This is a genomic window from Herbidospora cretacea, assembly GCF_001570605.1.
Lineage (GTDB): Bacteria > Actinomycetota > Actinomycetes > Streptosporangiales > Streptosporangiaceae > Herbidospora > Herbidospora cretacea.
Window position 1 is genome coordinate 173015 of sequence record NZ_BBXG01000001.1, and the last position, 57671, is coordinate 230685.

At 74.8% G+C, this 57671-nt stretch carries 5 protein-coding genes (2 of these 5 running past the window's edge); all 5 read left to right on the forward strand.

What is annotated here, in order from left to right:
- Window positions 1–7746: the 3' end of a type I polyketide synthase gene (locus tag AW270_RS40890; RefSeq protein WP_061289076.1), read on the forward strand. 15081 nt of this gene lie to the left of the window's left edge; only the last 7746 of its 22827 coding nucleotides appear in the window; its start codon lies beyond the left edge, outside the window; it ends in the stop codon at window positions 7744–7746.
- A gap of 13 nt (window positions 7747–7759) precedes the next feature.
- On the forward strand, window positions 7760–22222 hold the full coding sequence (locus AW270_RS40900; protein ID WP_061289079.1) for a type I polyketide synthase: 14463 nt from the start codon (window positions 7760–7762) through the stop codon (window positions 22220–22222).
- Between the two features lie 26 nt (window positions 22223–22248).
- On the forward strand, window positions 22249–41190 hold the full coding sequence (locus tag AW270_RS40905) for a type I polyketide synthase (RefSeq protein ID WP_245674512.1): 18942 nt from the start codon (window positions 22249–22251) through the stop codon (window positions 41188–41190).
- A 27-nt stretch (window positions 41191–41217) separates the two neighbouring features.
- The gene (locus tag AW270_RS00680) at window positions 41218–54819 is read left to right on the forward strand and encodes a type I polyketide synthase (protein WP_061289085.1); all 13602 of its coding nucleotides are present in this window, start codon (window positions 41218–41220) and stop codon (window positions 54817–54819) included.
- Window positions 54820–55024: 205 nt separating this feature from the next.
- Window positions 55025–57671, forward strand: partial view of a type I polyketide synthase gene (locus AW270_RS40910; protein WP_082801198.1) — the 5' portion only. 11765 nt of this gene lie beyond the right edge of the window; 2647 of the gene's 14412 nt are visible here — the first part of the coding sequence; its start codon is at window positions 55025–55027; its stop codon lies off the right edge, out of view.

The window sequence follows — 57671 nt, forward strand, 5'->3', positions numbered from 1 at the left end:
CCCTCGCAGCAGCGCGTCATCCGGCAGGCGCTCGCCGACGCGGGCCTCGCCCCGCAGGAGGTGGACGCCGTCGAGGCCCACGGCACCGGCACCACGCTCGGCGACCCGATCGAGGCGCAGGCCCTCATCGCCACCTACGGCCAGGACCGCGACGACCCCCTGTGGCTGGGCTCGCTCAAGTCGAACATCGGGCACACCCAGGCGGCGTCGGGCGTCGGCGGCGTCATCAAGATGGTCATGGCGATGCGCCACGGCGTGCTGCCGAAGACCCTCCACGTCGACGCCCCCACCCCCCACGTCGACTGGGCCGGCGGCGCGGTCGAGCTGCTCACCGAGGCCCGCGACTGGACCTCGCCGGTGAAGCGGGCCGCCGTCTCGTCGTTCGGCATGAGCGGCACCAACGCCCACACCATCCTGGAGTCCTACGACCAGCCGGAACTCCCGTCCGCCGCCGAGGCCGACGTCCCGCTCATCGTGACGGCCCGCTCGCCGGAGGCGCTCCAGGCAGGTCTTGTACGGCTTCGCGCCACCCTTCCCCGCACGACCGACGTCGCCCACTCTCTGCTGACCACCCGAGCCCGTTTCGACCACCGGGCCGTCGACCTGGGCGACCAGACCGTCCAGGGCGCGGTCGTCCCCGGCGGCGACCGGGTCGTGATGGTCTTCCCCGGCCAGGGCTCCCAGTGGGTCGGCATGGCGGCCGAGCTGATGGACACCGCCCCGGTGTTCGCGGCGCGGATGGCCGAGTGCGCGGCGGCTCTGGAACCGCACGTCGACTGGTCGCTCCTGGATGTGGTCCGGGGCGGCTCGCTCGACCGTGTGGACGTGGTCCAGCCGGTGCTGTTCTCGGTCATGGTCTCTCTAGCCGAACTCTGGCGCTCTTACGGCGTCGAACCGGCCGCCGTCGTCGGCCACTCGCAGGGTGAGATCGCCGCCGCCTGTGTCGCGGGCGCGCTCAGCCTGGCCGACGCCGCCGCCGTGGTGGCGCTGCGCAGCAAGGCGATCGTGGCGCTGGCCGGGCGCGGCGGCATGATGTCGGTCGCGCTGCCCGCCTCGGAACTCGTCCTGGACGACCGCCTGTCGATCGCGGCGGTCAACGGCCCGTCGTCGGTGGTCGTCTCGGGCGACGTCGAGGCCATCGAGGAGCTCCGCTCGTCGCTGACGGCGCGCACCCGGGTCATCCCGGTCGACTACGCGTCGCACTCCCATCACGTGGAGGAGATCCACGACGAGTTGCTCGCCCTGCTGGCCGGGCTGTCGCCGCAGGTGAGCGCGGTGCCGTTCTTCTCCACCGTCACCGCCTCCTGGCTCGACACGACCACGATGGACGGCGAGTACTGGTACCGGAACCTGCGGAGCACGGTCCGCCTGGAGGACGCCGTGCGGGCGCTGGCCGACGGAGGGTATGGCTCGTTCGTCGAGGTCAGCCCGCACCCCGGCCTGCTGGTCGGCATCCAGGAGACCCTCGACGCGATGGAGTCGGGCGCGGCGGTGACCGGCACGCTGCGGCGCGGCGAAGGCGGCCTCGGCCGCTTCCGCGCCTCACTGGCCGAGGCCTACGTGAAGGGCGCCGAGGTCGACTGGCGGATCACCGGCAACCGGGTCGACCTGCCCACCTACGCCTTCCAGGGTCGCCGCTTCTGGCCGGCGGTCACGAGGAGGGCCGTCGCCGAGGACGGCGCGTTCTGGCGGGCCGTCGACTCCGGCGACCTCGACCTCGACGTCTCCCGCGAGGCCCTCGACGAGGTCCTCCCGGCCCTGGCCGCCTGGCGGCGCACCCGCGACGAGCTGGCCGTCCTCGACGGCTGGCGCTACACCGTCACCTGGAAGCCCGTGCAGGTCGGCGGCGCTCCGACCGGCCGCTGGCAGGTCCCCGCGACGCTGGAGCTGCCGCTCGACACCACGTCCGAGGGCGAACTCCAGGGCGTGATCCTGCACAACCCGTCGATCGGCGAACTGCTGGACGCGGTCCGGAACCCGGTGGCCAAGATCTGGGTCGTCACCTCCGGGGCGGTCTGGGACCGGGTCGACCACCCGGAGAGGGCCCAGCTCTGGGGCGTCGGCCGGGTGGCCGCCCTGGAGAACCCGCGGATGTGGGGCGGGCTGATCGACGTGCCGGAGGAACTGGACGAGAAGACGGCGGCCCGCCTGGTCGCGGTGCTGGCCGGGGACGAGGACCAGGTCGCGATCCGCGCGGCCGGGGTGTTCGCCCGCCGCCTGGTCCACGCCCCCAAGCCCGCCGGTTCCGGCGGCTGGACGCCGCGCGGCACCGTCCTGGTCACCGGAGGGACCGGCGCGCTCGGCGGGCAGGTCGCCCGCTGGCTGGTGAGCAACGGGGCCGAGCGGCTGATCCTGGTCTCGCGGCGGGGGCCCGACGCGCCCGGCGCGGCCGAGCTCATGGCGGAGCTCCCGGCGACCGTGGTCGCCTGTGACCTCGCCGACCGCAGTGCGGTCGAGGAACTGGTCGCGGCGCACCACATCGACGCCGTCGTCCACACGGCCGGGGTCGCCCGGCCCGCTCCGATCGCCGAGACCACGCCCGAGATCTTCGCGGAGACCTTCGCCGGCAAGGTCGCGGGCGCGCTCCACCTGCACGAGCTCCTCCCTGACCTGGACGCGTTCATCCTCTACTCGTCCAACTCGGGCGTCTGGGGCGGCGGCGGCCAGGGCGCCTACGCCGCCGCGAACGCCTACCTCGACGCGCTGGCCCAGCACCGCCGCGCGGGCGGTGGCAAGGCGACCTCGATCGCCTGGGGCGCGTGGGCCGACGGCGGCATGACCACGGGCGACGTCGGCGACGAGCTGCGCCGCCGGGGTGTGCTGGAGATGCGTCCCGAGCTCGCGCTAGCCGCGTTGCAGCAGGTCATGGCGGCCGACGAGACCTTCATGGCGGTCGCCGACATGGACTGGGAGCGGTTCGCGCCCTCGTTCACCTCCGGCCGCCCGAGCCCGCTGCTGGCCGACCTGCCCGAGGTGCGGGCCGCGCTCGCCGGAGCCGGGCCCGACGAGGCCGCCGAGGTGACCCTCGACCGGGCGGCGCTGCTCGCGCTGGTCCGGCGGCAGGCCGCCGACGTGCTCGGGCACGCCTCGGTCGACGCGATCCCGCCCGGCCGGGCCTTCAAGGAGCTGGGCGTCGACTCGGTCACCGCGGTCGAGCTCCGCAACAAGATCGGCGCGGCGCTCGGGACGAAGCTGCCCGCCACGCTCGTCTTCGACCACCCGACCCCGGCCGCCGTCACCGACCACATCCTCGGCGTCGGCGCCCCGGCCGCGCCGGTCGCCGCCGCCGTCGAGAACGACGAGCCGATCGCCGTCGTCGCGATGAGCTGCCGGTTCCCGGGCGGCGTGCGCACCCCGGAGGAGCTCTGGGAGCTCGTCCTGGCCGGGACCGACGCCCTCGGGCCGTTCCCCCGGAACCGGGGCTGGGACCTCGACGGCCTGGCCGCCCGCAGCGTCGCCGCCGAAGGCGGTTTCGTCTACGACGCCGACCACTTCGACGCCGGGTTCTTCGGCATCTCGCCGCGTGAGGCGATGGCGATGGACCCGCAGCAGCGGCTCGTGCTGGAGACGGCGTGGGAGGCGATCGAGCGGGCCGGGATCGACCCGGCGTCGCTGCGCGGCACCCAGGCCGGCGTGTTCGTCGGCGCGGCCACCTCGCACTACGGCCGGGGCGACACCTCCGAGGGCGCCGAGGGCTACCTCCTCACCGGCAACGCGACGAGCGTGATCTCCGGACGGGTGGCGTACACGCTCGGACTGGAAGGGCCCGCCGTCACGGTGGACACGGCCTGCTCCTCGTCGCTGGTGGCGCTCCACTGGGCGGCGCAGGCGCTGCGGCGCGGCGAGTGCTCGCTGGCGCTGGCCGGTGGCGTGACCGTGATGGCCACGGCCGACGCGTTCGTCGAGTTCAGCCGCCAGGGCGGGCTCGCCGCCGACGGCCGCTGCAAGCCCTTCGCCGACGCCGCCGACGGCACCGGCTGGGGCGAGGGCGCGGGCATGCTGCTCCTGGAGCGCCTGTCCGACGCGCGGGCCAACGGCCACCACGTCCTCGCCGTCATCGCCGGGACGGCGGTCAACCAGGACGGCGCGTCCAACGGGCTTTCCGCCCCCAACGGGCCTTCGCAGCAGCGGGTGATCCGGCAGGCGCTCGCCAACGCCGGTCTGACCTCACGCGACGTCGACGTGGTCGAGGCGCACGGCACCGGCACCCGGCTCGGCGACCCGATCGAGGCCCAGGCGCTGCTGGCGACCTACGGCCAGGACCGGGAGACGCCGCTCTACCTGGGGTCGGTGAAGTCGAACATCGGGCACACCCAGTCGGCCTCCGGCGTCGCCGGGGTGATCAAGATGGTGATGGCGCTGCGCGGCGGGGAACTGCCCGCCAGCCTGCACGCCGACCCGCCGTCCGCCGACGTCGACTGGACCGCCGGCCGGGTCGAACTGCTCCGCGAGCGGCGGTCGTGGCCGGTCACCGGGCGTCCGCGCCGGGCCGGGGTGTCGTCGTTCGGGGTGAGCGGCACCAACGCGCACACGATCCTCGAAGAGGCGCCCGCCGCGTCCGACGAGCCCGAGGGCCGCGCGCTTCCGGTGCAGCCGTGGGTGGTGTCGGGGAAGACCGCCGAGGCGCTCAAGGCGCAGGCCGCCCGGCTGCGCGCCCACCTCGCCGGCGCCGACCCCGCGCCCGGCCTGGCCCTCTCGCTCGCCACCACGCGCAGCGCGCTCGACCACCGGGCGGTCGTCGTCGGCTCGACCCACGACGACCTGATCGGCGGGCTGGCGGCCGTCGCCCAGGGCGACCCGTCGGCGATCCGGGGCGTCGCGCGGCCCGACGGCAAACTCGCGTTCCTGTTCACCGGGCAGGGCTCGCAGCGGGCCGGGATGGGCGCGCGGCTGCACGCCGCGTTCCCCGTCTTCGCCGCCGCCTACGACGAGGTCCGCGGACGCTTCCCCGGGCTGGCCGAGGCGGTCGCGTCCGGCGACGGGCTCGACGCGACCACCCTCACCCAGCCCGCCGTGTTCGCCCTTGAAGTGGCCCTCTACCGGCTCGTCGAGTCGTGGGGCCTGACGCCCGACCACGTCACCGGGCACTCGGTCGGCGAACTCGCCGCCGCCCACGTCGCCGGGGTGCTCTCGCTCGACGACGCCTGCGCGCTGGTGGCGGCGCGGGCGGCGCTGATGGGGGCGCTCCCGGCCGGTGGGGCGATGGTGGCCGTCCAGGCCGAACCCGGCGACATCTCCGGGAACGTCGACATAGCTGCCGTCAACGGGCCTCGCTCGGTGGTCATCTCGGGGCCGGAGGACGCCGTGCTGGCCGAGGCGGCCCGGTTCCCGACGACCAAGCGGCTCAAGGTCTCGCACGCCTTCCACTCCCGGCTGATGGACCCGATGCTCGCCGACTTCCGCCGGGCCATCGACAACCTCACCTTCCACCCGCCCGTCATCGGGTTCACCGGACCGGTCACCGCCGACCAGTGGGTCGCCCACGTCCGGGAGGCAGTCCGGTTCCGGGAGGCGGTCGAGGCGCTGGAGGCCGACGGGGTCACCGCGTTCCTGGAGATCGGGCCCGACGCCGTGCTCACCGCGATGGCCGCAGACTGTCTCAGCGAACGCGCCGACGACACGGTGCTCGTCCCCGCCCTCCGCTCGGGCCAGGACGAGGTCGAGACGCTGATCACGGCCGTGTCCCGGCTGCACGTCCACGGCGTCAGCCCCTCGTGGGAGGCGGTCTTCGACGGGTACGCCGCCCGCCGCGTCGACCTCCCGACCTACGCCTTCCAGCGGCAGCGCCACTGGCTGGAGCCCGCCGCCTCCGGCGAGACCGGGTTCTGGGACCCGGCCGACCTCGCGGGCCTCGCGGGAGAGCTCGACATCGAGGTCGACGGGCTGCGCGGCGCGGTGGCCGCCTGGCGGGCCCGGCGGACCGACCCGGCCGACGCCTGGCGCTACCGGGTCACGTGGAAGCCGGTCTCCGGACCCGACACCGCCTACCTGCCCGGCGAGTGGGCCGTGGTGGCGCGGACCGGGTCGGGGGTGGTGGCGGAGATCGTCCAGGCTCTGGAGGACCACGGCGCGCGGACCCGCACGATCCTCCTGCACGACGGCGAGGTGCCCGCCGTCGGCGGCTGCGACGGCGTGATCTCCCTGCTCGGGCCGGCTGACACCGCCCGACTCACGCAGGTGGCCGACGCGCGGATCTGGGCCGTCACCCAGAGCGCCGTGGCGGCCGAACGCGGCGACGCCGCCCCCGACGTCGAGCAGGCCCAGGTCTGGGGGCTCGGCCGGGTCGCCGCCCTGGAGATGCCGGGCCGGTGGGGCGGGCTGATCGACCTGCCGCCGAACCCGGGCGACCGCGACTTCGAGCAGCTCTGCGCGGTGCTCACCGGCTCGGAGGACCAGGTGGCCATCCGGCCGTCGGGCCTGTTCGCCCGCCGGGTGCTGCGCGCGCCCTCGGTCCCGGCCGAGCGCGAGTGGAGGCCGCGCGGCACCGTCATCGTGACCGGCGGGACCGGCGCCCTCGGCGCCTACACCGCCCGATGGCTGGCCGCCAACGGCGCCGAACGGCTCGTCCTCACCAGCAGGCGGGGCCCGGCCGCACCGGGCGCGGCCGAACTCGCGGCCGAACTTGGCGCGACCGTGGTGGCCTGCGACGTCGCCGACCGTGACGCGGTCGCCCGGCTGCTCGCCGAGTATCCGCCGGACGCGGTCGTGCACACCGCCGGGATCGGCCACCACTCGCTGCTGGCCGACACCACGCCCGGGATCTTCGCCGAGGTGCTCGGCGCGAAGGTGACCGGCGCGCGCGTCCTCGACGAACTGCTCGGCGACACCCCGCTCGACGCGTTCGTGCTGTTCTCCTCGATCTCCGGCGTCTGGGGCAGCGGATACCAGTCCGCCTACGCCGCCGCCAACGCCGCGCTCGACGCGATCGCCGAACGCCGCCGCGCCCGGGGCCTGTCGGCCACCTCCATCGCCTGGGGCCCCTGGGCCGAGGGCGGGATGGCCGCCTCCGAGGGCATCGAGGAGCACCTGCTGCGGCAGGGCCTGCGGGTCATGTCCCCGGCGTCGGCCGTGGCCGCCATCGGGCACGCCCTCAGCCGCGACGAGACCACGATCACCGTCGCCGACGTCGACTGGGACCGGTTCGCGCCCACCTTCACCTCCGGCCGCCCGAGCCCCCTGCTCGGCGACCTGCCCGAGGTGCGCGAGACCCTCGACGCCCTGGCCGCCGACACCGCCGCCGGCGGATCGTCGCTGGTCGAGACGCTCACCCCGCTGACCGCCGCCGAGCGGGAGAAGGCCCTGCTCGACCTGGTCCGCGCCCAGGTGGCCGCCGTGCTCCGCCACTCGGCCACCGACGTCGTCGACGCCGGACGGGCGTTCCGGGACATGGGCTTCGACTCCCTGGCCGCCGTCGACCTCCGCAACAACCTCTACGCCGCCACGGGGGTGCGGCTGCCCGCGACGGTCGTCTTCGACCACCCGACCCCGGCGGCCCTGGCCGCCCGGCTCACCGCGGAGCTCTTCCCGGCCGCCTCGGCGACCGCGCTCGACGAGGTCGGCCGCCTCGAAAGGGCCCTGACGGGACTGAGCCCCGACGGCGCGGAACGCGACGAGGTGACCGCCCGCCTCCAGGCGCTGCTGGCCCGCTGGACCGGCGCGGCGGCCGCCGACGACGGCGACGAGCTTGACGAGGTCTCGGCCGAAGACCTGTTCGACATCATCCAAAAAGAGTTCGGGAAGTCGTGAGGGGCTGACGTCAATGGCAGACCAGCAGAAGCTTCTGGAGCACCTCAAGTGGGTGACCACGGACCTGCGCCGGGCCCGCCGCCAGCTCCAGGAGGCCGAGGACCGCGACCACGAGCCCATCGCGATCGTGGGCATGGCCTGCCGCTATCCGGGCGGGGTCCGCTCGCCGGAGGACCTGTGGGACCTGGTCGCCGAGGGCCGCGACGCGATCGGCGGCTTCCCGTCCGACCGGGGCTGGGACGTCTCGGCGCTCTACCGGTCGTCGGATGACGACGTGGTGTCGTCCACGACGCTGGAAGGCGGCTTCCTCGACGGGGTCGGCGGCTTCGACGCCGAGTTCTTCGGCATCAGTCCCCGTGAGGCCCTGGCGATGGACCCGCAGCAGCGCCTGGTCCTGGAGACCGCGTGGGAGGCCGTGGAGAGCGCGTCCCTCGACCCGGGGGCGCTGCGCGGCGTCCGGGCCGGCGTCTTCGTCGGCACCAACACCCACGACTACGTGTCCCTGCTCGGCGGCGAACGCCTGGAGGGCCACCGCGCCGTCGGCAACGCCGCGAGCGTGGTCTCCGGCCGCGTCGCCTACACCCTGGGCCTGGAGGGCCCGGCGGTGACGGTCGACACGGCGTGTTCGTCGTCGCTGGTCGCGCTGCACCTGGCCGTCCAGTCGCTGCGGCAGGGCGAGTGCACCATGGCCCTGGTCGGCGGCGTCACCGTGATCGCGACCCCCGACATCTTCGTCGAGTTCAGCCGCCAGGGCGGCCTCGCGGCCGACGGCCGCTGCAAGTCCTTCGCCGCCGGGGCCGACGGCACCGGCTGGGGCGAGGGCGTCGGCATGATCGTCGTCGAGCGCCTCTCCGACGCCGTGGCCGCCGGGCACGAGGTCCTCGCGGTCGTCCGCGGCTCGGCCGTCAACCAGGACGGCGCCTCCAACGGCCTCACCGCCCCGAGCGGCACCGCCCAGCAGCGGGTGATCCGGGCCGCGCTCGCCAACGCCCGGCTGACCCACGACCAGGTCGACGCCGTCGAGGCCCACGGGACGGGCACCCGCCTCGGCGACCCGATCGAGGCCACGGCCGTCCTGTCGACGTACGGGGAGACCCGGCCCCGGCCCCTCTATTTGGGCTCGCTGAAGTCCAACATCGGGCACACCCAGGCGGCGGCGGGCGTGGGCGGCATCATCAAGATGGTCCAGGCCATGCGCCACGGCCTCCTGCCCCAGACCCTCCACCTCGACGAGCCGACCCCGGTCGTCGACTGGACGTCGGGCGACGTGGCCCTGCTCGCGGAGCCGAGGGCCTGGCCGGAGACGGGCGAACCGCGCCGCGCGGCGGTCTCCGCGTTCGGGGTGAGCGGGACCAACGCCCACGTGATCTTGGAAGCGGCGCCTGCACCTGCGGTCGTCGCCGGTGGCAACGGGGACGCGGTGGTTGTGTCCGCCGGGGTCGCGGGCACCGGGTCTTCGTCCGCTGGGGTGTCCGGCGGTGCCGCGGTGGGGGCTGCGGCGTCTTCGGCCGCAGGGATGCCTGAGGGAAGCGCGTCGGCACCTGGTGATGCCGGGACCGTGACGGGTGGTGGGCGTGTCGGCGCGGTGCCGTTCGTGCTTTCGGCCAAGTCGGAGAAGGCGCTGCTGGCGCAGGCCGAGAGAGTCGCGCGGTTCCTTGAGCGGCCCGGAGTCTCGGCTCTCGATGTGGCCTATTCGCTGGTGGCCACTCGGGGGATCTATCCGCATCGGGCGGTGACGAGTGACCTGGCCGATGTGCGGGGGCGGGTCGCGCGGGATGTGCGGCTCGGGGTGCTGTTCAGCGGGCAGGGGTCGCAGCGGGCGGGGATGGGGGCCGAGCTTTACCGGGATTTCCCGGTGTTCGCCGCTGCTTTTGACGAGGTCTGCGGGTTCTTTCCGGGGCTGGCTGATGTCGTGGCTTCGGGTGTTGGGCTGGATGAGACGCGGTTCACGCAGGCGGGGTTGTTCGCGTTCGAGGTGGCGCTGTACCGGCTGGTGGAGTCCTTCGGTGTGGTGCCTGATTCGGTGGGTGGGCATTCGGTGGGGGAGATCGTCGCGGCTCATGTCGCGGGGGTGTTGTCGCTGGGTGACGCGTGTGCGTTGGTGGAGGCGCGTGGGTCGTTGATGCAGGCGTTGCCCCGGGGTGGGGCGATGGTGGCTGTGCAGGCCGCATCTGCCGATATTTCGCCTGGCGTGGACATTGCCGCCATCAACGGGCCTCAGTCCGTGGTGATCTCGGGGCCTGAGGATGTGGTGCTGGCGGAGGCGGCACGGTTCGAGAGGACCAAGCGGCTCACGGTCTCGCACGCGTTCCATTCGTCGTTGATGGAGCCGATGCTGGGCGAGTTCCGGGCGCGGATCGACGGTCTCACGTTCCACGCGCCGCGTATCCCGTTGATCTCGATGGTGGGGCCGGATGCGGACTTCACCGATCCCGGCTACTGGGTGGAGCATGTCCGGGCCACGGTCAGGTTCTCGGAGGGTGTGGCGGGGGCGGACGCTGATCTGTTCCTGGAGATCGGGCCTGACGGGGTGCTGTCGGCGCTGGTGGAGGACGGCGTACCGGCCTGTAGGAAGGGGCGGGAGCGGGACTCCTTCGTCGAGGCGTTGGGGCGGGTCTTCGAACACGGCGTGGCCGTCGACTGGGCTCCCCTGTTCGAGGGGGCGAAGAAGGTCGCGCTGCCGGCCTACCCCTTCCAGCACGAGAACTTCTGGCCCGCCCCGCGCGAGACCGCCGCCCGTGAGGACTCCGGGGACGCCGGTTTCTGGGACGCCGTCGAGAGCGCCGACCTGTCCGCGCTCGCGGGCACCCTCCAGGTCGACGACGCCTCGCTGGCCGCCGCGCTGCCCGCCCTGCACGCCATGTCCGCGTGGCGGCGCAGGATCCGTGAGGAGAGCGTGGTCGACGCGTGGCGGTACACGATCACGTGGAAGCCGTTCGCGCCGCCGCCGGCCAGGCTCACCGGCAGGTGGGTCGTCGTGGGGGAGCGCGGGGCCGAGGTCGCCGCCGCCCTGGCGGCCAAGGGGGCGCAGGTCGTCAGCGTCAGCTTCGGCGACCCCATGCCGCCCGAGCCGATCAGCGGCATCGTCTCGATGCTGGCGCTCGACGAGCGGCCCCGGGGCGGTCTGACCGAAGGAGTGATCGCCACGGTCGAGCTGGTGCGGAGTCTTGAGGTGACGGCTCCGGTCTGGTTCGTCACCCAGGGCGCAGTGTCGGCGGGGGCGGATCTGACTTCACCCGTACAGGCGCAGGTGCACGGGCTCGCCCGGGTGGTCGCCCTCGAATATCCGCACCTCTGGGGCGGTCTCATCGACCTGCCCGCCGCACCGGCCGGGAACGATTACGCCCGGCTGGCCGACGTGCTGGCCACCGACGAGGACCAGGTCGCGATCAGGCCGGGAGGGGTGAAGGCCCGCAGGCTCGTGCCCGCTCCCGCTCCGACAGTCGGTTCGGGAGGGTGGCAGCCGCGCGGGACCGTTCTGGTCACCGGGGGCACCGGGGCGCTCGGCGGGCGGGTGGCCCGCTGGCTGGCGTCCCGTGGGGCCGCGCACCTGGTGCTGACCAGCCGCAGGGGAGCTGCCGCGCCGGGGGCCGAGGAACTCGCGGCCGAGCTGACCGCGCTGGGGGCGCGGGTCACGATCGCGGCGTGCGACGTGTCCGACCGGGCCGCCGTCGAGGAGCTGCTGCGCGGGCTGGAGGCCGACGGGACCGGGGTCAACGCGGTGGTGCACGCCGCTGGGGCCAGTCAGTACATCCCGTTCGAGCAGGTCGGGGCCGAGGAGTTCGAGCGGATCGTCGCGGCCAAGGCCGCCGGGGCGGCCCATCTCGACGCGCTCTGCGGGGATCTCGATGCGTTTGTACTTTTCTCTTCGATCGCCGGGGTGTGGGGGAGCGGTGGGCAGGGCGCCTACGCCGCCGCCAACGCCTTCCTGGACGCCCTCGCGGAGAACCGGCGCGCCCGTGGGCTGGCCGCGACCTCCGTCGCCTGGGGTCCGTGGGCCGACGGCGGAATGGTGGAGGACGGCGAGGCCGAGGACCTCCTCAGCGTGCACGGGCTGCCGCTGCTGCCGCCCGACCTGGCCCTGGCGGCGCTCGGCCAGGCCGTCGAGCTCGGCGAGACCACGCTCGTCGTCGCCGACGTCGAGTGGCCGCGGTTCGCGCCGATCTTCGCCGCCGCGCGTCGGCGTCCCCTGCTGGACGATCTTCCGCAGCTCCGCGAGCCGGAGGCCGCCGCCCCCGCCGAGTCGACGCTGGCGACCGAGTTGCGCGCGCTGGCCGAGGCCGACCGGCTGCGCCTGCTGACCGACATCGTGCGCCGCGAGGCGGCGGCCGTGCTGGGCCACGCCTCCGCCGACGCCCTGTCGGCCGACCGGCCGTTCAAGGATCTCGGCTTCGACTCGCTGACCGCCGTCGAGCTGCGCAACCGGCTCTCGTCCGCGACCGGCCTGCGGCTGCCGTCGACCCTGGTCTTCGACCACCCGGCCCCCGCCGTCGTCGCCCGGTGGCTGCTCGGCGAGATCCTCGGCGAGACCTCCGGCGCGGAGGCGCACGTTCCCGTCGCCGCCGCTCCGGACGACGACCCGATCGTCATCGTCGGCATGGCCTGCCGGTATCCGGGTGGCGTGCGCTCACCCGAGGACCTGTGGGACCTGGTCGCCGACGGCCGCGACGCCGTCGGCGCCTTCCCCGCCGACCGGGGCTGGGACGTCGACGCCCTCGCCGACGGCCGCTCCCACACCCTCGAAGGCGGCTTCCTGTACGACGCCGCCGACTTCGACGCGGCCTTCTTCGGCATCTCCCCACGTGAGGCGCTCGCGATGGACCCGCAGCAGCGGCTGCTGCTGGAGGTGTCGTGGGAGGCGCTGGAGCGCGCGGGCATCGACCCGCACTCGCTGAAGGGCACCCGGACGGGCGTCTTCGCCGGCACCAACTCCCAGGACTACGGCAACCTCCTGGTGGACGCCGCCGAGGACGTCGCCGGGTACGTGGCGATCGGCAACACCGCCAGCGTCATGTCGGGACGCGTCTCCTACACGTTCGGCCTCGAAGGCCCGGCCGTCACGGTCGACACGGCCTGTTCGTCGTCGCTGGTCGCGCTGCACCTGGCGGTCCAGTCGCTGAAGCAGGGCGAATGCGGCATGGCACTGGTCAGCGGCGTGGTCGTCATGTCGACACCCGGCCTGTTCGTGGAGTTCTCCCGCCAGCAGGGCATGGCCACCGACGGCCGCTGCAAGGCCTTCGCCGCCGGGGCCGACGGGACCGGCTGGGGCGAGGGCGCGGGCGTCCTGGTCGTCGAGCGTCTCTCCGACGCGAAGGCGCGGGGGCATCGGATCCTCGCGGTGGTCCGTGGTTCGGCGGTCAACCAGGACGGCGCGTCCAACGGTCTGACCGCGCCCAACGGTCCCGCGCAGCAGCGGGTGATCCGCCAGGCCCTGGCGAGTGGCGGCCTGCGGGCGGCCGATGTCGAGGTGGTCGAGGCGCACGGGACGGGCACGCGGCTGGGTGACCCGATCGAGGCGCAGGCCCTCCTCGCGACCTACGGTCAGGATCGCGAGACGCCGCTGCTGCTGGGTTCGATCAAGTCGAACATCGGCCACACGCAGGCGGCGGCCGGCGTGGCCGGAATCATCAAGATGATCGAGTCGATGCGCCACGGCCTGGTCCCCAAGACCCTCCACCTCGACGAACCCTCTCCCCACGTCGACTGGACGTCGGGCGCCATCGACCTCGTCACCACCCACACCGCCTGGCCGGAAACCGCAGGACCCCGCCGCGCCGGCGTCTCGTCGTTCGGCATCAGCGGCACGAACGCCCACACGATCATCGAGGAGTGGCGCGAGGAGCCGGTCGCGGGGTCGTGTGCGGCGGTCGGTGATGGTCCGGTGGTGCCGTGGGTTCTGTCGGCCAAAGACGATGCCGCGTTGCGGGCTCAGGCGGAAGCGCTGGCTGGGGTGGTCGCCGATCTGAGTCCTGCCGATGTGGCTTTCTCTCTGTCGTTGCGGGCGTCGTTGGAGCGGCGTGCTGTGGTGGTGGGGCGGAGCGTGGGGGACTTCCTGGCCGGGCTGGCTGCTCTGGCCACGGCCGGGCCGGTGGCGGGGCGGACGGCGGTGATGTTCTCCGGGCAGGGTGCGCAGCGGGCCGGGATGGGGGTCGGGCTGTCGGCGGCGTTCCCGGTGTTCGGGGAGGTGTTCTCCGATATCTGTGAGCGGCTGGGTGTCGCCACGGCTGTGGCCTCCGGTGAGGGGCTGGATGAGACGGGGAACACGCAGCCGGCGTTGTTCGCGTTCGAGGTGGCGTTGTTCCGGCTGCTGGAGCATTTCGGTGTCCGGCCGGACTTCCTGATCGGTCACTCAGTGGGTGAGATCGCCGCCGCTCACGTGGCGGGGGTGCTCTCGCTGGAGGACGCCTGCGCGCTGGTCAGCGCGCGGGGTTCGTTGATGCAGGCGCTTCCGGCCGGTGGGGCGATGGTCGCCATACAGGCCACGCCAGGCGAAATTTCGGGCGATGTCGATATCGCCGCTATTAACGGGCCTCGGTCGGTGGTGATCTCGGGGCCGGAAGAGGTGGTGCTGGCGGAGGCCGCCCGGTTCGAGAAGACCAAGCGGCTGTCCGTGAGTCATGCGTTCCATTCCTCGTTGATGGACCCGATGCTGGAGGACTTCCGCCGGGTCGTCACGACGCTCACGTTCAACACCCCCCAGATCCCGATCGTCGGCGCTGACGTGACCGACCCCGAATACTGGGTCGCCCATGTCAGGAACACCGTCAGGTTCCACGACGGCATCACCTGGCTGGAGAACGAGGGCGTCACCCGGTTCGTCGAGGTCGGACCCCGTCCGGTCCTCACCGCGATGGCCTCCGGCGACCACCTGTGGATCCCGCTGGCCAAGCCCGACCGCGACGAGGTCGCCGCCTTCTACGAGGGACTCGGCCAGGTTCACGCCTCCGGCACCGCCGTCGACTGGCACCTCGAAGGAACCAGGGTCGACCTCCCCACCTACAGGTTCCAGCACCGCCGCTACTGGCCCGAGACCGTCGCGAAGCCCGGCGACCCCGCCTCCCTGGGCCTCACCGACGCCGGGCATCCGATCCTCGCCGCCGCCGTCGCGCTCCCGGACGGCGGGCAGCTGCTCACCGGGCGGATCTCCGTCCAGGCGCAGCCGTGGCTCGCCGACCACGTCGTCGGCGGGCGCGTGATCTTCCCCGGCACGGGGTTCGCCGAGATGGCGATCCGGGCCGCCGGTGAGGCCGGGCTCTCCCGGGTGGAGGAGCTCACCCTGGAGGCGCCGCTGGTCGTCCCGGCCAGGGGTGCGGTGCGGGTCCAGGTCACGGTCGACGCCGAGGGCGGGGTGGCGATCCATTCCCGTACCGAAGACGACGTCTGGACCCGGCACGCCACCGGCTCTCTCAGCTCCGTGACCACGAGCGGCGCGAGCTTCCGGATCTGGCCCCCGGCGAACGCCACGCCTCTCGACGTCAGCGGCTTCTACGCCGCGCTCGACGGGTTCGACTACGGGCCGGCGTTCCAGGGGCTCCAGGCCGCCTGGCGCGCGGGGGACGACGTCTACGCCGAAGTGGCGCTCGACGCCGGCGGCGGGTTCGGGATCCACCCGGCGCTGCTCGACTCCGCCCTGCACGCCGCCGCCTTCCTCGGCGGGGAGCCGGGCGTCCCGTTCTCCTGGCAGGGGGTCACCCTGCACGCCGACGGCGCGACCACGCTCCGCGTCCGGCTGACCAAGGACGGCGCGGTGGAGGCCGCCGACGGGCGGGGCGACCCGGTCGTCACGGTCGACCGGCTCACCGTCCGGCCCGCGCCGAAGGTCGAGACCGCCGGCGACTCGATGTACCGGCTCGACTGGATCCCGGCCGAGGCGACGCCGCTCGCCGGGGTCGTCGCCGAGCCGCGCACCGCGCACGAGGCGCTCGACGTGGTGCGCGACTGGCTGGCCCGCGACGGCGGCACCCCGCTGGTCGTGGTGACGCGGCGGGCGGTGTGCGCCGTGCCGGACGAGGACGTCGACGATCTCGACGCCGCCGCCGTGTGGGGGCTGGTCAGGTCGGCCCAGACGGAGAACCCGGGGCGGTTCGTGCTGGTGGACACCGATGACGTGCCGGTGCTCGCGGGCGACGAGCCGCAGGTCGCCGTGAGGGGCGGCCAGGTGCTCGTGCCGAGGCTGGTGCGCGCAGGGGGGACGCCGGGACCGGTCAGTGGTGTCCCTGGGGTGGGGCTGACGCCCCCGGGCGGCGAGGCTGGGTGGCGTCTGGAAATCGCCTCGAAGGGCACGCTCGACGGCCTCGTGCTGGCCGCGGCCGCCGAGGGGGATGCTGCGTTGTTATCGGGTCAGGTGCGGGTGGGGGTGCGGGCGGCGGGGCTGAACTTCCGCGACGTCCTCAACGCGTTGGGGATGTATCCGGGAGAGGCCGGGCCGCTCGGCGGCGAGGTCGCCGGGGTCGTGCTGGAGACGGCCCCCGACGTGACCTCGGTCGCGGTGGGCGACCGCGTGTTCGGCATGGCCAACGGCGGCTTCGGGCCGCGCGTGGTCACCGACGCCCGGACCGTCGCCAGGATGCCCGAGGGCTGGTCGTTCGAGACCGCTGCCGGGATCCCCCTGGTCTTCCTGACCGCCCTCTACGCCTTCACCGACCTCGGCGCGGTCCGAAGCGGCGAGAAGGTGCTCGTGCACGCCGCCGCGGGCGGGGTCGGCATGGCCGCCACCCAGATCGCCCGCCACCTCGGCGCGGAGGTCTACGGCACCGCGTCGGAGTCCAAGCAGCACGTGCTGGAGGGGCTGGCCGGGATCGCCAGCTCGCGCACGCTCGACTTCGCGGATCAGTTCCCCAAGGTGGACGTCGTGCTCAACGCCCTCGCGGGTGAGTTCGTCGACGCCTCCCTCGGCCTGCTGAACGAAGGCGGCCGGTTCCTGGAGATGGGCAAGACCGACATCCGCACCGGCATCCCCGGCTACCTGGCCTTCGACCTCGTCGAGGCCGGACCCGACCGGACCGGGGAACTGCTGGCCCAGCTCGTCGGCCTCTTCGAGGCGGGCGTCCTGACGCCGCTGCCGGTCCGGACCTGGGACGTCCGCAAGGCCAAGGACGCGTTCCGGCACGTCTCCCAGGCCCGCCACATCGGCAAGGTCGTCCTCACGATCCCGTACGTCGACAAGGACGCCACCGTCCTGGTGACCGGCGGCACCGGCGGACTGGGCCAGGTGCTCGCCCGGCACCTGCTCGACCAGGGCTTCACCGATCTGCTGCTCGTCAGCCGCTCGGGCCGCTGCGACCTCCCGGGCGTGCGCACCCGGGCCTGCGACGTCTCCGACCGCGCCCAGCTCGAAGCCCTCGTGGCCGAAGAGGACATCCGGGGCGTCGTGCACGCCGCCGGGGTGCTCGACGACGGCGTGGTCGGGTCGCTCACGCCCGAGCGCCTGGACGCCGTGCTCCGGCCGAAGGCCGACGCCGCGCGGCACCTGCACGAGCTGCTCGGCGACGTGCCGATGTTCGTGCTCTACTCCTCGGCCGCCGGGGTGTTCGGCTCGGCCGGGCAGGGCAACTACTCGGCCGCCAACGCCGTCCTCGACGCGCTGGCCGCCCACCGGCACGCCCAGGGCATGGCCGCCACCTCGCTGGCCTGGGGCCTGTGGTCGGGCGGCATGGGCGACGCGCTCGGCGCCGACGGCCGGGGCCGCATCACCCGGGGCGGCATGGCCCCCCTCTCGCACGCCGACGGCCTGGCCCTGTTCGACCTGGCCCTGCGGTCGGGCGCGGCGCTCCAGATCCCGATGCACCTCGACCTGCGCGGGCTGCGCGACGCCCCGGTCCCGCACCTGCTGCGGTCCCTGGTCCGGCCGACGGCGAAGCGGGCCGTCGCGGCGGCGGGCGACGGCTCCTCCCTCGCCGGGAAACTGGCCGCGCTGCCCGAGGCCGAACGGCACGCCTGTCTCGCCGGGATCGTCCGCGCGCAGGCCGCCGCCGTCCTCGGCCACGGCTCCGCGGAGGCGGTGCCGGCCGGGAAGGCGTTCAAGGAGCTCGGCTTCGACTCGCTCACCTCGGTCGAGCTGCGCAACCGCCTCAACGCGGCCACCGGGCTGCGGCTCCCGGCGACGCTGGTCTTCGACTACCCGACCCCCGACGCGCTGGCCGCCTACCTGGCCATCGGCCTGGTCGGCGCGCCCGCCCCGGCCGCCCGGACGACGGCCGCCGTCACCTCCGACGAGCCGATCGCGATCGTCGGCATGAGCTGCCGCTACCCCGGCGGGGTGCGCACCCCGGACGACCTGTGGCGGCTGGTCGCCGAGGGCGGCGACGCCGTCGGCGGGCCGCCGGTCAACCGGGGCTGGGACCCCGGGCTCGCCTTCGACGGCGGCTTCCTGCACGACGCGGACGCCTTCGACGCCGACTTCTTCGGCATCTCGCCGCGTGAGGCGCTCGCGATGGACCCGCAGCAGCGGCTCCTCCTGGAGGCGTCCTGGGAGGTGTTCGAGGGCGCGGGCATCGACCCCCGCTCGCTGAAGGGCACCGACACCGGCGTCTTCGTCGGGGCGGCGACCAGCGGATACGGGACCGGCGCGGCGGGCGACCTGGAAGGGCACCTGCTGACCGGCGGCGCGACCAGCGTCGTCTCCGGCCGCGTCGCCTACACCTTCGGGCTCGAAGGCCCGGCCCTGACCGTCGACACCGCCTGCTCGTCGTCGCTGGTGGCGCTGCACCTGGCCGTGCAGGCGCTGCGGCAGGGCGAGTGCGACCTGGCGCTGGCGGGCGGGGTGACCGTGATGGCCACGCCCGGCATGTTCACCGAGTTCGCCAAGCAGCGCGGCCTGGCCGCCGACGGGCGGTGCAAGCCGTTCGCCAACGCCGCCGACGGCACCGGCTGGGGCGAGGGCGTCGGCGTCCTGCTGGTCGAGCGCCTCTCCGACGCCCTGCGCAACGGGCACGACGTCCTCGCGGTCGTCCGGGGCTCGGCGGTCAACCAGGACGGCGCGTCCAACGGACTGACCGCCCCCAACGGGCCCGCCCAGCAGCGGGTCATCCGGCAGGCGCTCGCCAACGCCCGCGTCGCCCCCGGCGAGGTGGACGTCGTCGAGGCGCACGGCACCGGCACCACCCTGGGCGACCCGATCGAGGCCCAGGCCCTGCTCGCCACCTACGGCCAGGACCGCGAGCACCCGCTGCTGCTCGGCTCGCTCAAGTCGAACATCGGCCACACCCAGGCCGCCGCCGGCGTCGGCGGCGTGATCAAGATGGTCCAGGCCATGCGGTACGGAACGGTGCCCGCCAGCCTCCACATCGACCGACCCAGCGACCACGTCGACTGGAGCGAGGGCGCGGTCGACCTGCTGACCGAGCAGGCCGCCTGGCCCGAGACCGGCCGGCCCAAGCGCGCGGCGGTCTCGTCGTTCGCGATCAGCGGCACCAACGTCCACACGATCCTCGAAGAGGCCCCCGCCGTCGAACCGGCCGAACCGGTCGAGCCGGGCCGCACCGGGGCGGTCGTGCCGTGGGTGCTGTCGGCCCGCACGCCCGAGGCCCTGCGGGACCAGGCCGCCAAGCTGGCCGCACACGTCACCGACGCCGATCCGGCCGACGTCGCCTACACGCTGGCCGTCGCCAGGACCGGCTTCGACCACCGGGCCGCCGTCGTCGGCTCCGACCCCGCCACCCTCGCCGAGGGCCTGCGCGCGGTCGCGGCCGGGGCGGCCCCGCTGGAGGGCGAGGTCAGGACGGGCGGGGTGGCCTTCCTGTTCACCGGCCAGGGCGCGCAGCGCGCCGGGATGGGCCGGGAGCTGTACGAGACCTACCCGGTGTTCGCCGAGGCGTTCGACGCGGTCTGCGACCACCTCGACCCCGACGTCCCCCGGGTGATCCTCTCGGGCGAGGGGCTGGACGAGACGACGTACACGCAACCGGCGCTGTTCGCCTTCGAGGTGGCGCTGTTCCGGCTGGTCGAGTCGTGGGGCGTCGCCCCCGGCTTCCTGGCCGGGCACTCGGTCGGCGAGATCGCCGCCGCGCACTGCGCCGGGGTGCTGTCGCTGCCGGACGCGTGCCGCCTGGTCACCGCGCGGGCCGCGCTCATGGGGGCGCTTCCGGCCGGTGGGGCGATGGTCGCCATACAGGCCGCGCCAGGCGAAATTTCGGGAAATGTCGACATCGCCGCCGTCAACGGGCCTCACGCCGTGGTCATCTCCGGGCCCGAGGACGCCGTGCTCGCCGAGGCCGCCCGCTTCGGGAAGACCAAGCGGCTCGCCGTCTCCCACGCCTTCCACTCCCGCCTGATGGACCCGATGCTCGACGACTTCCGCCTGGTCGCCGAGAGCATCGTCTACCACGAACCGCGCATCCCGATCGCGGGCGCGCGGCCGACCTCGCCCGGCTACTGGGTGGAGCACGTGCGCGCCACGGTCCGGTTCGGCGACGCGATCTCCTGGCTGGAGCGGCAGGGCGTGACCACCTTCGTCGAGATCGGCCCCGCCGCGATCCTCACGGCCATGGGGCCCGACTCCGCCGCCGGGGAGAACCTGACCTGGCTGGCGGCCTGCCGCGACGGGCGTACCGAGACGGAGTCGGCGGCCCTGCTGGTCGCCGGGCTGCACGTCGCCGGGGTCCCGCTCGACTGGGACGCCGTGCTCCCCGGGGCGCGCCGCGTCCCCCTGCCGACCTACGCCTTCCAGCACCGCTCCTACTGGCTCGCGCCCGCCGAGGACGAGTTCTGGGACGTCGTCGACGGCCTCTCGCCCGACGACCCGATCAGCACCCTGCTCGACCGGCTCCCGGCCCGCCGCCGCGACCGGTCGGAGCCGTGGCGGCACCAGGTGGCCTGGGTGCCGTTCGAGCCCGGAACCGGCCCGCTCACCGGGAAGTGGCTGGTCACCGATCCCGAACTCGCCGCGGTCCTCGCGGCGGCCGGGGCCGAGGTGGTCGCCGAAGCCACCGCCGACCTGGCCGGTGTCGTCTCCTCCGGTACGGTCACCGACACGCTCGCCCTCCTCCAGGACCCCGGCGTCGAGGCCCCGATCTGGTGCGTCACCAGGAACGCCGCGACCGACCCCGAGCAGGCGATGGTCTGGGGCCTCGGCCGTGCCGCCGCCCTGGAGCACCCGGCCCGCTGGGGCGGTCTCGTCGACCTCACCGGCGCGCCCGGCCGGCTGGCCGACGTGCTCGCCGGCCCGCAGGGCGAGGACCAGATCTCGATCGGACCCGATGGCATCCGGGTCCGGCGGATCGAGAAGGCCGCGCCGACGCGGGCCGTGCGCGACTGGAGCCCCGAGGGCGCCGTCCTGGTCACCGGCGGCACCGGGGCCATCGGCCGCCGGGTCGCCCGCTGGCTGCACGACCAGGGCGCCCGCGACCTGCTGCTGATCAGCCGTTCCGGGCCTGACGCCCCCGGCGCGGCCGAACTCGCTGACGAGCTGGGCGCGACCGTCGTGGCCTGCGACGCCGCCGACCGGGACGCCCTGGCGGCGCTGCTCGCCGAGCACGACGTCCGGGCCGTCTTCCACACGGCGGGCGTGCTCGACGACGGCGTCATCGACGCGCTCACCCCCGACCGGCTCGCCACCGTCCACCGGGCCAAGTGCGCGTCGGCCCGCAACCTCGACGAGCTCACCTCCGGCCTCACCGCGTTCGTGCTGTTCTCCTCGGTCGCGGGCGCGGTCGGTTCGGCCGGGCAGGCCGGGTACGCCGCCGCCAACGCCTACCTCGACGCCCTGGCCGCCGCCCGGCACGCCCGGGGCGAGGTCGCGACGTCGATCGCGTGGGGGCCGTGGGCGGGCGGCGGCATGGCGTCCGGCCACGACCGGCTCGGCCGGGCGGGCCTGTCCGGCCTCGACCCTGAGACCGCGCTCACGGCGCTGCGCCACGCGATCGACCGCGACGACGCGGCCCCGATCGTGGCCGACGTCGACTGGGACGTGTTCGGTCCCGCCTTCACCGCCAACCGGCCGAGCGCGCTGATCTCCGGTCTGTTCACCACGGTCGCCCGGGACGAGGGCCCCGGCCTGGCCGACCGGCTCGCGCCGCTGCCGCCCGCCGACCGCGAGCGCGTCGTGCTCGACCTGGTCAGGGCGCAGGCGGCGGCGGTGCTCGGGCACGCCGGGGCGTCGGCGATCGGGCCGAACCGGGCGTTCAAGGACCTGGGCTTCAGCTCGCTCAGCGCCGTCGACCTGTGCAACCGGCTGCGCCGGGCGACCGGCCGGGCGCTGCCCAAGACGCTGGTCTTCGACTATCCGACCCCGGCCGCGCTGGCCGCGTACATCCTCGGACTGCTCTTCGCGACGGAGGACCCGGAGGACGCGCGCCTGCGCGCGGCCCTGGGGAGCCTGTCGCTCGCCCGCCTGCGCGAGGCCGGCCTGGCCGACGCGCTGCTGCGGCTCGCCGAAGGACATTCCGAGGACGGCGCGGACGACGAGGACGGCGAGGAGATCGACGAGATGGACACCGAGGCGCTCATCCGCATGGCGCTGGAAACCACCGACTCATGATGAACGCCTGACGTGTGGAGCAGATGATGACTACGTCCGATCGCCAGGTCGTCGAGGCCCTGCGCTCCTCACTGAAGGAGACGGAAAGGCTCCGCCGGCAGAACCGGCGCCTCGTCGAGGCCGCCCGGGAACCGATCGCCATCGTCGCGATGGCCTGCCGGTTCCCCGGCGGGGTCCGCTCGCCCGAGGACCTGTGGCGGCTCGTCGCCGACGGCGCGGACGCCGTCACCGGCTTCCCGCAGGACCGGGGCTGGGACCTGGAGTCGCTGTTCGACCCCGACCCCGACGCGCCCGGCACGTCCTACGCCCGCGAGGGCGCCTTCCTCGACGGCGTGGCCGACTTCGACGCGGAGTTCTTCGGCGTCTCCCCCCGGGAGGCGCTGGCGATGGACCCGCAGCAGCGTCTCCTGCTGGAGACCTCGTGGGAGGCGTTCGAGCGGGCCGGGATCGACCCGGGCGCGCTGAAGGGCAGCCGCGCCGGGGTCTTCGTCGGCACCAACGGCCAGGACTACGTCAACCTCCTGCTCGACGGCGAGGAGAACGTCGAGGGCTACCTCGGCACCGGCAACGCGGCCAGCATCGTCTCCGGCCGCATCGCCTACACCTTCGGCCTGGAGGGCCCGGCGGTCACCGTCGACACGGCCTGCTCGGCGTCGCTGGTGGCGCTGCACATGGCGGTGCAGTCGCTGCGGGCGGGGGAGTGCTCCCTCGCGCTGGCGGCCGGGGTGACGATCATGTCGACGCCCGGGGCGTTCATCGACTTCTCCCGGCAGCGCGGCCTCGCGCCCGACGGCCGGTGCAAGGCGTTCGCGGCCGGGGCCGACGGCACCGGCTGGGGCGAAGGGGTCGGCGTGCTGCTCGTGGAGCGGCTGTCGGACGCGCTGGCGGGCGGCCACCCGGTGCTCGCGGTGGTCCGGGGTTCGGCCATCAACCAGGACGGCGCGTCCAACGGCCTCACCGCGCCCAACGGCCCCTCGCAGCAGCGGGTCATCAGGGCCGCCCTGGAGAACGCGGGCCTCACCCCCGCCGACGTCGACGCCGTCGAGGCGCACGGCACCGGCACCACCCTCGGCGACCCGATCGAGGCCCAGGCCCTGCTCGCCACCTACGGCCAGGACCGGGAGACGCCCCTGCGGCTGGGGTCGGTCAAGTCGAACATCGGCCACACCCAGGCCGCCGCCGGCGTCGCCGGAGTGATCAAGATGGTCATGGCGCTGCGCCACGGCCTGCTGCCCAAGACTCTGCACGTCGACGCGCCGTCCCCGCACGTCGACTGGACCGCCGGGGCCGTCGAGCCGCTGACCGAGGCGGTGCCGTGGCCGGCGGGGGAGCGCCCGCGCCGGGCCGGGATCTCGTCGTTCGGCTTCAGCGGGACCAACGCCCACACCGTCATCGAGGAGGCGCCGCCCGCCGAACCCGCCCAGCCCGGCGTCGCCGGGCCGGTGGTGCCGCTGGTCGTGTCGGCCGGATCGCCCGAGGCCCTCAGCGAGATCACGGCCGGACTGCGCGGCGTCCAGGCCCCGGTGGCCGACGTCGGCTACTCGCTGGTGACGACCCGGGCCGTGCTCGACCACCGCGCCGTGGTGATCGGCGACGCCGAGGTGGCCCGGGGCGTGACCGGGCCCGGCGACGGCCGCGTGGTGATGGTCTTCCCCGGCCAGGGGTCGCAGTGGGTCGGCATGGCGGCCGAACTCCTGGACACCTCCCCGGTGTTCGCGGCGCGGATGGCCGAGTGCGCCCAGGCGCTCGCCCCGCATGTGGAGTGGTCGCTGCTGGACGTGGTGCGGGACGGCGCGCTGGACCATGACGAGGTCGTGCAGCCCGCGCTGTGGGCGGTGATGGTGTCGCTGGCCGAGCTGTGGAAGTCCTACGGCGTGACGCCCGCCGCCGTCATCGGGCATTCGCAGGGGGAGATCGCCGCCGCCTGCGTCGCGGGGGCGCTGTCGCTGGAGGACGCCGCCACCGTGGTGGCCTTACGGGTCCGGGCGCTCCAGCCGATCATCGGGCGCGGCGCGATGATGACCGTCGCGCTGCCCGCCTCGGCGCTGGACCTGGACGAGCGGCTGTGCGTCGCCGTGGTCAACGGCCCGTCGTCGGTGGTGGTGGCGGGGGACATCGAGGCGATCGAGGAGCTGCGGGAGCGGCTGGATGTGCGGACCAAGGTCCTGCCGGTGCGGTACGCCTCCCATTCGCACCATGTGGAGGAGATCCGCGAGGACGTGCTGGCCCGGCTGGCCGGGATCGCGCCGCGCGCCTCCGAGGTGCCGTTCTTCTCGACGGTGACCGCCGAGTGGCTCGACACCTCGCACATGGACGGCGAGTACTGGTACCAGAACCTGCGGCGGACCGTCCGGCTCGACGAGTCGATCCGGGCCCTGGCCGACCAGGGCTACTCCACGTTCGTCGAGGTCAGCCCCCATCCCGGGCTCGTCGCCGGCATCCAGGACACGCTGGAGGACGTCACCGTCGTCGGCACGCTCCGCCGGGACGAGGGCGGGCTCGCCCGGTTCTACGCCTCCCTCGGCGAGGCGTGGGCGGCCGGGGTGCCGGTCGACTGGACGGCGGCCTTCCACGGCGGCGCGCGGGTCGACCTGCCGACCTACCCGTTCCAGCGCCGCCGCTACTGGCCGACCCCGGCCGAGCCCGTCGTGGCGGCCGAGGACACCGCCTTCTGGGACGCCGTCGAGACCGCCGACCTCGACGCGCTGGCCGCCATGGACGTCGACGTCACCGACGGCCTCGGCGACGCGCTCCCCGCGCTGTCGGAGTGGCGTCGCCGCCGCAGGCAGGCGGGCGTCACCGACGCGCTGCGCTACCACGTCACCTGGAAGCCGGTCGCGTTCACCGGCCGCCCCGCCGGGACCTTCCTGGTCGTCGGCGGCACCCCTGACCTGCTCGACGCGCTCGGGCGGCACGTCCGCCTCGTGACCGGCGACCTCGCCGACGCCCCGGCCGACCTCGCCGGGGTCGTCTCCTTCGCCGCGCTGGACGACTCCCGCGAGCCCGGCCACCCCTCGACGCCCACGGCGTTCGCCGCGAACCTGCGGCTCGTGCAGGACCTCGGGGCGGCCGGGATCGACGCCCCGCTGTGGTGCGTCACCCGGGGCGGCGCGCCGGAGCAGGCGCTCGTCTGGGCCTTCGGCCGGGTCGTCGCCCAGGAGCACCTCCAGCGCTGGGGCGGCGTCGTCGAGATCCCCGGGACCTTCGACGACCGGGCCGCCGGACGGCTCGCCTCCGTGCTCGCCCAGTCGGCCGAGCAGGAACTCGTCATCCGGGACACCGGGATCGCGGCCCGCCGCCTGACCCGGGCGCCCGCCGCGCGGCGCGACCTGCCGGTGGCGATGCCCTCCGGCACGGTGCTCATCACCGGCGGCACGGGCGCGCTCGGCGCGAAGGTGGCCCGCTGGTTCCACGAGCGCGGGGCCACCGACCTGCTGCTGGTCAGCCGTTCGGGGCCCGCCGCGCCGGGGGCCGCCGAACTGGCCGACGAGCTCGGCGCGACCGTCGTGGCCTGCGACGTCTCCGACCGCGACCAGCTCGCCGCGCTGCTGGCCGAGCATCCGGTGACCGGCGTCGTGCACACCGCCGCGATCCTCGACGACGCCGTCGTCGACGAGCTCACCCTCGACCAGGTCGACCGGGTGCTGCGGGTCAAGGCCGACTCCGCCGTCAACCTGCACGAACTCGCCGGCGACGTCGAGTTCTTCGTGCTCTTCTCCTCCTTCGCCGGGTCGTTCGGCGTCGCCGGGCAGGGCAACTACGCCCCCGGCAACGCCTTCCTCGACGCCCTCGCCCTGCACCGCCGCTCCCTCGGGCTCAAGGCCACCTCGATCGGCTGGGGCCACTGGGGCGGCGGCGGCATGGCCGACCACGGCGTGGTCGAGGAGCAGATGAAGCGCCGCGGGGCCAAGCCGCTCGACCCCGACGCGGCCCTCACGATCCTCGGCCAGGCCCTCGACGCCGACGAGACGTTCCTCGCAGTCGCCGACATCGACTGGGACGGCCTCACCCACATCTTCCGTTCGGCCCGGCCCATCCCCGCGCTCACCGACCTGCCCGAGATGCGGCGCATCCTCGCCGCCGCCCCCGAGGCTGCCGGGGAGGACGACGCCGTCTCCGTGCTGCGCGGGCTCCCGGCGGCCGAGGCCGGGCGGCGGCTGCTCGACCTGGTCCGCACCCACGTCGCCGGGGTGCTCGGGCACACCGGCCGGGACGCGGTGGCGGCCGACCGGGCGTTCAAGGAGCTCGGCTTCGACTCCCTCACCGCCGTCGAGCTGCGCAACCGGCTCGGCGCGGCCACCGGGCTGCGGCTGGCGTCCACGCTGGTCTTCGACTACCCGACCCCGGCGGCACTGGCCCGGCACCTGACCGACGAGCTGGTCGGCGGCGAGACCGTCCAGGAGAGCGCCCCGATCAGCGCCGCCGGCGGCGACCCCATCGCGATCGTCGGCATGAGCTGCCGGTTCCCCGGCGGCGTGTGGTCGCCCGAGGACCTGTGGCGGCTGCTCGCCGACGGCGGCGACGCCATCGGCCCCTTCCCGGACGACCGGGGCTGGGACCTCGCCGCCCTCGCCGGGACCTCGCACGCCCTCGAAGGCGGTTTCCTCGACGGGGCGGCCGAGTTCGACGCGGCGTTCTTCGGGATCTCGCCGCGTGAGGCGCTGGCGATGGACCCGCAGCAGCGTCTCCTGCTGGAGACGTCGTGGGAGGCGCTGGAGCGGGCCGGGATCGACCCGCTGTCGCTGAAGGGGTCGGCCACCGGCGTCTTCGCCGGGACCAACGGCCAGGACTACGTCAACCTGCTGCTCGACGGGCCCGAGGCCGACGGGGGCTACGTCGGCACCGGCAACACCGCGTCGGTCCTGTCGGGACGCGTCTCCTACAGCCTCGGGCTGGAGGGCCCGGCCGTCACGGTCGACACCGCCTGTTCGTCGTCGCTGGTGGCGCTGCACATGGCCGCGCAGGCGCTGCGCCAGGGCGAGTGCTCCCTGGCGCTGGCCGGCGGCGTGACCGTGATGGCCACGCCCGGCCTGTTCCTGGAGTTCTCCCGCCAGCGCGGGCTGGCCGCCGACGGGCGCTCGAAGGCGTTCGCGGCCCAGGCCGACGGCGCGGGGTTCTCCGACGGCATCGGCATGCTGGTGCTGGAGCGGCTCTCCGACGCCCGCGCCAACGGCCATGAGGTGCTCGCGATCGTCCGGGGTTCGGCCGTCAATCAGGACGGCGCGTCCAACGGCCTCACCGCGCCCAACGGGCCGTCGCAGCAGCGCGTCATCCGCCAGGCGCTCGCCTCCGCCGGACTGGCCGCCGGGCAGGTCGACGTCGTCGAGGCGCACGGCACCGGCACCGCCCTGGGCGACCCGATCGAGGCGCAGGCCCTCATCGCCGCCTACGGGCCCGGCCGCGACCGCCCGCTGTGGCTCGGCTCGGTCAAGTCGAACATCGGCCACACCCAGGCGGCGGCCGGCGTGGCCGGGGTGATCAAGATGGTGCTGGCCATGCGGCACGGCCTCATCCCGCCGACCCTCCACGTCGACGCCCCCACTCCCCACGTCGACTGGTCGGCCGCGCCCGTCGAACTGCTCACCGAGACGACCGCCTGGCCCGAGACGGGCGAGCCGCGCCGCGCGGGCGTCTCGTCGTTCGGCATCTCGGGCACCAACGCCCACACGATCATCGAGCAGGCCCCTCCCTCGGAGCCCGTCGCGGCCCCCGCTTTCGACGGCCCCATGGCGTGGACCGTCTCCGGTTCGACCGAGACCTCCCTGCGCGAGCAGGCCGCCCGGGTGGCCGCCGCGCTGGGCGAAGGTCAGCCGGTCGCCGCCGCCCGCGCGCTGGCCACCACCCGCGCCGCCCTCCCCGAGCGCGCCGTCGTCGTCGGGGCCACCGAGGAGGAGCTCCGCGCCGGGCTGGCCGCCGTCGCGACCGGCAGCGCCGCACCCTCCGTCCTCTCCGGTACGGCCACCGCCGGCCGCACGGCCTTCCTCTTCACCGGTCAGGGCGCCCAGCGGGCGGGGATGGGCCGCGAGCTGCACGCGGCGTTCCCGGCGTTCGCCGAGGCCTTCGACACGGTCTGCGCCCAGCTCGACACCGGTTCGGGCCTGGCCGCTGCCATTGCGTCCGGCGAGCGGCTGGACGAGACCGAGATCACCCAGCCCGCGCTGTTCGCCTTCGAGGTCGCCCTCTACCGGCTGGCGGAGTCGTGGGGCCTGCGGGCCGACTTCCTGGCCGGGCACTCCATCGGTGAGATCGCCGCCGCGCACGTCGCCGGGGTGCTGTCCCTGGAGGACGCGTGCACGCTGGTCAAGGCGCGGGGTGCGCTGATGCAGGCGCTTCCGGCTGGTGGGGCGATGGTCGCCATACAGGCCGCGTCGGGCGAAATTTCGGGAAATGTCGACATCGCTGCCGTCAACGGGCCGCAGGCGGTCGTCATCTCCGGGCCGGAGACCGATGTCGAGGCCGAGGCCGCGCGGTTCACCGAGATGGGGCGCAAGACCAAGCGTCTGGCGGTGTCCCATGCTTTCCACTCCTCGCTGATGGAGCCGATGCTGGCGGACTTCCGTCACGTCGTGGAGGGGCTGACGTTCCACCAGCCCCGAATTCCGATCGTCTCGGGTGAGCTCGCCGACGTCGCTTCGCCTGACTACTGGGTGCGCCATGTCCGTGACGCGGTCCGGTTCGCCGAAGGCATCGCCTGGCTGGAGGCCGAAGGGGTCACCCGGTTCGTCGAGATCGGTCCCGAGGCGGTGCTGACCGCGATGGGGCAGGAGTGCGTCGAGGGCGTCCACGAGTGGATCCCGCTGGTGCGCGACGGGCGGGAGGCCCGCGCGGCCGTCGAAGGGCTCGCCCGGCTGCACGTCTCCGGCGCGCCGGTCGACTGGGCCGCCGTCTATCCGGCGGGGCCCCGGGTCGAGCTGCCCACCTACGCTTTCGAGCGCCGCCGCTACTGGCCCGCTCCGACGGTGCGCGCGGGTGACGTCCACGGACTGGGCCTGGCCGCCGCCGAGCACCCGCTGCTGGGCGCGGCCGTCGCGCTCGCCGGGGGCGGGACCGTGTTCACCGGCCGCCTGTCGGCGCAGACGCAGCCCTGGCTGGCCGACCACGTCATCCACGGCCGGATCCTGCTGCCCGGCACCGCGTTCGTGGAGCTCGCGATCCGGGCGGGCGACCAGGCGGGGTTCGGGGTGCTCGACGAGCTCACCCTCGAAGCGCCGCTGATCCTGCCCGAGCGCGGCGGGGTGGCCGTCCAGGTGACCGTGACCGGTTCCGAGGTGGCGGTCTTCTCCCGGGGCGACGACACGGCCGAGTGGACCCGCCACGCGGTGGGTGTCCTGTCCGCCGGGGTGGCCGGGCCGCGGGCCGAGAGCAGGCCCGACGCCGATCCGGTCGACATCACCTCCCTGTACGAGGACGCCGCCGCCGTCGGGCTCGGCTACGGCCCGGCCTTCCAGGGGCTCACCGCCGCCTGGCGGGCGGGCGACGACGTCTGGGCCGAGGTCGCGCTGCCCGACGACGTCGACGTGAGGGGCTTCGGGCTGCATCCGGCGCTGCTCGACGCGACCCTGCACGCCATCGGCCTGGGCGGGTTCGTCCGCGACCCGTCCCGGGGGCACCTGCCGTTCTCCTGGAACGACGTCGCCCTGCACGCGACCGGGGCCCGCGCCCTGCGGGTGCGGATCTCCCCGGCGGGCGCCGACGCCGTCTCCCTCCACGTCACCGACCTCGACGGCGGACCGGTCGCGAGCGTCGGCGCGCTGATGCTCCGCCCGGTCACGGCCGAGCAGATCGGCGGCACGACGCTCGCGGGCAGCCTGTTCGGCGTCGACTGGGCCGAGGTGGCCGTCACCGAGGACACCGAGGCGTCCACCGCCCGCGTCGGCACCCCGCACGAGGCGCTCGCGCTCATCCACGACTGGCTGCCCCGCACGGGCACCCTCGCCCTGCTGACCGACGGCGCGGAGACCGATCCCGACCAGGCCGCGGCCTGGGGGCTGGTGCGCTCGGCGCTGGCCGAGAACCCGGGCCGGTTCGCCCTGGTCGACAGCCCGGTCGAGGTCCCGGTGCCGAAGGACGAGCCGCAGGTGGTCGTCCGGGACGGAAAGGTCCTCGCGCCCCGGCTGGTCCCGGTGGCCGCGCCGAGGGCGGACGTGGTCCTGCCCGAGGGCGTCATCGTGATCACCGGTGGTTCGGGCGCGCTGGCGGGCCTGGTCGCCCGGCATCTCGTCGACGTCCACGGGGCCGATGACCTGCTGCTGGTCTCCCGCAGCGGGCGGGGGCCCGACGGGCCCGGCGTGCGGACCGCCGCCTGCGACGTCACCGACAGGGACGCTCTCGCGGCGCTGCTCGCCGGGGAGAACGTCGCCGGGGTGATCCACGCGGCGGGGGTGCTCGACGACGGGCTCGTGTCCGCGCTCACCCCCGAACGGCTCGACGCCGTCCTGGCCGCCAAGGTCACCGCCGCCCGGCATCTCGACGAGCTGCTGCCCGGCGTGCCGCTGTTCGTGCTGTTCTCCTCGGTCGCCGGGGTGCTCGGCGCGGCCGGGCAGGGCAACTACGCCGCCGCCAACGCCGCCCTCGACGCGCTGGCCGCCCGCCGCCGCGACCAGGGCCGCCACGCGGTCTCGCTGGCCTGGGGCATGTGGGACCACGGCATGGTCGCCGCCCTGGACGAGGCCGGCCGGGCCCGCATCGCCCGCAACGGCGTCGCCCCGATGGCCGCCGGGCAAGCCCTGGCCCTGTTCGACGCCGCCCTGGTCAGCGACCGGGCGCTGCTGGTCCCGGCCCGGCTCGACGCGAAGCTGCTGCACGCCGCCGGGGGAGTGCCCGGCGCGCTGTTCTCCGGTCTGGTGCGCCCCGCGCGCCGCCAGGTCGTCGAGACGCCGTCGGCCGACGACCTGCTCGGGCTCGTCCGCGCCCAGGTCGCCCTCGTGCTCGGCCACCGCGACGGCGGCGAGATCCCGCCCGACCGGGCCTTCTCCGACCTCGGGTTCGACTCGCTGACCGCCGTCGAGCTGCGCAACCGGCTGGCGGCCGCCGCCGGGATCCGGCTCCCGGCCACCCTCGTCTTCGACTATCCGACGCCCGCCGCCCTGGCCGCCCACCTGGAGGAGAAGCTCTCCGGCACCCGGAAGCGGGTCGAGACGCGGGCGGTCGACGGCACCGACGAGCCGATCGCCATCGTCGGCATGAGCTGCCGCTACCCCGGCGGGGTCCGGTCGCCCGAGGACCTGTGGCGGATGGTCGCCGAGGGCCGCGACGGCATCACCGACTTCCCCGTCAATCGAGGCTGGGACGTGGACGCGCTCTACGACCCCGACCCCGGGGTGGCCGGGAGGACGTACACGAAGAAGGGCGGTTTCCTGCACGACGCCGCCGGGTTCGACGCGGCCTTCTTCGGCGTCTCCCCGCGCGAGGCGCTGGCCATGGACCCGCAGCAGCGGCTGCTGCTGGAGGCCTCGTGGGAGGCGTTCGAGCGGGCCGGGATCGACCCGGCGACCCTCAAGGGCTCCTCCACCGGCGTGTACGCCGGGATCATGTACCACGACTACGCCTCCCGGCTGCCCGCCCTCCCCGAAGGGGTGGAGGGGTATCTCGGCACCGGCAACTCGGGCAGCGTGGCGTCGGGGCGGATCGCGTACACCTTCGGGCTCGAAGGGCCCGCGGTCACCGTCGACACGGCGTGCTCGTCGTCGCTGGTGGCGCTGCACCTGGCCGTCCAGGCGATCAGGCGCGGCGAGTGCACGATGGCGCTGGCGGGCGGCGTGACCGTGATGGCCACCCCGTCCACGTTCGTGGACTTCTCGCGGCAGAAGGGCCTGGCGGCCGACGGACGGTGCAAGTCGTTCGCGGCCGGGGCCGACGGCACCGGCTGGTCCGAGGGCGTCGGCATGCTGCTCGTCGAGCGGCTGTCGGACGCGGTCAGGAACGGCCACGAGGTGCTCGCCGTCGTGCGCGGCTCGGCGGTCAACCAGGACGGCGCGTCCAACGGCCTCACCGCACCCAACGGGCCGTCGCAGCAGCGGGTGCTCCGGCAGGCCCTCGCCGGGGCCGGGCTGCGGCCCGACCAGGTCGACGCCGTCGAGGCCCACGGCACCGGCACCGTGCTCGGCGACCCCATCGAGGCGCAGGCCCTCATCGAGGTCTACGGCGGCGAACGCGCCCATCCGCTGCGGCTCGGCTCGGTCAAGTCGAACCTCGGCCACACCCAGGCCGCCGCCGGAGCCGCCGGGATCATCAAGATGGTCATGGCCATGCGCCACGGCGTCCTGCCCAGGACTTTGCACGTCGACGAGCCCTCACCCCACGTCGACTGGACGGCCGGGGCCGTCGAACTGCTCACCGAGTCGACCCCCTGGCCCGAGACGGGAGAGCCGCGCCGCGCGGCCGTCTCGTCGTTCGGCATCGGCGGCACCAACGCCCACACGATCATCGAGCAGGCCCCCGAGACCACCGCCGTCTCCGCACCCGGCACCCCCCTGCTCCTCTCGGCCAAGACCCCCGAGGCGCTCCGCGCCCAGGCCGCCCGGCTCGGCGGCGTGCTCGACGGGGAGGCCGACCTGGCCGACGTCGCGCACACCCTCACCACCCGCCCGCTGCTCGCCGAACGCGCCGTCGTCACCGCCCTCGACCCGGCCGAGGCCCGCGCCGCCCTCGCCGCCCTGGCTCAGGGCGAGGAGCACGTCGACCTCGTCACCGGCACGGCGGGCCACCCGAAGGTCGCCTTCCTCTTCACCGGCCAGGGTTCTCAGCGCGCCGGGATGGGCCGCGAGCTCTACGACGCCTTCCCCGTCTTCGCGGAGGCTTTCGACCAGGTCCGCGCCCGCCTCACGGCAGCGGCCGCGACATCGGACGGGGCCGGGTTCCGGAGATCGGGTCAGACCGGTGGGGCCACCACGGGTCACGGCACCGTCGACTCGCCGGACACCGACTCGACTGGCGCGGGTCACGGCCTTGGTGGAGCGGCGGACGCGGGTTCGATCGGCGCGGGTGGCCCCGTCGATGTGCTGGACGCCGTGTCGACCGCTGCGGGGCTCGGTGAGACGGGGGTCGCGCAGCCGGCGATCTTCGCGTTCGAGGTGGCGCTGTTCCGGCTGCTGGAGTCGTTCGGGGTCCGGCCGGACCACCTGGCCGGGCACTCCGTCGGTGAGATCGCCGCCGCTCATGTGGCGGGGGTTCTCTCCCTGGAAGACGCCTGCGCGCTGGTGAACGCGCGGGCCTCGTTGATGCAGGCGCTTCCGGCCGGTGGGGCGATGGCCGCCGTCGAGGCCGCGTCTCACGAAATCTCGCCTGACGTGGACATCGCCGCCATCAACGGGCCGCAGGCAGTGGTCATCGCGGGGGCGGAGGCCGCCGTGGCGGCCGAGGCCGCGCGCCTCGCCGCGCTGGGGCGCAGGACCAAGCGGCTCGTCGCGAGTCACGCCTTCCACTCGCGGCTGATGGACCCGATGCTCGACGACTTCCGGCAGGTCGTCGAAGGGCTCACGTTCCACGAGCCGGAGATCCCGATCGTCTCCGGGCCCGGCCTCGCCGGCGTGACCGACCCCGGCTACTGGGTGCGGCACGTCCGCGGCACCGTGCGCTTCGCCGAGACCGCCGACTGGCTGCGGGACGCGGGGGTGACCACGTTCGTCGAGGTCGGGCCCGACGCGGTGCTGGCCGCGCTGGTGCCCGGAGGGGTGCCCACCGCGCGGAGGGGACGGCCCGAGCGGGACGTCCTGGTCGGTGCGCTGGCCCGGCTGCACACCGCCGGCGTCCCGGTCGCCTGGCCCTCGGCCGGACGCCGCGTCGCGCTCCCGCCCTACCCGTTCGAGCACGAGTCCTACTGGCTGGAGGCCCCGGCGGGCGGCGGCGACGTCACCGCCGCCGGGCTCGGCGCGCCCGGCCACCCGCTGCTCGGCGCGTCGGTGGCCGTCGCCGACGGCGGCCTGATCCTCACCGGGCGTCTGTCGACGCGCCTGCACCCGTGGCTGGCCGACCACACGGTCGGCGGGGAGGTCGTGGTGCCCGGCGCGGCCCTCGCCGAACTGGCGCTGCACGCCGCCGCCCACGTCGGCTGCGCGCTCGTCGAGGAGCTGACCCTGGAGACGCCGCTGTACCTGCGGGGCGCGGCGCAGGTGCAGGTCGCGGTCTCCGAGCGCAACACGGTGACCGTGCACTCCCGGACCTCCGACGACGACCCGTGGACGCGCCACGCCACCGGCCTGCTGGCCGCCGAGGCCCCCCACGGCACCCCGATCGGCGTCTGGCCGCCCGAGGGGGCCGAGCCGATCGACGTCGACGACCTCTACGCGCGGATGTCGCGCGGCGGCCTCGACTACGGCCCGGCCTTCCGGGGCGTCACCGCCGCCTGGTCGCGCGACGGCGACGTCTACACCGAGGTCGCCCTCCCGGCGGGTGACGGCTACGCGCTCCACCCGGCCCTGTTCGACGCCGCCCTGCACGGCGTCGCCCTCTTCGACGACCTCGCCGGCCTGCCGTTCTCCTGGTCGAACGTGTCGATCCACACGGCGGGCGCGCGTTCTCTGCGGGTACGTCTCACCCGCGCCGAGGGCGACACGATCGGCCTGACCCTGTGGGACCAGGACGGCCGCCCGGTCGCGACCGTGGGGTCGCTCACGCTGCGCGCGCTCACCCACCGCCCGGTCGACTCCCTCTACAAGCTGACCTGGACGCCGGTCACCGGCGAGACCGCCGACGCCGACCACGTGACGGTGGGGTCCGCCCGGGAGGCGCTGGCGGTCGTACAGGAACGACTGGCGCTCGGCACCACGGCCGCGCTCGCGGTGCACAGCGCCGACGCCGCCGTCTGGGGGCTGGTGCGGTCGGCCGAGACCGAGAACCCGGGGCGGTTCGTCCTGGTCGACGGCGACGGGCCGATCCCGGCCGGGGAGCCGCAGATCTCCTTCCGCGACGGCGTCGCGCACGCGCCCCGGCTGGTCCGGGCCTCCGTCCCGGCAGGGGAGTTCACCGTGGGCGACGGGCCGGTGCTCGTCACCGGCGGGACCGGCGCGCTCGGCCGGATCGTCGCCCGGCACCTGGCCGAGCGGTACGGCGTCCGGGAGCTGATCCTCCTCTCCCGGTCGGGCGGCGCCGTGGACCTCGGGGTCGACGCCGACGTCACGGTCGTCGCCTGCGACGTCGCCGACCGCGACGCGCTGACCGCCGCCCTGGCCATGGTCCTGGCGGGCAGGCGGCTCGCCGGGGTCGTCCACGCGGCCGGGATCCTCGACGACGGAGTGGTCGAGCAGCTCGACGGCGAGCGGCTGGCGCGGGTCATGCGCCCCAAGGCCGACGCCGCGCGCCATCTCGCCGACCTCGCCGGCGACGGGTTCCTGGTGCTGTTCTCCTCGATCGCCGGGGTGCTCGGCGCGGCCGGGCAGGGCAACTACGCCGCCGCCAACGCCGCCCTCGACGCCCTCGCCGAAGAGCGCCGCGCGGCCGGACGGCACGCCGTCTCCCTGGCCTGGGGGCTGTGGGAGTCCGGCATGGCCGGCACGCTGACCGCCGACGACCGCGAGCGCATCGCCCGCGCCGGCATCGCGCCGCTCACCGACGACGAGGCGCTCGCCCTGTTCGACGCCGGGATCGCCTCCGGCGAGGCGGTGCTCGTCCCGGCCAGGCTCGACCCGGCCGCGCTGGCCGCCGGGGGAGGGGTGGCCGGGGCGCTGCTCCGGAGCCTGGTCCGGCCGCGCCGCGCGACCGGGAACGCGCTCGTCAGGCTGCCCGCCGACGAGGCCGAGGCGGAGAAGGAACTGCTCGCCCTGGTCCGGGCCCAGGTCGCGCTGGTGCTCGGGCACCGGGACGCGGCCGTCGTCCGGGTCGACCAGGCGTTCGGGGAGCTCGGGTTCGACTCGCTGACCGCCGTCGAACTGCGGAACCGGCTCAATGCGGCGACCGGGCTGCGCCTCCCCGCCACGCTCGTCTTCGACTATCCGACGGCCGAGCTGCTGGCGGCGTACCTGAAGAAGCAGTTGCTCGGCGAATCACGGCCGCGCGCCCGCGCGAAGGTCGACGCGGCGGCCGACGAGCCGATCGCGATCGTCGGCATGGCCTGCCGCTACCCCGGCGGGGTCGCCTCCCCCGAGGACCTGTGGCGGCTGGTCGGCGAGGGCCGCGACGGCATCACCGAGTTCCCCGCCAACCGGGGCTGGGACGTCGACGGCCTGTACGACCCCGACCCCGGCAAGGCCGGCAAGAGCTACACCCGCCACGGCGGCTTCCTGCACGACGCGGCCGACTTCGACGCGGCGTTCTTCGGCATCTCACCCCGCGAGGCGCTGGCCATGGACCCGCAGCAGCGACTGCTGCTGGAGACCTCCTGGGAGGCGTTCGAGCGGGCCGGGATCGACCCGCGCGCGGTGCGCGGCTCCCGGACCGGCGTGTTCACCGGCGTGATGTACCACGACTACGCCTCCCGGCTGTCGGCGCTGCCCGACGGCAGCGAGGGCTACCTCGGCACCGGCAACGCGGCCAGCGTCGTCTCCGGCCGCCTCTCCTACGTCTTCGGGCTGGAGGGCCCGGCCGTCACCGTCGACACCGCGTGCTCGTCGTCGCTGGTCGCCCTGCACTGGGCCGCCCAGGCGCTGCGCAGCGGCGAGTGCACGATGGCCCTGGCGGGAGGCGTGACCGTGATGGCCACCCCGACCGCGTTTCTCGACTTCAGCCGCCAGCGCGGGCTCTCGGCCGACGGCCGCTGCCGCTCCTTCGCGGCCGGGGCCGACGGGACGGGCTGGTCGGAGGGCGCCGGAATGCTGCTCGTCGAACGGCTCTCCGACGCCGTCAGGAACGGCCACCCGGTGCTCGCGGTGCTGCGCGGCTCGGCGGTCAACCAGGACGGCGCGTCCAACGGCCTCACCGCGCCCAACGGCCCCTCGCAGCAACGGGTGATCCTGGCCGCGCTGGAGAACGCCGGGCTGACCCCCGCCGACGTCGACGCCGTCGAGGCCCACGGCACCGGCACGACGCTCGGCGACCCCATCGAGGCCCAGGCCGTCATCGCCACCTACGGCCAGACCCGCGAACACCCCCTCCACCTCGGCTCGCTCAAGTCGAACATCGGCCACACCCAGGCGGCGGCGGGCGTCGGCGGCGTGATCAAGATGGTCATGGCCATGAAGCACGGCGTCCTGCCCGCGACCCTGCACGTGGACGAGCCCTCCCCGCACGTCGACTGGTCGGCCGGCCGGGTCGAGCTGCTGACCGAGGCGGTCGGCTGGCCGGAGACCGGGCGTCCCCGCCGGGCGGCCGTGTCGTCGTTCGGCTTCAGCGGCACCAACGCCCACGCCGTCATCGAGGAGCCCCCCGCGCCCGCCTCCGTGGCGGAGGCGGCGTCCCCCGACGTGCCGTGGCTGCTGTCCGCCCGCTCGCCCGAGGCGCTCCGCGCCCAGGCCGCCCGCCTGCGCGACCACCTGCCCGCCGACGCGTCCCCGGCCGGGATCGCCCACGCCCTGCTGACCACCCGCGCCCACCACGAACACCGCGCCGCCGTCCCGGCCGGCCGCGCCGACCTGCTCGACGTCCTCGCCACGGGCGGCGAAGCGCCGGGCCTGGTCCGGGGGCGGGTGCGTCCCGACACGCGACTGGCCTTCCTGTTCACGGGCCAGGGGTCGCAGCGGCCGGGCATGGGCCGAGGTCTGTACGAGGCCTTCCCGGTGTTCGCGGAAGCATTCGACCTGGTCAGCGATCGCCTCGCGGTGATCGCGGCGGGATCCGGGAAAGCCGGGTCCTCTGACGCGGGCGGGTCCGGGCAAGCCGGGTTCGCCGACTCGGGTTACCGCCACATCGACGTGGTGGAGGCCGTTCTGACCGGGGCGGGCCTCGACGAGACCGGGGTGGCGCAGCCCGCGATCTTCGCGTTCGAGGTGGCGCTGTTCCGACTCCTGGAGTCGTTCGGGGTGCGGCCTGATGTGGTGGCGGGTCACTCCATCGGGGAGATCGCCGCTGCGCACTGCGCGGGCATTCTGTCCCTGGACGACGCCTGCACCTTGGTGAAGGCGCGGGCTTCGTTGATGCAGGCGCTTCCGGCCGGTGGGGCGATGGTCGCCATACAGGCCGCGCCGGGCGAAATTTCGAGAAATGTCGACATCGCCGCCGTCAACGGCCCTCGGTCCGTGGTCATCTCGGGACCTGAGGACGCCGTGCTCGCCGAGGCCGCGCGGTTCGCCACCACCAAGCGCCTCAAGGTCTCGCACGCCTTCCACTCCCGCCTGATGGAGCCCATGCTCGACGCGTTCCGCCAGGTCTGCGAGGGGCTCACCTACAACGAGCCGGTCGTCCCGATCGAGGGCGGCCGGGACGCCGGTTACTGGGTCGACCACGTCAGGGACACCGTGCGGTTCCACGACACCGTCACCCGGCTCGCCGGGCACGCGTTCGTCGAGGTCGGGCCGGACGCCGTGCTGACCGCCATGGCGGCCGACTGCCTCGACGAGCCGGGGCTGCTGGTGCCCACCGCGCGCCGCGACGGCGACGAGGCCGAGGTCTTCCGGACCGCCCTGGCCACCCTGCACGTCCACGGTGTGGCCGTCTCCTGGCCCGCCGGCCCGTCGGCCCGCGTCGACCTGCCGACCTACGCCTTCCAGCGGACCGCCTTCTGGCCCGCCGGGGGAGGGGAGGCAACCGCCCCCGGGTCCCACCCGCTGCTCGGCACGCCGATCGACCTCGCGGGCGGCGGCACCGTGACCGGCGGACGCCTGTCGCTCGCCGCCCACCCGTGGCTGGCCGACCACCTCGTCATGGGGCAGGCCGTGGTCCCGGGCGCGGCGCTGGTCGAGATGCTGCTCGACGACCTCGTGGAGGAGCTGACCATGGAGGCGCCATTGGTGGTGCCTCAGGCGGGAGCCGTACAGATCCAGATCACGAAGGAGGCGCCCGACGGCGACGGGCGGTGCGCGGTCGCGATCCACTCCCGCGACGGCGGCGACTGGACCCGGCACGCCACCGGCGTCGTCGCCCCGGCGGCCGACGGCATCGGCGCCGACCTGACCTCCTGGCCGCCGCCCGGCGCGGAACGGGTCCCGATCGAGGGCGTGTACGACGGTCTCGCCGCCGCCGGGCTGGAATACGGCCCGGTCTTCCAGGGACTCCAGGCCGTCTGGCGGCGCGAGGACGAGCTGTTCGCCGAGGTCGCCCTCGACGGCGAGGCGGGCGGCTTCGGCCTCCACCCGGCCCTGCTCGACGCCGCCCTGCACACGATCGCCGTCACCGGCGGCCCGGCCCGCCTGCCGTTCTCCTGGACCGACGTCTCCCTGCACACCCGGGGCGTCACGGCGGCCAGGGTCCGCCTGGCGCGGACCGCCGACGACACCTACGCCATCGACCTGGCCGACGACACCGGACGGCCCGTCGTCTCCGTCGGCGCGCTGGCCCTGCGCCCGATCGCCGCCCCCGACGCCCTGTTCCAGGTCGACTGGGTTCCGGCCGGGCCCGCGCCCGCGCTGACGGCCGAGACGGTCCGCCCGGCCGACGCGCACGAGGCGCTCGCCGAGGTGCGGCGCTGGACGCTCACCGAGAACGACGGGCCGCTCGTGGTCGCCACCGAGGGCGCGTTCGCCGGGAACCTGGAGGCCGCCGCCGTCTGGGGGCTCGTCCGGGCCGCCGAGTCGGAGCACCCGGGCCGGTTCGTGCTGGTCGACGGCGACGGGCCGATCCCGGCCGGGGAGCCGCAGGTGGTCTTCCGCGACGGCGCGGCGTTCGTGCCCCGGCTCGCCCGCGCGACCGCCGCCCCCGGCCAGGTCTCCGGCCGGGTCCTCATCACCGGCGGCACGGGCGCGCTCGGCGCGGACCTGGCCCGCCACCTCGTCCGCAACCATGGTGTACGCGACCTCGTCCTGGTCTCCCGGACCGGCCACGCCCCCCACCTCCACAGCGAGCTGACCGCGCTGGGCGCGGCGGTGACGATCGCGGCCTGCGACGTCGCCGACCGGGCCGCGCTGGCCGACCTGCTGGCCCGCCACCCCGTCGACGGGGTGATCCACACGGCCGGGGTCCTCGACGACGCCGTGATCGCCAACCTGACCGGCGAGCAGCTCGACCGGGTGCTGCGGCCCAAGCTCGAAGGGGCCCGCAACCTGCACGAACTCGCCGGGGACGTGCGCCTGTTCGTGCTGTTCTCCTCGCTCGCGGGCGTCATGGGCGCGGTCGGCCAGGCCAACTACGCCGCCGCCAACGCCGCCCTCGACGCGCTCGCCGAGCACCGGCGCGCGCAGGGGCTCCCGGCCCTCTCGCTGGCCTGGGGCCTGTGGCGGCAGGAGGCGGGCGGCATGACCGGCCACCTCGACGACGCCGCGCTCGCCCGCATGGCCCGCGCCGGGGTCGCCCCGCTGACGACCGAGGAGGGCCTGGCCCTGTTCGACGCCGCCCTCGGCTCCGACCGGGCGCTGCTCGTCCCGGCCCGCATCGCGGCCGGGGCGGCCGACGAGGCCCCGCCGATCCTGCGCGGCCTGGCCCGGCCGGTCAGGAAGCGGGCGACCACCGCCGGGTTCCGCGACCGCGTGGCCGGGCTGCCCGACGCCGAACGCGACCGGCTGGTGCTCGACCTGGTCCGCACCCACGTGGCCGGGGTGCTCGGGCACGCCGCGGCCGCCGCCGTGGAGCCGGGCCGCCCGTTCATGGAGCTCGGCTTCGACTCGCTCACCGCGGTCGAGCTGCGCAACCGGCTCGGCGCGGCCACCGGGCTGCGGCTGCCCGCGACGGTCATGTTCGACTATCCGTCGCCGCTCGGCCTGGCCGGGCACCTGTCGGCCCAGCTGACCGGCGACGGCTCCGGCGGCACCCCCGCGCTGGCCGACCTCGACCGCCTGGAGCTGCACCTGGCGGCCATGTCCGCGGGCGAGATCGCCCAGGCCGGGATCACCGCGCACCTCCAGGCGCTGCTCGCCCGTCTCGCTCCCCCGGAGGAGCCGGCGGAGGAGCGGCTCATCGGCGACACCGACGATGATCTCTTCGATTTCATCGACAAGGAATTCAGCTAGTCACCCCGACGATCGCAGAGGGTTCCCATGTCTAACGAGGACAAGCTCCGTGACTATCTCCGGCGGGTGACGGCCGACCTGCACCAGACCCGCCGCCGCCTCCAGGAGTTCGAGGCCGCCGACAGGGAGCCGATCGCGATCGTCGGCATGGGCTGCCGCTACCCGGGTGACGTGCGCTCGCCCGGCGACCTGTGGCGGCTCGTGTCCGAGGGCCGCGAGGGCATCACCCTGCCCCCGGAGACCCGGGGCTGGGACCTGGCCGCGCTGCACCACCCCGACCCCGACCACCAGGGGACCTCCTACTCCTTCGAGGGCGGTTTCCTGCACGGCGCGGAGGAGTTCGACCCCGAGTTCTTCGGCATCTCGCCCCGCGAGGCGCTGGCGATGGACCCGCAGCAGCGCCTGCTGCTGGAGGTGTCGTGGGAGGCCCTCGAACGGGCCGGGATCGACGCCCACTCCCTGAAGGGCTCGCCGACCGGCGTGTTCGCCGGGGTGATGTACCACGACTACGCCACCCGCCTGAACGCCGTCCCCGACGGCGTCGAGGGCTACCTCGGCACCGGCAACGCCGGCAGCGTCGTCTCCGGCCGCCTCTCCTACACCTTCGGGCTGGAGGGCCCGGCCGTCACCGTCGACACCGCCTGCTCCTCCTCGCTCGTCGCCCTGCACCTGGCGGTCGAGGCGCTGCGGCGCGGCGAGTGCTCGCTGGCGCTGGCCGGCGGCGTGACCGTGATGGCCACGCCCGCCGCCTTCATCGAGTTCTCCCGTCAGCGCGGCCTGGCCTCCGACGGCCGCTGCAAGGCCTTCTCCGCCGACGCCGACGGCACCGGCTGGGGCGAGGGCGCCGGAGTGGTCGTGGTCGAACGCCTCTCCGACGCGCTGGCCAACGGCCACCCGATCCTCGCCCTGGTCCGCGGCTCGGCCGTCAACCAGGACGGCGCCTCCAGCGGCCTGACCGCCCCGAACGGCCCCTCCCAGCAGCGGGTCATCCGCCAGGCGCTCGACTCGGCCCAGCTCGCCGCCTCCTACGTGGACGCGGTGGAGGCCCACGGCACCGGCACCACCCTCGGCGACCCGATCGAGGCCCAGGCCCTCCTCGCCACGTACGGCCAGGACCGGATCCTGCCCTTCTACCTGGGCTCCCTCAAGTCCAACATCGGCCACACGCAGGCGGCGGCCGGCATCGGCGGCGTCATCAAGATGGTCGAGGCGATGCGCCACGGCGTGCTGCCCCGGACCCTGCACGCCGGCGAGCCCAGCCCCCACGTCGACTGGACGGCCGGCAACGCCCGCCTGCTCACCGAGGCGGTCGACTGGCCCGAGACGGGCCGCCCCCGCCGGGCGGGCGTCTCGTCCTTCGGCTTCAGCGGCACCAACGCCCACGTCATCATCGAGCAGGCCCCCCCGCTCGACGAGCCCGAGACCGCCGAGGGCCCCGTGGTCCCGTGGGTCGTCTCCGCCCGCACCCCCGAGGCGCTGGACGCCCAGTTCAACGGCCTGAAGACCTTCCTGCACGACCACCCGGACGTCCGCGCCGCCGACGTCGCCTTCACCCTGGCGACCGGCCGGGCCGCGCTGGAGCGCCGGGCGGTCTTCCTCGGTTCGCTCGACGCCACCGCCGTGCGCGGGAAGGCGGCCCAGGGCGGCCTGGCCTTCCTGTTCACCGGCCAGGGCGCCCAGCGCGCGGCGATGGGCGCGGAACTCCGCGAGGCTTTCCCGGTGTTCGGGGAGGCCTTCGACGCGGCCGTGGATGCGCTGGCCGCCGCTGGCGCAGGTAAGGATCCGGCGTTCACGGCGGGTGGGCTCGGGCGGTTGCGTGAGGTGATCGCCAGCGGTGAGGGGCTGGACGAGACGGCGTTCACGCAGGCCGCGCTGTTCGCCTTCGAGGTCGCGCTGTTCCGGCTGATGCGGCATCTCGGCGTGCGGCCGGACTTCCTGGCCGGGCACTCCGTGGGCGAGATCGCCGCCGCGCACTGCGCGGGGGTGCTGTCGCTCGACGACGCCGCCACGCTGGTGGCCGCGCGCGGTGCGCTGATGGGGGCGCTGCCGCGTGGTGGGGCGATGGTCGCCATACAGGCCACGCCAGGCGAAATTTCGGGAAATATCGACATCGCGGCCGTCAACGGGCCCCGCTCCGTGGTCATCTCCGGACCTGAGGACACCGTGCTCGCCGAGGCCGCCCGGTTCGAGAAGACCAAGCGGCTGAACGTCTCCCACGCCTTCCACTCCCGCCTCATGGAGCCGATGCTCGGCGCGTTCCGGGCCGCGATCGGCGGCCTGACGTTCAACCCACCGGAGATCCCCGTCGTGACCTCGGGCGACGTCACCTCGCCCGACTACTGGACCGCTCACGTCCGGGACGCCGTGCGCTTCGCCGACGCCGTGCGGCGGCTGGAGACCGAGGGGGCGACCCGGTTCGTCGAGATCGGGCCCGAGGCCGTGCTGACCGCGATGGGTCAGGAGTGCGTCGAGGGCGACCACCTGTGGGTGCCCGCCGTGCGGGCGGGCCGCGAGGTCGCCTCGATCGCCGAGGGGCTCGCCCGGCTGCACGCCGACGGGTGCCGCGTCGACTGGGCGCCCTTCTTCCCGGGGGCGCGGCTGGTCGAGCTGCCCACCTACCCGTTCCAGCGGGAGCCCTACTGGTTGCAGGCCCCCGAGGGATGGGCGGGCGACGTCGCCTCGGCCGGTCTGGGCGCGACCGGTCACCCGCTGCTGGCCGCGTCGACCTCCGTCGCGGGGTCGGACGGCCTGCTGTTCACCGGCCGCCTGTCGGTCCGGACCCATCCGTGGCTGGCCGACCACGCCGTCGACGGGGTGGTGCTGCTGCCGGGCGCGGCGCTGGTCGAGCTGGCCGTGCGGGCCGGTGACCAGGCAGGATGCGACCTCGTCGAGGACCTGACCATCGAGGCCCCGGTGGTGCTCGACGGGCAGGTCCGGATCCAGGTGTCCGTCGAGCCCCCCGACGGCCACGGCCGCCGGGCCTTCCAGATCCACGGCCAGCTCGGCGACGACCCGTGGACGCGGCACGCCACCGGCGTCCTGACCTCCGGCGCGACCGTCCCGCAGGCCATCGCCTGGCCCCCGGCGGACGCCGAGCCCGTCGATCTCGACGGCTTCTACGACGCCTTCGCCGACGCCGGGTTCGGCTACGGCCCCGCCTTCCGCGGCCTGACCGCCGCCTGGCGCGCCGGCGGCGACGTCTACGCCGAGGTCGCCTTCGGCGGCGACACCGCCACCTTCGGCCTGCACCCGGCGCTGCTCGACGCGTCGCTGCACGCGATCGGCCTCGGCGCGATCACCTCGGACGGCCCGATGCTGCCGTTCTCCTGGTCCGACGTCGCCCTGCACGCCACCGGCGCGGCCGGGCTCCGCGTGCGGATCAGCCCTGCCGGCCCGGACACCGTGTCCATCGCGCTCGACAGCGCGTCGGGGGTGCCCGTCGCCCGCGTCGGCGCGCTCACCCTGCGGGCGCTGCCCTCCGGCGCGCTCGCCCGGCGGCGGGACGACCTGCTGACCGTGGAATGGACCCCGGTCCCGGCCACGGGTCAGCCGGTCGAGGCCCGGATCGTCCGGCCGCGTGACGTGGCGGAGGCGCTCGCGATCGTCCAGGAGGAGATCCCCCGCGACGGCCTGGTAGCCGTGGTCGCCCCCGTCGAGGGCGGTGACCTCGACCGGGCCGGGATCTGGGGCCTGGTGCGCTCGGCCCAGTCGGAGCACCCCGGGCGGTTCGTCCTCGTGGACGGCGACGACGTCGAGCTCGCGCTGCGCACGGGTGAGGAGCAGGTGCGGGTCCGCGACGGCGCGGCCACCGCCCCCCGGCTCGTGCGGGCCACCGGCGCGGACACGCCGCGGATCCACGGTCCCGTACTGATCACCGGCGCGACCGGGACCCTCGGCGGCCTCGTCGCCCGGCACCTCGTCACCGCCCACGGCGTGACCGACCTGGTGCTGGTCAGCCGGTCGGGTCGGGCGCCGGCGCTCGTCGAGGAGCTCACCGGCCTGGGCGCTCATGTGACGATGCGGGCCTGCGACGTCGCCGATCGCGCCGCGCTGTCCGCGCTGCTGGCTGAGCATCCGGTGCGCGGGGTCGTGCACGCCGCCGGGGTGCTCGACGACGGGGTCGTCGAGTCGCTCACCCCCGAACGCCTGGAGACGGTCTGGCGTCCCAAGGTCCAGGCCGCCGTCAACCTGCACGAACTCGCCGGAGACGTCGACCTGTTCGTGCTCTTCTCCTCGGCCGCCGGGGTGTTCGGCAACCCGGGGCAGGGCAACTACGCCGCCGCCAACGCCGCCCTCGACGCCCTGGCCGAGCACCGCCGCGCCTCGGGCCTGCCCGCCGTCTCGCTCGCGTGGGGGCTGTGGGAGGAGCGCAGCGGCCTCACCGCCGACCTCGACACCGGCAGGATGACCCGAGCCGGAGCCACCGCGCTCACCTCGGCGGAGGGCCTGGCCCTGTTCGACGCCGCGCTGGCCGCGCCGGAGGCGCTGCTGGTCCCGATCAAGCTCGACCCGCACCCGGGCGGTCCCGTCCCGCCGATGCTGCGGGCCCTGGTTCGGCCGGCCCGGCAGCGGAGCGCCGCCTCGGCCGTGTCGGCGACCGGCCTGGACGCGGCCGGGGTCCTCGACCTGGTCCGCACCCAGACCGCGCTCGTCCTGGGCCACGCGGGACCGCAGGCGGTGGACCCGGAGCGCCGTTTCTCCGCCCTCGGGTTCGACTCCCTGGCGGCCGTGGAACTGCGCAACCGCCTCGGCGCGGCGACGGGCCTGCGCCTGCCCGCCACCCTGATCTTCGACTACCCGACCCCGGCCGCGCTGGCCGGTCATCTGGCCGGAGCCGTGACCCCGTCGGCCGAGACCGTCACGAAGACGGCGGATGAGCCGATCGCGATCGTGGGCATGGCCTGCCGTTATCCCGGTGGCGTGCGGTCGCCCGAGGACCTGTGGCGGCTGGTCGCCTCCGGTGGCGACGGCATCTCCGCCTTCCCCGCCGACCGGGGCTGGGACCTCGCCGCCCTCCAGGGCGACGGCGACGCCGAGGGCTCCTCCCACACGGGCGAGGGCGGTTTCCTGTATGACGCGGGCCACTTCGACGCGGGCTTCTTCGGCATCTCCCCCCGTGAGGCCGTCGCCATGGACCCGCAGCAGCGGCTGCTCCTGGAGTCGTCGTGGGAGGCCCTTGAACGGGCCGGCATCGACCCGCACACGATGAAGGGCTCCCGCACGGGCGTGTTCGCCGGGGTCATGTACCACGACTACGCCACCCGGCCCGGCGCGCTCCCCGAGGGCGTCGAGGGCTACCTCGGCACCGGCACCTCGGGCAGCGTGGCGTCCGGCCGGATCGCCTACACCTTCGGACTGGAGGGCCCGGCGGTCACCGTCGACACGGCCTGTTCCTCCTCGCTGGTGGCGCTGCACCTGGCTGTCCAGGCACTGAGGCAGGGCGAGTGCGAGATGGCCCTGGCGGGCGGCGTGACGGTGATGGCCACGCCTGGGGCTTTCCTGGAGTTCAGCCGTCAGCGGGGGCTGGCCCCCGACGGCCGCTGCAAGCCCTTCGCCGCCTCGGCGGACGGCACCGGCTGGTCGGAGGGCGTCGGCGTACTCCTCGTCGAACGCCTGTCCGACGCTGTGAAGAAGGGTCACCCGGTCCTGGCCGTGGTGCGCGGTTCGGCCGTCAACCAGGACGGCGCGTCCAACGGCCTGACCGCCCCGAACGGCCCTTCGCAGCAGCGGGTGATCCGCCAGGCGCTGGCGGGCGCGGGACTCCGCCCCGGGCAGGTCGACGCCGTGGAGGCCCACGGCACCGGCACCACCCTGGGCGACCCCATCGAGGCCCAGGCAGTCCTCGCCACCTACGGCCAGGACCGCGAGAAGCCGCTGTGGCTGGGCTCATTGAAGTCGAACATCGGCCACACGCAGGCGGCGGCGGGCGTCGGCGGCGTCATCAAGATGGTCATGGCACTACGCCACGGCATGCTGCCCCGGACCCTCCACGTGGACGAGCCGTCACCCCACGTCGACTGGGAGTCGGGCGCGGTCGAACTCCTCACCGAGCCGGTGGCCTGGGAACGCGGCCGCGAACCGCGCCGGGCGGGCGTCTCGTCGTTCGGCTTCAGCGGCACCAACGCCCACGTCATCGTCGAAGAGGCCCCCGAAGCCACCGCCCCCGGACACCCAGCCTCCGCTGATCGCATGGCCCCGGGCTTGGCTGCGGCCGACCGCCCGGCGCTGCCGTGGCGGATCTCGGGCGCGTCTCCGGAGGCGGTCCGGGCGCAGGCCGCTCGGCTGCTCTCGCTCGACGCGCCGTGGGCCGACGTGGCGACGTCGCTGCTGGGACGGTCGGCGTTCGACCACCGGGCGATGGTCTCCTCGATCGCCGAACTCCAGGCGTTGGCGGATGGAGGCCTGGCTGTCGGCAGGCGTGTCGATGGGGCGGTGGCCTTTCTGTTCACCGGGCAGGGGGCTCAGCGGGTGGGGATGGGGGCGGAGCTTCGGGAGGCGTTCCCGGTTTTCGCCGCCGCGTTCGATGCGGTCTGTGCTCATCTCGCTCCCGAGGTGCCCTCGGTGATCCTCTCGGGGGAGGGGCTGGGGGAGACGGCGTACACGCAGCCTGCGACCTTTGCCTTCGAGGTGGCGCTGTTCCGGCTGCTGGAGTCGTGGGGAATGGTCCCCGATTTCGTGGCGGGGCACTCGATCGGGGAGATCGCCGCCGCGCATGTGGCGGGGGTGCTGTCGCTGGAGGAGGCCTGCGCGCTGGTGACCGCACGGGCCTCGTTGATGCAGGCGCTTCCCCCCGGTGGGGCGATGGTCGCCATACAAGCCGCGCCGGGCGAAATTTCGGGAAATGTCGACATCGCGGCCATCAACGGCGCCCGGTCCGTCGTCATCTCGGGGCCGGAAGACGTCGTGCTCGCCGAGGCGGCGCGGTTCGAGAAGACCAAGCGGCTGAACGTCTCCCACGCGTTCCACTCCCGCCTGATGGACCCCATGCTGGAGGAGTTCCGGCAGGTCTGCGAAGGCTTCACCTACCACGAGCCCACCCTTCCGTTCGAGGGCGGCCGGGACGCCGGCTACTGGGTCCGGCACGTCCGCGACGCCGTGCGGTTCCACGACACGATCGAGCGGCTCAAGGCCGCCGGGGTGACGGTGTTCGCCGAGGTCGGGCCCGATGCGGTGCTGACGCCGATGGTCGACGGCGACACCGTGCCGCTCCAGCGGGGGACCGGCGAGGTCGCCGCGCTCACCGCCGGGCTCGGCGCGCTCTGGGTGCGCGGGGTCGACGGCGGCTGGCCGGAGTCGTTCGAGCAGGGCTCCCGCGTCGACCTGCCGACCTACGCGTTCCAGCACGAACGCCACTGGCTGGAGCCGGTCCCCGAGGCGGTCGCCGCCGACGGCGCGTTCTGGTCGGCGGTCACCCGGGACGACGCCGAGGGCCTGGCCGCCGAGCTGGACCTGCCGGCCGAGCAGGTCGCCGGGGTGCTGCCCGCCCTCGCCGACTGGCACCGCCGCCGCCGGACCCGTGACCGGCTCGACGCCTGGCGGTACGACGTCACCTGGGCGCCCGTCGAAGCGTCGGGCCGGGTGACCGGGACGTGGCTCGTCGTCCATGACGGGACGGAACCCGAGGTGGCCGAGGCGCTGCGGGAGCAGGGGGCCACCGTCGTGGCCGCCGCCTTCGGAGACGGGATCCCCGAAGGCCGGTTCGCCGGGGTCGTGTCGACGCTGACGAGCCTCGCCGACACCGTGGCGCTCGTCCAGGCCGGAATCCCGGCCCCCTTGTGGTGCCTGACCTCCGGGGCGGTCGCCGTGCGGACGGAGGAGCGGGCCGCGCTCGACCCCGACCAGGCCTCGATCTGGGGGTTCGGCCGGGTCGTCGCGCTGGAGCACCCCGACCGCTGGGGCGGGCTCGTCGACGTCGCCGCCGGCTGCGCCGACCGGGTTCCGGCCGTGCTCGCCGGAGCCGAGGACCAGGTCGCCGTCCGGGCCTCCGGGGTCTTCGGGCGGCGGCTCACCCGGGCGGGCGACCGTCCCGCCGGGGATTGGCGGTCGCCGGAGAACGTGCTGGTCACGGGCGGTACGGGTGCTCTCGGCGGCCAGGTCGCGCGCTGGCTCGCCGGTCGGGGGGCACGCCGTCTGGTGCTCGCCGGGCGGCGCGGGCCCGGCGCGCCGGGCGCGGCCGACCTGGCCGCGGAACTGACCGAGCTGGGGGCCGAGGTCTCCGTCGTGGCCTGCGACGCGGCCGACCGGGACGCGCTCGCCGCGCTGCTGGCCGCCCATCCCGTGGAGGCGGTGTTCCACACGGCCGGGGTGCTCGACGACGGGGTCGTCTCCGCGCTCACCCCCGAACGGCTGGAGACCGTGCTGCGGGCCAAGCGCACCGCGGTCCGGAACCTGCATGACCTCGCCGGGGACCTCACCGACCTCGTGCTGTTCTCCTCGCTAGCCGGGGCGATCGGCTCCGCCGGGCAGGCCGGGTACGCCGCCGCCAACGCCTACCTCGACGCCTTCGCCGAGGCCCGCAGGGGCGCCGGGCTCCCGGCCACGTCGATCGCCTGGGGCCCGTGGGCCGAGGGCGGCATGGCCACCGCGCTCGCCGACCGGATGGCCCGGGGCGGACTGCCGCCCATGCCGGCCGACCTGGCGATCCGGGCGCTCCAGCGCACGCTCGACCGGGGCGACGTGACGCCCGTGGTCGTGGACGTCGCCTGGGAGCGGTTCGCGCCCGCCTTCACCGCCACCCGGCCGTCTCCGCTCCTGACGGCGTTCGGCGGGACCGCGCCCCGCGCCGCCGCCGGGCCGTCCGGCGAGAAGGACCTGCTCGGACTGGTCAGGGAGACCGTCGCCGCCGCGCTCGGGCACGCCTCCGCCGACGAGGTCGAGCCCGGCAAGGCGTTCAAGGCGCTCGGGTTCACCTCGCTCACGGCCGTCGAACTCAGGAACCGGCTGTCGGTGGTGACCGGCCTGGCCCTGCCGCCGACGCTGATCTACGACCACCCGACGCCCGCCGCGCTGGCCGCCCACCTGACGGCCGAGATGGGCGGCGGCAGCCGTACGGAGACCAAGACCGTCGTCATCAGCGCCGACGACGAGCCGATCGCGATCGTGGGCATGGGCCTGCGCTTCCCCGGAGGGGTCGAGACGCCCGCCGACCTGTGGCGGCTGCTGCTCGACGGGCGGGACGCCGTCACCGGCTTCCCCGACGACCGGGGCTGGGACGTGGCCGCGCTCTACCACCCCGACCCCGACAATCCGGGCACCTCCTACGCCCGGGAGGGCGGCTTCCTGACCGGCGCGGCCGACTTCGACGCCGCGTTCTTCGGCATCTCCCCGCGCGAGGCGCTGGCGATGGACCCGCAGCAGCGGCTCCTGCTGGAGATCTCGTGGGAGGCGATGGAGCGCGCGGGCATCGACCCGGCGGCGCTGCGGGAGTCGCGCACCGGCGTGTTCGTCGGCACCAACGGCCAGGACTACGTGAACCTCGCCGCCCACGCGGAAGGGGTCGAGGGCTACCTGGGCACCGGCAACGCGGCGAGCGTCGTGTCGGGCCGGCTGTCCTACGCGTTCGGGTTCGAGGGCCCGGCCGTGACCGTCGACACCGCCTGCTCAGCCTCGCTGGTCGCGCTGCACCTCGCGGTTCAGGCGCTGCGGCAGGGCGAGTGCTCGCTGGCCCTCGCGGGCGGCGTCACGATCATGTCGACGCCGGGGGCGTTCATCGAGTTCTCCCGCCAGCGCGGGCTCGCCGCCGACGGCCGCTGCAAGGCGTTCGCCGGGGCGGCCGACGGCACGGGCTGGGGCGAGGGCGCCGGGGTCGTGCTGGTCGAACGGCTCTCCGACGCGGTCGCCAACGGCCACCGGGTCCTCGCGGTGGTGCGCGGCTCGGCCGTCAACCAGGACGGCGCGTCCAACGGCCTGACCGCGCCCAACGGCCCGTCGCAGCAGCGCGTCATCCGCCAGGCCCTCGCCAACGCCCGCCTCACGACTGAGGACGTCGACGCGGTCGAGGCCCACGGCACCGGCACGATGCTGGGCGACCCGATCGAGGCCCAGGCCCTGCTGGCCACCTACGGCCGCGACCGCGCCGAACCGCTCCTGCTCGGCTCGATCAAGTCGAACATCGGCCACACCCAGGCCGCCGCCGGCATCGCCGGCATCATGAAGATGGTCCTGGCCCTGGACCACGGCGTCCTGCCCAGGACCCTGCACGTGGACGAGCCCACCCCCCACGTCGACTGGTCGGCGGGCGCCGTCGAACTCGTCACCGAGACGACCCCCTGGCCGGAGACCGGCCGCCCACGCCGCGCGGCGGTCTCGTCGTTCGGCTTCAGCGGCACCAACGCCCACACCATCCTCGAAGCCGCGCCAGCCCCTTCGCCACAGGCGGAGGGGAGCGACGCCCCGGCGCGACCGAACCCCTTGGCCATCCCGCAGTCGGTCGACGGCCCCGTGGCGCAGGTTGTGCCAACTCGCCCGACTTCGGCCGACGGGCCGGTGCCCCTGGTTTTCTCGGCCCGGACCGACGAGGCGCTGCGGGAGCAGGCGCGGCGGCTCGCCGCCCACGTGGCCGGTGCGGCGGTTCCGCTGGCTGATGTCGCGTTCACGCTGGCCACCGGGCGGAGTCCGCTGGAGCGGCGGGGTTCGGTGGTCGCGCGCGATCACGCCGAGGCCGCCGCGCTGCTGAGCGCGTTCGCCGAGAGCGGGCTCGCCGAGGAGGCGCCTGCCGCGTCCACCCTCGCGTTCCTGTTCACCGGTCAGGGCGCGCAGCGGCCCGGGATGGGGGAGGGGCTCTACGCGCGCTTCCCCGTCTTCGCCGAGGCGTACGACGCCGTGCTCGACCTGCTCGACCCCGGCCTCCGCCGGGTGGTGGAGAGCGGCGAGGGGCTCGACGACACCGGTCACACCCAGCCGGCGATCTTCGCCTTCGAGGTGGCGCTCTACCGGCTGGTCGAGTCGTGGGGCATCCGGCCCGACCACGTCGCCGGTCACTCGATCGGTGAGATCGCCGCCGCTCATGTGGCCGGGGTGCTGTCTCTGGAAGACGCCTGCGTGCTCGTCAACGCGCGGGGCTCGTTGATGCAGGCCCTTCCGGTCGGTGGGGCGATGGTCGCCATACAGGCCACGCCAGGCGAAATTTCGGGAAATGTCGACATCGCCGCCATCAACGGGCCTCGGTCCGTGGTCATCTCGGGGCCCGAAGACGTGGTGCTGGCCGAGGCCGCGCGGTTCGAGAAGACCAAGCGGCTCTCCGTCTCCCACGCGTTCCACTCGTCGCTGATGGACCCGATGCTGGCGGACTTCCGCCGGGTCGCCGAGACCCTCACCTTCCACGAACCCGCCATCCCCTTCGAGGGGGGCCGCGACGCCGACTACTGGGTCGGCCACGTCAGGGAGCCGGTCAGGTTCCTCGACACGGTGCGCGCGCTGGAGAACCAGGGGGTGACGGCGTACCTGGAGATCGGGCCCGACGGCATCCTCACCGCGGCCGCCGCCGACTGCCTGGAGGACGAGGCGGCCCTGATCGCCACGTCCCGGCGCGACCGCGACGAGGCGGCCACCCTGCTGGCCGCCGTCGCCCGTCTCCACTCCCACGGCCGCGGCCCCGACTGGGCCGCCGTCCTTCCCGGGGCCCGGCTGACCGACCTGCCGACCTACGCCTTCGAACGCCGCCGCTACTGGCCCGGGACCACCCCGCGCCGCGCGGACACCGCCGACGAAGGTTTCTGGGACGCGGTCGACCGCGGCGACGTCGACGCCCTGGCCGGGGCGCTGGCCCTCGACGACCACGAGACGCTGGGGGCGCTGCTGCCGTCGCTGGCGGCGTACCGGAGAAGGCACCGCGACCACTCCGCCGCCGACGGCCTGCGCTACCACGTGCGCTGGACGGAGATCGCCCCCGCCGCCACGGCTGCTCCCGGGACCTGGCTCCTGGTCGGCCCCGACCACGGCCTCACCGCCGCCCTCGAATCGCAGGGCGGCCGGGTCGTCGCCCTCCCGGCGGCGGACGGCCGGGAGGCCACCGCCGTGGCCCTGCGCGGCCTCGACGGCACCCCCTTCGACGGCGTCCTGTCGACGCTGGCCCTGGACGGCCGCCCGCTCGCGGACACGCTCGCGCTGGTCCAGGCCCTGGGTGACGCGGGCATGAGCGCCCCCCTCTGGGTCGCGACCCGGACCGGTCAGCGGGGCGACGCCGTCTGGGGGCTCGCCGTGGTCGCCGCGCTGGAGCACCCCGAGCGCTGGGGCGGCTTCGTCGACCTGCCCGGCGATCCCGACCCCGCCCGGCTGGCCGCCGCGCTCACGTCCGGGGAGGACCAGGTCGCCCTCACCGGAGGCGGCACACTTGCGCGCCGCCTGGTGCGGCCCGCCGCCTCCTCTCCGGTACGCGCCTGGCGTCCCACCGGCACCACCCTGATCACCGGCGGAACCGGGGCGGTGGGCGGGCACGTCGCCCGATGGCTGGCGGAGAACGGCGCGGAGCACCTGCTGCTCGTCAGCCGTAGGGGCCCGGACGCGCCCGGCGCGGCCGAGCTCGCCGCCGGGCTGGACACCAGGGTCACTCTCGCCGCCTGCGACGTCTCCGACCGGGCGCAGGTCGAGGCGCTGCTCCGGGAGCACGACGTCACCTCCGTCTTCCACGCCGGCGGGGTGCTCGACGACGGCGTCGTCGAGTCGCTCACGCCCGAGCGGCTGGCCACGGTCATGCGGGCCAAGGCCGACGCCGCGCGGCACCTCGACGAGCTCGCCGGGGACGTCGACGCGTTCGTGCTGTTCTCCTCCTTCGCGGGCACTCTCGGCGTGGCGGGCCAGGGCAACTACGCCGCTGCCAACGCCGCGCTCGACGCCCTCGCCCGCGACCGCCGGGAGCGCGGCCTGACCGCCACCTCGATCGCCTGGGGTCCCTGGGACGAGGGCGGCATGGCCGACGGCGGGAAGGCGGTCCGGATGCGCCGGGGCGGCGTGCGCCCCCTCGCGCCGGTCCGGGCGCTGGCGGCGCTCCAGCGGGCGCTCGACGACGACGAGACCCACCTCGTCGTGGCCGACGTCGACTGGGACGTCTTCGCCCCCGCGTACACCGTGACCCGGAAGAGCCCGCTGATCAGCGGGTTCGCCACCGACCCCGGGCACGACACGGCGAACCTGGCGGCCCGGCTCGCCGAGGCGCAGCCCGCCGAGCGGGAGCGCATCCTGGTCGACGCCGTGCTCGCCCAGGTCGCGGCGGTGCTCGGGCACACGGGGTCGGGGGAGATCGCGCTCTCGCGGCCGTTCAAGGAGCTCGGGTTCGACTCGCTCACCTCGGTCGAGCTGCGCAACCGGCTCGGGGCGGCCACGGGCGCGAAGCTCCCGGCCACCCTGATCTTCGACTATCCGACCCCGCAGGCCCTCGTGGGGCTGCTGAAGACCACGCTGCTGCCGGACGAGTCGGACGGCGCGACCGTGCTGGCCGAGCTCGACCGGCTCGACGACGCCCTCGCCTCGGCCGAGCCGGACACGCTGACCCGTACCAAGATCACCCTCCGGCTCCAGGCGCTGATGTCGCGCTGGACCGGCTCCGCCGGGGCGGGCGGCGGCGCGGCGACGTTCGACGACGCGTCCGACGACGAGCTGTTCGCATTAATCAATGGGGAGCTCGGAAAATAGCAAGCGCTATTGATTCGCTATTCGGCGCTATTCCTGCCGGTCGCTGTTCTCGCAGGTAGAGGACGGGGCCGGCAGGGGTGCGTAGGGGTTGTTGGCCAGATCTGCCGCCACATAACGTTGCGAACGAAATTCGCGAAATGGCGATAGGTGTGAAAAGCGAAAATGCCGACGACCTGGGCCGGACACTCTTACGGGGTGGCATCGAATGGCGAATGAAGAGACGCTCCGCGAGTACCTCAAACTGGCCATGGCCGACTTGCAGCAGACCCGGCACCGGCTGAGGGAGCTGGAGGCCGACGCGACCGAACCGATCGCGATCGTCGGCATGAGCTGCCGCTTCGCGGGCGGCGTGCGCACCCCCGAGGACCTGTGGCGGCTGCTCGCCGACGGCGGCGACGCCGTCGGGGGCTTCCCCGACGACCGGGGCTGGGACCTCGACGCCCTGTACGACCCCGATCCCGACCGCCCCGGGACCAGCTACACCCGCGAGGGCGGCTTCCTGACCGGCGCCGGAGACTTCGACGCCGGTCTGTTCGGCATCTCGCCCCGGGAAGCCCTCGCCATGGACCCGCAGCAGCGGCTGCTGCTGGAGACGTCCTGGGAGGTGCTGGAGCGCGGCGGCGTCGACCCCCTCTCGCTCAAGGGCAGCCAGACCGGCGTCTTCATCGGCACCAACGGCCAGGACTACGCCGGCCTGCTGGTCGCCTCCGAGGACGGCGTCGGCGGCTTCGTCTCCACCGGCAACGCGGCCAGCGTCGTGTCGGGCCGCATCAGCTACGCCTTCGGCCTGGAGGGCCCGGCCGTCACCGTCGACACGGCGTGCTCGGCCTCCCTCGTCGCCCTGCACCTGGCGGTCCGGTCGCTGCGCTCGCGCGAGTGCTCGGCCGCCATCGCGGGCGGCATCACGATCATGTCGACGCCGGGCGCGTTCGTGGAGTTCTCCCGCCAGCGCGGCCTGGCCGAGGACGGCCGCTGCAAGGCCTTCGCCGCCGGGGCCGACGGCACCGGCTGGGGCGAGGGCGTCGGCATGCTCCTGCTGATGCGCCTCTCGGACGCCCGCCGCCTCGGCCACGAGGTGCTCGCCGTGGTCCGCGGCTCGGCCGTCAACCAGGACGGCGCGTCCAACGGCCTGACCGCCCCCAACGGCCTGTCCCAGCAGCGCGTCATCCTCCAGGCCCTCGCCGACGCCCGGCTCACCACCCGGGACGTGGACGCCGTCGAGGCCCACGGCACCGGCACGACGCTGGGCGACCCGATCGAGGCCCAGGCGCTGCTGGCCACCTACGGCCAGGACCGCGCCGAACCGCTGCGGCTCGGCTCGGTGAAGTCGAACCTCGGCCACACGCAGGCCGCCGCCGGCGTGGCGGGCGTCATGAAGATGGTCCTGGCGATGCGCCACGACGTGCTCCCCAAAACCCTCCACGTCGACGCCCCCACCCCCCACGTCGACTGGACGGCCGGTTCGGTCGAGCTCCTCGCCGACGCCCTGCCGTGGCCCCGGCGCGACCGGCCCCGCCGCGCGGGCGTCTCGTCGTTCGGCGTCAGCGGCACCAACGCCCACGTCCTGATCGAAGAGGCCCCCGAGGCCGAGGAGGCCGACCGGGAACCCGCGACTCCGGGTGGTCCCCGCTCGACGGCGCCGTGGGTGGTGTCCGGCAAGACCGCCGACGCGCTCGGCGCGCAGGCCGCGCGCCTTCTCGACGTCACGGGAGCGTCCGAGGACGTCGCCCATTCGCTGCTCACCACCCGGGCCACCCTGGAGCACCGGGCCGTCGTCTTCGACGCCGACGCGCTCCGCGCCCTCGCCGCCGGTGAGCAGGCCCCCGGTCTCGTCCGAGGCGTGGCGTCCCCGGCGGCCGACCGGGTGGCGTTCGTCTTCCCCGGCCAGGGCTCCCAGTGGGCCGGCATGGCGGCCGAGCTGATGGACGCCTCGCCGGTCTTCGCGGCCCGGATGGAGGAGTGCGCCGCCGCGCTCCGCCCGCACGTCGACTGGGACCTGATCGAGGTCGCCCGGGGCGGCGAGCTGGAGCGGGTCGACGTGGTCCAGCCGGTGCTGTGGGCCGTGATGGTCTCGCTCGCCGCCCTCTGGCGGCACCACGGCGTCGAGCCCTCGGCCGTCGTCGGCCACTCCCAGGGTGAGATCGCCGCCGCCTGCGTCGCCGGCGCGCTCAGCGTCGAGGACGCCGCCGCCGTCGTGGCGCTGCGCAGCAAGGCGATCCTGGCGCTGGCCGGGCGCGGCGGCATGATGTCCGTCGCGCTGCCCGCCTCCGAGCTGGTCCTGGACGACCGGCTGTCGATCGCCGCGATCAACGGCCCGTCGTCGGTCGTGGTCTCGGGTGATGTGGACGCCATCGAGGAGCTCAGAGCGTCCCTGACCGCCAGGACCCGGGTCATCCCGGTCGACTACGCGAGCCATTCGCACCACGTGGAGGAGATCCACGACGAACTTCGAGCGCTGTTGGCACAGATCTCGCCACGTGTCAGCGACGTCCCGTTCTTCTCCACGGTGACCGCCTCCTGGCTCGACACCACCACGATGGACGCCGAGTACTGGTACCGGAACCTCCGCAACACCGTCCGGCTGGAAGAGGTCACCCGGGCGCTGGGCGAGCAGGGGTTCGGCGCGTTCGTCGAGGTCAGCCCGCATCCCGGGCTCACCGCCGCCATCCAGGACACCGTCGAGAACGCGACCGTCGCCGGCACGCTGCGCCGCGGCGAGGGCGGCCCGGCCCGCTTCCTGGCCTCGCTCGCCGAGGTCCACGTCGCCGGGGGGACCGTCGACTGGCGGCTGTCCGGCCGCCGCGTGCCACTGCCGACCTACCCGTTCCGGCAGGAGCGGTTCTGGCCCCGGC

Bases quoted from the DNA above. Each gene is read 5' to 3' on its own strand.
- AW270_RS40900 (WP_061289079.1), top strand. From the start codon at position 7,760: ATGGCAGACCAGCAGAAGCTTCTGGAGCACCTCAAGTGGGTGACCACG.
- AW270_RS40905 (WP_245674512.1), top strand. From the start codon at position 22,249: ATGACTACGTCCGATCGCCAGGTCGTCGAGGCCCTGCGCTCCTCACTG.
- AW270_RS00680 (WP_061289085.1), top strand. From the start codon at position 41,218: ATGTCTAACGAGGACAAGCTCCGTGACTATCTCCGGCGGGTGACGGCC.